Source organism: Bergeyella anatis, assembly GCF_036016955.1.
GTDB lineage: Bacteria > Bacteroidota > Bacteroidia > Flavobacteriales > Weeksellaceae > JAYWXI01.
This window is the reverse complement of sequence record NZ_JAYWXI010000013.1, coordinates 1-57,671: the sequence shown is the minus strand read 5'-3', so window position 1 is coordinate 57,671 and position 57,671 is coordinate 1. Positions and strand designations below refer to the sequence as shown.

The 57,671-nt window shown below is 43.8% G+C and carries 48 protein-coding genes, 2 pseudogenes and 1 riboswitch; of the genes and pseudogenes, 22 read left to right on the top strand and 28 right to left on the bottom strand.

Annotated features, from left to right (window positions below; all coding sequences use genetic code 11):
• Positions 1-213 precede the first annotated feature (213 nt).
• On the top strand, positions 214-780 hold the full coding sequence (locus VQ048_RS09815) for an RDD family protein (protein ID WP_327611521.1): 567 nt from the start codon (positions 214-216) through the stop codon (positions 778-780).
• Between the two features lie 541 nt (positions 781-1,321).
• A pseudogene (locus VQ048_RS09810) lies at positions 1,322-2,011 on the top strand (IS1595 family transposase).
• Positions 2,012-2,566: 555 nt separating this feature from the next.
• On the opposite strand, the gene VQ048_RS09805 reads toward VQ048_RS09810, so the two are convergent.
• The 6 genes from VQ048_RS09805 to VQ048_RS09780 all read right to left on the bottom strand — a co-directional run bounded on the left by VQ048_RS09805 (position 2,567) and on the right by VQ048_RS09780 (position 8,406).
• Positions 2,567-2,866 carry a type II toxin-antitoxin system RelE/ParE family toxin gene (locus tag VQ048_RS09805; RefSeq protein ID WP_327611520.1) on the bottom strand — a complete coding sequence of 100 codons (300 nt, stop codon included), beginning with the start codon at positions 2,864-2,866 and terminating at the stop codon, positions 2,567-2,569.
• Positions 2,859-3,107, bottom strand: coding sequence for a type II toxin-antitoxin system ParD family antitoxin (locus tag VQ048_RS09800; protein WP_327611519.1), 249 nt, complete (start codon positions 3,105-3,107; stop codon positions 2,859-2,861). The genes VQ048_RS09805 and VQ048_RS09800 overlap by 8 nt, the downstream gene beginning before the upstream one ends.
• 597 nt (positions 3,108-3,704) lie before the next feature.
• Positions 3,705-4,265 carry a Crp/Fnr family transcriptional regulator gene (locus VQ048_RS09795; RefSeq protein WP_327611518.1) on the bottom strand — a complete coding sequence of 187 codons (561 nt, stop codon included), beginning with the start codon at positions 4,263-4,265 and terminating at the stop codon, positions 3,705-3,707.
• Positions 4,266-4,708: 443 nt separating this feature from the next.
• Entirely contained in the window at positions 4,709-5,896 is a 1,188-nt protein-coding gene (locus VQ048_RS09790) for an ABC transporter permease (protein ID WP_327611517.1), read from the bottom strand.
• Between the two features lie 124 nt (positions 5,897-6,020).
• Positions 6,021-6,980, bottom strand: a complete 960-nt coding sequence (locus VQ048_RS09785; protein ID WP_327611516.1) for an HlyD family secretion protein — start codon at positions 6,978-6,980, stop codon at positions 6,021-6,023.
• 28 nt (positions 6,981-7,008) lie between these two features.
• A complete protein-coding gene (locus VQ048_RS09780) occupies positions 7,009-8,406 on the bottom strand; it encodes a TolC family protein (RefSeq protein ID WP_327611515.1) in 1,398 nt (465 codons plus the stop codon).
• Positions 8,407-8,882: 476 nt separating this feature from the next.
• On the opposite strand from VQ048_RS09780, the gene VQ048_RS09775 reads away from it, so the two are divergent.
• Positions 8,883-11,024 (top strand): TonB-dependent receptor domain-containing protein, encoded by a 2,142-nt coding sequence (locus tag VQ048_RS09775; protein WP_327611514.1) that lies wholly within the window; start codon positions 8,883-8,885, stop codon positions 11,022-11,024.
• A 53-nt stretch (positions 11,025-11,077) separates the two neighbouring features.
• On the opposite strand, the gene VQ048_RS09770 is transcribed toward VQ048_RS09775, so the two are convergent.
• From VQ048_RS09770 to VQ048_RS09760, 3 genes are all read right to left on the bottom strand, one after another.
• On the bottom strand, positions 11,078-12,745 hold the full coding sequence (locus tag VQ048_RS09770) for a glutamine--tRNA ligase/YqeY domain fusion protein (protein ID WP_327611513.1): 1,668 nt from the start codon (positions 12,743-12,745) through the stop codon (positions 11,078-11,080).
• A 130-nt stretch (positions 12,746-12,875) separates the two neighbouring features.
• A complete protein-coding gene (locus VQ048_RS09765) occupies positions 12,876-13,526 on the bottom strand; it encodes an alpha/beta hydrolase (protein WP_327611512.1) in 651 nt (216 codons plus the stop codon).
• A 42-nt stretch (positions 13,527-13,568) separates the two neighbouring features.
• Entirely contained in the window at positions 13,569-14,642 is a 1,074-nt protein-coding gene (locus VQ048_RS09760; protein ID WP_327611511.1) for a glucokinase, read from the bottom strand.
• A 355-nt stretch (positions 14,643-14,997) separates the two neighbouring features.
• Between VQ048_RS09760 and serC the strand changes: the two genes are divergently transcribed.
• From serC to VQ048_RS09745, 3 genes are read left to right on the top strand one after another with little or no spacing between them, the layout of a single operon-like run.
• Positions 14,998-16,056: a 3-phosphoserine/phosphohydroxythreonine transaminase gene (gene serC / locus VQ048_RS09755; RefSeq protein WP_327611510.1), complete on the top strand. Its 1,059-nt coding sequence runs from the start codon at positions 14,998-15,000 to the stop codon at positions 16,054-16,056.
• Positions 16,057-16,093: 37 nt separating this feature from the next.
• Positions 16,094-17,053 carry a D-2-hydroxyacid dehydrogenase gene (locus VQ048_RS09750; RefSeq protein WP_327611509.1) on the top strand — a complete coding sequence of 320 codons (960 nt, stop codon included), beginning with the start codon at positions 16,094-16,096 and terminating at the stop codon, positions 17,051-17,053.
• 8 nt (positions 17,054-17,061) lie between these two features.
• Positions 17,062-18,315: a DUF1015 domain-containing protein gene (locus tag VQ048_RS09745; protein WP_327611508.1), complete on the top strand. Its 1,254-nt coding sequence runs from the start codon at positions 17,062-17,064 to the stop codon at positions 18,313-18,315.
• A 114-nt stretch (positions 18,316-18,429) separates the two neighbouring features.
• On the opposite strand, the gene VQ048_RS09740 is transcribed toward VQ048_RS09745, so the two are convergent.
• Positions 18,430-19,503: a glycosyltransferase gene (locus VQ048_RS09740; protein WP_327611507.1), complete on the bottom strand. Its 1,074-nt coding sequence runs from the start codon at positions 19,501-19,503 to the stop codon at positions 18,430-18,432.
• A 59-nt stretch (positions 19,504-19,562) separates the two neighbouring features.
• The gene (gene recQ, locus VQ048_RS09735; RefSeq protein ID WP_327611506.1) at positions 19,563-21,767 is read right to left on the bottom strand and encodes a DNA helicase RecQ; all 2,205 of its coding nucleotides are present in this window, start codon (positions 21,765-21,767) and stop codon (positions 19,563-19,565) included.
• 101 nt (positions 21,768-21,868) lie between these two features.
• On the opposite strand from recQ, the gene VQ048_RS09730 reads away from it, so the two are divergent.
• The 5 genes from VQ048_RS09730 to VQ048_RS09710 are packed head-to-tail and all read left to right on the top strand — an operon-like array spanning position 21,869 to position 27,242.
• Entirely contained in the window at positions 21,869-22,828 is a 960-nt protein-coding gene (locus VQ048_RS09730) for a KpsF/GutQ family sugar-phosphate isomerase (protein ID WP_327611505.1), read from the top strand.
• A gap of 22 nt (positions 22,829-22,850) precedes the next feature.
• Positions 22,851-23,549, top strand: a complete 699-nt coding sequence (locus VQ048_RS09725) for an SAM-dependent methyltransferase (protein ID WP_327611504.1) — start codon at positions 22,851-22,853, stop codon at positions 23,547-23,549.
• A 29-nt stretch (positions 23,550-23,578) separates the two neighbouring features.
• Positions 23,579-24,655, top strand: a complete 1,077-nt coding sequence (locus tag VQ048_RS09720; protein WP_327611503.1) for a DUF2891 domain-containing protein — start codon at positions 23,579-23,581, stop codon at positions 24,653-24,655.
• Between the two features lie 50 nt (positions 24,656-24,705).
• Positions 24,706-26,076, top strand: coding sequence for a D-alanyl-D-alanine carboxypeptidase/D-alanyl-D-alanine endopeptidase (gene dacB / locus VQ048_RS09715; RefSeq protein WP_327611502.1), 1,371 nt, complete (start codon positions 24,706-24,708; stop codon positions 26,074-26,076).
• The gene (locus VQ048_RS09710) at positions 26,076-27,242 is read left to right on the top strand and encodes a sensor histidine kinase (RefSeq protein ID WP_327611501.1); all 1,167 of its coding nucleotides are present in this window, start codon (positions 26,076-26,078) and stop codon (positions 27,240-27,242) included. Before dacB ends, VQ048_RS09710 begins: the two co-directional genes overlap by 1 nt.
• Before the next feature lie 11 nt (positions 27,243-27,253).
• Here the strand turns inward: VQ048_RS09710 and VQ048_RS09705 are convergent, their stop codons facing one another.
• Positions 27,254-28,891, bottom strand: a complete 1,638-nt coding sequence (locus VQ048_RS09705; RefSeq protein ID WP_327611500.1) for a M1 family metallopeptidase — start codon at positions 28,889-28,891, stop codon at positions 27,254-27,256.
• Between the two features lie 135 nt (positions 28,892-29,026).
• On the opposite strand from VQ048_RS09705, the gene VQ048_RS09700 reads away from it, so the two are divergent.
• The 4 genes from VQ048_RS09700 (at position 29,027) to prmC (ending at position 32,182) form a co-directional block, all read left to right on the top strand.
• A complete protein-coding gene (locus tag VQ048_RS09700) occupies positions 29,027-29,638 on the top strand; it encodes an L-threonylcarbamoyladenylate synthase (protein ID WP_327611499.1) in 612 nt (203 codons plus the stop codon).
• 33 nt (positions 29,639-29,671) lie between these two features.
• Positions 29,672-30,430 (top strand): peroxide stress protein YaaA, encoded by a 759-nt coding sequence (gene yaaA, locus VQ048_RS09695; protein WP_327611498.1) that lies wholly within the window; start codon positions 29,672-29,674, stop codon positions 30,428-30,430.
• Between the two features lie 30 nt (positions 30,431-30,460).
• A complete protein-coding gene (locus VQ048_RS09690) occupies positions 30,461-31,258 on the top strand; it encodes a hypothetical protein (protein ID WP_327611497.1) in 798 nt (265 codons plus the stop codon).
• 75 nt (positions 31,259-31,333) lie between these two features.
• Positions 31,334-32,182, top strand: coding sequence for a peptide chain release factor N(5)-glutamine methyltransferase (gene prmC / locus VQ048_RS09685; protein WP_327611496.1), 849 nt, complete (start codon positions 31,334-31,336; stop codon positions 32,180-32,182).
• Between the two features lie 40 nt (positions 32,183-32,222).
• Here the strand turns inward: prmC and VQ048_RS09680 are convergent, their stop codons facing one another.
• The 4 genes from VQ048_RS09680 to VQ048_RS09665 form a co-directional block, all read right to left on the bottom strand.
• Positions 32,223-32,879 carry a CoA transferase subunit B gene (locus VQ048_RS09680; protein ID WP_327611495.1) on the bottom strand — a complete coding sequence of 219 codons (657 nt, stop codon included), beginning with the start codon at positions 32,877-32,879 and terminating at the stop codon, positions 32,223-32,225.
• Positions 32,879-33,583: a CoA transferase subunit A gene (locus VQ048_RS09675; RefSeq protein ID WP_327611494.1), complete on the bottom strand. Its 705-nt coding sequence runs from the start codon at positions 33,581-33,583 to the stop codon at positions 32,879-32,881. The genes VQ048_RS09680 and VQ048_RS09675 overlap by 1 nt, the downstream gene beginning before the upstream one ends.
• Positions 33,584-33,726: 143 nt before the next feature.
• Positions 33,727-34,809, bottom strand: a complete 1,083-nt coding sequence (locus VQ048_RS09670; protein WP_327611493.1) for a putative type IX sorting system protein PorV2 — start codon at positions 34,807-34,809, stop codon at positions 33,727-33,729.
• A complete protein-coding gene (locus tag VQ048_RS09665) occupies positions 34,809-35,696 on the bottom strand; it encodes a DMT family transporter (protein WP_327611527.1) in 888 nt (295 codons plus the stop codon). Before VQ048_RS09665 ends, VQ048_RS09670 begins: the two co-directional genes overlap by 1 nt.
• Before the next feature lie 145 nt (positions 35,697-35,841).
• On the opposite strand from VQ048_RS09665, the gene VQ048_RS09660 reads away from it, so the two are divergent.
• Positions 35,842-37,470: an acyl-CoA carboxylase subunit beta gene (locus VQ048_RS09660; RefSeq protein WP_327611492.1), complete on the top strand. Its 1,629-nt coding sequence runs from the start codon at positions 35,842-35,844 to the stop codon at positions 37,468-37,470.
• 39 nt (positions 37,471-37,509) lie between these two features.
• Entirely contained in the window at positions 37,510-38,124 is a 615-nt protein-coding gene (locus VQ048_RS09655) for a hypothetical protein (RefSeq protein WP_327611491.1), read from the top strand.
• A 68-nt stretch (positions 38,125-38,192) separates the two neighbouring features.
• On the opposite strand, the gene VQ048_RS09650 is transcribed toward VQ048_RS09655, so the two are convergent.
• Both VQ048_RS09650 and gpmI read right to left on the bottom strand, forming a co-directional pair.
• Complete coding sequence (locus VQ048_RS09650; RefSeq protein ID WP_327611490.1) at positions 38,193-39,170, bottom strand: acyl-ACP desaturase; 978 nt, start codon at positions 39,168-39,170, stop codon at positions 38,193-38,195.
• A 161-nt stretch (positions 39,171-39,331) separates the two neighbouring features.
• Positions 39,332-40,861: a 2,3-bisphosphoglycerate-independent phosphoglycerate mutase gene (gene gpmI, locus VQ048_RS09645; protein ID WP_327611489.1), complete on the bottom strand. Its 1,530-nt coding sequence runs from the start codon at positions 40,859-40,861 to the stop codon at positions 39,332-39,334.
• A 106-nt stretch (positions 40,862-40,967) separates the two neighbouring features.
• On the opposite strand from gpmI, the gene VQ048_RS09640 reads away from it, so the two are divergent.
• Positions 40,968-41,291, top strand: a complete 324-nt coding sequence (locus VQ048_RS09640) for a translation initiation factor (protein WP_327611488.1) — start codon at positions 40,968-40,970, stop codon at positions 41,289-41,291.
• 57 nt (positions 41,292-41,348) lie between these two features.
• Complete coding sequence (locus VQ048_RS09635; protein ID WP_327611487.1) at positions 41,349-42,206, top strand: nucleoside phosphorylase; 858 nt, start codon at positions 41,349-41,351, stop codon at positions 42,204-42,206.
• A gap of 84 nt (positions 42,207-42,290) precedes the next feature.
• Here VQ048_RS09635 and VQ048_RS09630 read toward each other — a convergent pair whose 3' ends face one another.
• From VQ048_RS09630 to atpD, 3 genes are all read right to left on the bottom strand, one after another.
• Complete coding sequence (locus VQ048_RS09630; RefSeq protein WP_327611486.1) at positions 42,291-43,406, bottom strand: T9SS type A sorting domain-containing protein; 1,116 nt, start codon at positions 43,404-43,406, stop codon at positions 42,291-42,293.
• A gap of 149 nt (positions 43,407-43,555) precedes the next feature.
• Positions 43,556-43,751, bottom strand: a riboswitch (cobalamin riboswitch).
• 85 nt (positions 43,752-43,836) lie between these two features.
• The gene (locus VQ048_RS09625; protein ID WP_327611485.1) at positions 43,837-44,118 is read right to left on the bottom strand and encodes a FoF1 ATP synthase subunit delta/epsilon; all 282 of its coding nucleotides are present in this window, start codon (positions 44,116-44,118) and stop codon (positions 43,837-43,839) included.
• Between the two features lie 44 nt (positions 44,119-44,162).
• Positions 44,163-45,671, bottom strand: a complete 1,509-nt coding sequence (atpD, locus tag VQ048_RS09620) for a F0F1 ATP synthase subunit beta (protein WP_327611484.1) — start codon at positions 45,669-45,671, stop codon at positions 44,163-44,165.
• 98 nt (positions 45,672-45,769) lie between these two features.
• Here atpD and VQ048_RS09615 point away from each other — a divergent pair, with 98 nt between their 5' ends.
• Complete coding sequence (locus tag VQ048_RS09615) at positions 45,770-46,708, top strand: bifunctional riboflavin kinase/FAD synthetase (RefSeq protein WP_327611483.1); 939 nt, start codon at positions 45,770-45,772, stop codon at positions 46,706-46,708.
• Here VQ048_RS09615 and VQ048_RS09610 read toward each other — a convergent pair.
• The 6 genes from VQ048_RS09610 to VQ048_RS09585 form a co-directional block, all read right to left on the bottom strand.
• Positions 46,705-47,274 carry a C40 family peptidase gene (locus tag VQ048_RS09610; RefSeq protein ID WP_327611482.1) on the bottom strand — a complete coding sequence of 190 codons (570 nt, stop codon included), beginning with the start codon at positions 47,272-47,274 and terminating at the stop codon, positions 46,705-46,707. The genes VQ048_RS09615 and VQ048_RS09610 overlap by 4 nt on opposite strands.
• Positions 47,275-47,594: 320 nt before the next feature.
• Positions 47,595-48,917: a TolC family protein gene (locus VQ048_RS09605; protein ID WP_327611481.1), complete on the bottom strand. Its 1,323-nt coding sequence runs from the start codon at positions 48,915-48,917 to the stop codon at positions 47,595-47,597.
• Positions 48,914-51,355: an ABC transporter permease gene (locus tag VQ048_RS09600; protein WP_327611480.1), complete on the bottom strand. Its 2,442-nt coding sequence runs from the start codon at positions 51,353-51,355 to the stop codon at positions 48,914-48,916. The genes VQ048_RS09605 and VQ048_RS09600 overlap by 4 nt, the downstream gene beginning before the upstream one ends.
• Before the next feature lie 79 nt (positions 51,356-51,434).
• Positions 51,435-52,157: an ABC transporter ATP-binding protein gene (locus VQ048_RS09595; protein ID WP_327611479.1), complete on the bottom strand. Its 723-nt coding sequence runs from the start codon at positions 52,155-52,157 to the stop codon at positions 51,435-51,437.
• A 22-nt stretch (positions 52,158-52,179) separates the two neighbouring features.
• On the bottom strand, positions 52,180-52,881 hold the full coding sequence (locus VQ048_RS09590; RefSeq protein ID WP_327611478.1) for a GIN domain-containing protein: 702 nt from the start codon (positions 52,879-52,881) through the stop codon (positions 52,180-52,182).
• Between the two features lie 105 nt (positions 52,882-52,986).
• The gene (locus VQ048_RS09585) at positions 52,987-54,228 is read right to left on the bottom strand and encodes an efflux RND transporter periplasmic adaptor subunit (protein ID WP_327611477.1); all 1,242 of its coding nucleotides are present in this window, start codon (positions 54,226-54,228) and stop codon (positions 52,987-52,989) included.
• 155 nt (positions 54,229-54,383) lie between these two features.
• On the opposite strand from VQ048_RS09585, the gene VQ048_RS09580 reads away from it, so the two are divergent.
• Positions 54,384-55,721, top strand: coding sequence for a sigma-54-dependent transcriptional regulator (locus VQ048_RS09580; RefSeq protein ID WP_327611476.1), 1,338 nt, complete (start codon positions 54,384-54,386; stop codon positions 55,719-55,721).
• Positions 55,718-57,046 carry a sensor histidine kinase gene (locus tag VQ048_RS09575; protein ID WP_327611475.1) on the top strand — a complete coding sequence of 443 codons (1,329 nt, stop codon included), beginning with the start codon at positions 55,718-55,720 and terminating at the stop codon, positions 57,044-57,046. Before VQ048_RS09580 ends, VQ048_RS09575 begins: the two co-directional genes overlap by 4 nt.
• A 521-nt stretch (positions 57,047-57,567) precedes the next feature.
• On the opposite strand, the pseudogene VQ048_RS09570 reads toward VQ048_RS09575, so the two are convergent.
• Positions 57,568-57,671, bottom strand: a pseudogene (locus VQ048_RS09570) (IS30 family transposase); the annotation flags it as partial.

Genomic DNA, 57,671 nt, shown 5'->3' with positions numbered 1-57,671 from the left:
AGTATAAGGGCAAAATTGACGAAATCCTTTTTTTAACGATTATCGCTCGTGTTCCAACAATTTTTTTTAAAGTATTGAAGAAAAGGTCTTTTTGAAATTCGAGTTGAATATGAAAGTATTGGTGGCAATTTTATTTGATATTGTGTGCATATAGTAAAAAGAAGATAAAAAAAAGACAAGGTAAAATAAGTCATAAGTTAAATAGTTTGACAAATGAAGATAACGGAAGCAGATAAAAAAATCGGAGATTATATATTGGCTGACCAAGACAAAAGAGTGCTAAATTTTATAATGGACTTTATAATTAGCAGTTTGTTTTCTATTCCTTTTGTTGTTCTGATGTATATATTTTCAGATTCAATTATTTTAAGTGTTTTAACATATTACCTGATTAGGTTCTTATATTATTTCATCACAGAATATTTTTTAGGTAAAACATTTGGTAAATATGAAACAAAAACAAAGGTCATTAGTTCATCATATTTCAAAAAACCTAATCTAATTCAATTAGTAAGAAGAAACATTTTACGCTTTTTTTCAATACTCTCAGCAGTAGATGACGAAAAGTTGGCGATTCACGATAAGTTTTCGGGGACTTTAGTCGTTGAAGACATAGAAAAGAAAAAGGTGTTATTAAGCAAATATTTGTATGCTTTTATTTTTTTTATGATTGGTACTATACGAGCAATTTATATGGTAGAAAAAGGGTTTGATTTATTTGGAATGTTTATTATAATAGTTTCTTTTGGTGCATTTTTTTACAAGATTATGAGAAAATAAGAGTCGTAATTATAAATGATTATATGTTAAGCAAAGGGGAAAAGATTGATTCAGCTGATGAAAACTACCACCAACATAGGCTTTACAAAAAAGCGGGTCGGGTTTTAGTTTGCTACTTTGTTTTTTTTCTTAAATTTTTCTTATAGGCTGATCGTAAGTGGTCTTTCTTCCGATTCTTCGTAAATACTCAACCGTTGTCAAGAGGCTGCCCATTGGATCCCAATACTGTTTTGTGCATTTCAAATTTCCCATACGCTCTAACAGAACGGAAGTCCGCCATCACTAACAATTACAAAATTTCATTAGATCTAAATCAGTTTTGTAGGTTTTTCTATGGTAATTATGGTTAATATCATTATTACGCTTAAAAGAGAAATTAAAGCCTATGCTAGTGGTAGTAAATAGAAGTTTCTGTACATTCCGTTTATTTCTATTTTTCGGGCTTTTTTATTTATAGCTACTTGTATACATTTCCATTTATGTTCATAAAAAATTAAGGCTTAAGACTAGGAAGTGATGATTAAATTTGTTGACAAGTCTTATGAATAGGAGTAAAATCAGCGATTATAAAATAAAAAAAATAATGAAGTGTTTTTTTTGTAGCGATATTGATGCTACGAAAACCGCAGAAATTTTAGGACTCAACAGGAATACTATCAACCGCTATTTTAGGATTTTTAGGGAGGTAATTTTTGAAAAACAACAAGCAGATTTGAGTTTGTTTTTTGGAGAAACCTAACGAAGTGGTTCGGCGTAGCCAATTTGAATTAGACGAAGCCTATTTTGGAGCCAGAAGATTACGAGGGGTTAATATGCCGCAAAAACGAGGAAGAGGAACCTGGAAACAACCTGTTTTTGGAGTTTTTGAAAGAGAAGGCAGGGTTTATACCGAATTGATTCCAAATGCAAAAAGTGAAACATTAAGAAAAGTTATTCAAGGAAAAGTTTCATTGGAAAGTATTTTGTTTACAGATGGTTGGCGGGGTTATGGTGGACTTTAGATATGGGTTATGAGAAGCATTTTAGGATTGATAAGAGCAAAAGTTTTTCAAATCAGAACGGTGTTCATATTAACGGGATAGAAAGTTTTTGGAGTTTTACGAAGCGAAGATTAGCAAAGTTTAATGGTGTAAAATCCACCTTTAATGTTCACTTAAAAGAATGCGAGTGGAGATGGAGAAAGGAACCAAAAGAAATGGAAAAGGAGTTATGGAAGTTGATAAAAAAATAGGGATAACTTTTTTAACGACTTCGTCTAAAAGTTACCCCCATTTTTTTATTTTTACAACAGCAAACAACAACTAAAAAGGTATTAAAATTTTATGTTTGCTAGTCTAGAGCCTCAATAAATAAGTAGTCTTTGTCTGAACCATAGATTTTCACTTTTTTTATATGTGGTGATTTTTTCGTTTGCTTTTTGAAATGAACTTTCGTCAACTTCAAGCTCGAAAATTTGTCGCAGGTCTGTAGTAAATTTGGTCGTGTCTTTTATTGTCGGAAAGTCGGCAACTTGTTTAAAAATTGTGCCCGTATCTTCTTGAGTTTCTGTCACAGATAATTTTTTGTCTTTCGTTATCTGTTTGTTAGTACAACCAAAAGTCATTAAGATTAAAATTATCAATGTGAGCAGTGTCTTCATACAATTACTGGTAACAAGTGGGTTTTACGAAGAAGCAGAAAAAATACCTCTCACTATCAGCCTAAAAAACAAGTGTATAGAAAAAGCGGGAAGTTTCAAATAAAAACCGTACCTGCTTTTTCGTAAAGCCTATGTTGTAGCCAGTTTTTATTTTTTCAATCTGCCTTTCAAATCCATTCGTTCGTGTAGAATTCTAATAATCTCTATTTCATCCTCCGATACCTGATGATAAAATATAATATGTTTGCCAACTTTTAATCCTAAAATATTGTGATTCATCTCTTCATATACCCTTCCTAATTCAGGATTTTGTCCAATTTGATTACAAGCAAACTTAATTGATGTATAGTATTTGTCAGCTTGATTTTCAGACCACATTTCAAAGGTATAGTCCCAAATATCATTCAAGTCATCAATCGCTTCTTGTCTTAGAGTGATTTTAGCCATTTTTTCGTTTTTCTTTCTTTAACTTCATTAAGTTTTCATCGAAATCAAAGTTTTCAACTCTTGGGCTATTTAATCCCTTTTGAATTGCATTTTTGAGAGCAATCACTTTACTTTCCTCATTTTCTAAAAGTCTTAATCCCGCACGAATCACTTCGCTTACATTTTTGTAACGTCCAGCTGAAACTTGTGATTGTACAAATTCGTCAAAATAGTTTCCTAAAGATATTGATGTATTTTTCATATTCTTCAATTTTTTCCAAAAGTACCAAATTTAGGTAAATCAACAAAGCATTCTATACGATATTTCGTTGGATTAAATTGACTACAACGGTCATGGTATTGCCGAAGGCAAGGATTATTAGCACCCAACTTCAACTAAAATATCATACTTCAAAGGTAAACAAAATTTTCTAAAAAACAATTACCCCCGCCTGCGGCAATACCTTGTTATCGGTAGTTTTTAATATCTCCATCTTGAATTATATTTCTTGTCAAATTCATCATTTTTTATTTTAAGGTCGTTCATTCTAACACGAACAAAATAATCACCGTCTTCATCTTTAGTTTCTGTGCAGTAGAGCAGAGTTTTTTTACTCCATCTATTTTCTCTAAAATAATATATTTTTCATTTTTAAATTTTTTAATTTGGTCAGTTGTAATATCTATATTCTTTGCTTTTACCTATCAATTCGGCGTATTCTTTTTCTGTCATATTGATTGAAAAATCAACCCTCCTAAATCGCTTTTGATTGTCGGCATAAAATGAAACAACTTCATTCTTGATTTTAAAATTTTATGTTTGCTAGTCTATAGCCAAATTAATTTTTAGGCTTTCTCTCTATCGTTCTGCTCGGATTCTACTGAGCGTTTCCTGCGAAATTCCGAGGTAAGAGGCCACCATTCCCAAAGGGGCTCTTAGGATGATATTAGGATTTTCTTCCAATAGCTGCGCGTATTTTTCTTTTGCCGTCATATATTGTAAAGAAGCCATCCTTTTAGCCATCTGTGTCATCAGATGTCCTAAAATGTACCGACTGAAATTAGCCGCGGGTAAAGAGACTGCACACAGCTCTTCCAGCTTCTCATAATTGCAATAGGTAATAGTGCTATGCTCCACGGTTTCTATATTGTAGCGGGTGGGCTGCTGTGTAAAAATAGTGTCTATATTAGCAAAAATCTTCTCTTCGGGATAAAAATTGGTGGTAATATCTTTACCATTTTCATAGTAGAACACTCTTGCTAAACCACACTCCATAAAGAAAACCGTTTTATTATAGGCATCTTGCTGACTGAGCAGGATCCCCTTTGGAAAAGATTGGGTAAGAGTTTCTTGCACCAAGAATCGTTCTATTTCAGCATCGATCTTAAAATGCCTCGAAAGGACTTCCAACAATTTCATTTCGGTTTTTTTTTTGCGAAAATAAGAAATTACAATGACTACTCCCCCTACACTAAAATAAAAAACTCATGGAAGATTTCATCCATTATCACGCCGTAGATCTTACGAATTAAGCGATAAATAGTCATTCAATAATGTCGTTTTTCCGCAATGCTGAATTTAGATTTAATAATTCTTCCGCAAGTTTTTAAAAATTCCTCAGTATATTTTCTGAAATTCTCCCGCAGGTTTTTCGGAACTGCTCTGTATGTTTTCTAAAAAAGCCCCTTATGAGTTTTAGTTTATCATTTCTAAAACTTCAACTCAAATTACGCCATAGCCCCCTAAGCAATAAACAGCAACCTTTAATTTCAACAAAAAATTGACGTTCTAGTCCTCTCACTAAGTTTAAAAGTCCTCTGCCAAAAATCTATCAAATTTCCATTGTTTACTCCAAAAAAGTTTTATTCCTTGGTTTCGGTTTCACTCAAATGGTATTTCTTGAAAAGACGCTGAATTTTAAACTTCAAAACCACCCAACCTATCATAAAATAAACCACGGCTAAAACCAATAGATGCATGAGGTAAGGCTGTGTAAGAGCAACATCCCCTTTCTCTATCACCAAGATTTTCATCGCTTCCAGATAGGAAGTGAGAGGGATAATGTCCGTAATCTCACGGATGAACTCTGGCATCGCATTTCGTGGCCAAGTGTAGCCACTCATCAGAAAAGCAGGAGAAGCGATCACCATCAGTATTTGGGTGACCTTCAAAGCATCGGGAAGAATAATGCTTACCATCACCCCAAGATTGCTGCACGCTACTACAAACAACCCCGTAATAACAATGAAGTAAAGCCATTCCTCTGGCATAGGAATCATAAAATACCTCCCTAACAGATAAAATAGGATAATATTGGTGGTAGAAAACACCCATATAGGCAAATTTTTCACCAGCATCACCAGCACAGCATATTTCTCTTTTCCTGCAAAATCTCTAATGAAGTTTTCCCGTTCAAACTCTGCCGCAAAACTCACCGCCATAGCCAATAAAATCACCTGCTGAAGGACTACGGCCATCATGGCCGGCCACATAAAGTAGAGATAATTACTGGTGGTATTAAATAGGGTAATATAATTTGCCTTGAAGGGTTCATACTGAGTTTTCGCCATCTCGGCGGTTATTCCTCTCCGTTGAAGGGTTTTGATTTCCATTCCTGCGGAGAGTGTTCCCAGTGTTACTTGTATGGCCTTACTAGCAAAGTTGGCCGTCATGATATTAGAAGTGTTGATATAAACATTCACTTCAGGATATTTTTTTTGTAGAATATCGGCTTCAAATCTGGAAGGTAATATAACCACCGCTGCGGCTCCCGTCCTAATAACCTCATCTTTTATACTTGCGGGTTCTTGCGGATACTCCAGAACCGTTACAGTCTTGTTATCCCGTAACATTTCTACTACTTGATTAGCGAGAGGCGTATGGTCTTGATTAATTACAATAATGGGTAAATTTTCTGTTTTCCCCTTCTGATAAGTAAATCCGATGATGAGGGCATACCCCAAAGGAGCTAAAAGAAAGACGCTTCGCAAGGTGGCATTTTGCAAAAACAGACGAAACTCCCGCTTGATAAGATATAAGAAATGTTTCATTGATTTAGATTAGAATTAAGATAACCATAGAGCGTTTCACCTTCGAGGCTATAATCTCTACGACTAGTGATAAGGTGGCTTTCTCCCTTTGCTAAGGCTATTTTATGATAATGAACCTGAGCAATTATTTTAAAATCACATTGGCATTCACTAAAATCGCCTGTACTGCTTTGGTATCGGTAGGCGCGACTTTGATTTCGTAAACCGCTTCTTCCATCTGATAATCCGGGAAAGCAGTGGTAATATCAGCATATTTGGTCAATTGCTTTATGGTAACGACTTTACCTTTCAGCATCCGCTGATTATACACCACCTGCATATTCACGATGCTTCCTTTAGGATATTGGGCAATTTTACTTTCGGGAATAGTAAATCTGAAATAGGTAGTCTTTGGGATATACCCTGAAAATAGAGGGTATCCTGCCGTAGCCAATTCGCCTACATTTAGGGCAATGGTTTCTATTTCCATATCGTTAGTCGCAATGATATAGCGCTCAGAATAAGCGACATGAGCTTCCTGCAAAGCTCCCATTGCCTGGTTTTGTTGTCCCTCTACCATTCCTATTTTTTCTGGTCGCGTGCCTTTCAGTACATCGTGCAATTCGGCATTCACGGCATCCAACTGGGCTTTTGCCCCTTGGTATTTGGCAAAAACTTCATCATAAGCTTGGGGCGACATCAGGCTATCTCGGAACATATTTCCTGCTCGGGTCAAAGATTTTTGAGCATAGTTATACTGCTCTTGCAATCCTTTTTGCTTAGCTCTAAGCTGTGCGAGCTGGTCGACAGTCGCTCCGTTTTTTGCCATCTGCATTTGAGCCCTTGCGGCTTCTGTTGCTCCTTTAGCTTGTGCGATTTTAGCGTACACCTCCGGCACATCTAAGATTGCAAGAGTATCTCCCGTCCTTACAATGTCCCCTTCTTTTACTTTTATCTCCAATATTCTTCCCGTAACTTTTGGGGAAAATGCAAGGGTCTCTTTTTTCACTTTACCTTCCATAGGTTTTTCGGGCTGGGTGCTATTGCAACTTGTAAGGGTGGCAAATAAAGCGGTAGTGGCTATGGTTTTATATATGGTTTTCATTTCAATTAAATTATTAATTATAAAGGTTTTATAAACTTTCAATTTTTAGATTTTGTGTAGACTTCATTAGCTCTACGGCAGCTCTTCTTTGGTTGAAGATAGCGGTTTCATATTCCAGCTCAGCACCTTGGAGGTCGTTTTCAGCATCTATCAAGTCTGATGATTTTTTGGTTCCGTAGCGAAATTCTTTTTCTACATTATCTAAGGCTTTCTGAGCAATTTCTTTTGCTTTTTGTTTCAGCAGAATCTGTGCGGTAGCGATATCGTATTGCGATTGATTATTAGCTAAATTTAATTTTAACAATCGGGCAGCTTCTTCCTTTTTAGATTCCAAAATTGCTCGGTCTATCTTAGCATTTTCTACGGCGTGCTTGCCTTCATTACCATCCAATATCTCCCATCTAAACCCCACCCCGACTTGGAAAAGCGGCAAAACATTAAGATTGGAAGGGTTGAGATTGAGATTGGTATGTGTATTGGGAATTAAAGCCTTCGAGGTTTTAAGATGATTATCCTGCAAACCTATATAACTGAGCGAAGATTGGGCAACCACTTTGGGAATCCACCAACGTTCCTCTGCTTTGATGTTATATTCTGTGGCTTTAATACCGTGCGTTAAGGCTTTTATTTCCGCTCTTTGTGAGAGGTTATCTTCTGTTGTTTCGTATTGTATCGGAACCAGCTGGGGTTCTATTTTTTCTATTCGCTCGGCCTCTATCCCAGAGAGAAGATTCAACTGCGTGATGAGCAGACGCTTCCTTCCTTCATATTCTACAATCTTAGAATCCAAAGTCGCTTGTGCAAGCTCTATTTTTTTATAATCATAAGGCATTATCAATCCATATCCTAGAGCTTTTTCTGCTGTTTTTTTGTTAATTTCAAGGCGTTTTTTGGCTTCGTCCAAAACATTTTTAGATTGATGCACCAAGGCAAATTGATCATAGGCCTTAGAAATGGAAGTAATCACTTCATCTCTATTTTTCGCCATCATTGCTTCTTCCGAAAGATTTTTCTCTCGGTTGGCTTCTTGGAGGTATTTCACTTTCCCACCAGAATAGAGCAACATAGAGGCTTCTGCTTTTGCCATTGTAGAAATACCCGAGAGGGCTAATCTGTTATTTTGCTCTGGAATAGCCATCGCCGGTGTAAGGTTGAGCAAAGATGGAATACTGAATTGCGATGTAGAAAAATACGTTTGAGAATAAAGATAACCTGCCTTCCCTGAAACTTCCAATTTGGGCAAGAATACATCTTTCAGTTTTTCATCATTCAGTTTTGTTTTTTTATTTTCCAACATCTGCTGCTGTAGGTTATAGTCTAAGCGCATTGCACTCTCTATCAACTCTTGGAGCGTGGGGGCGGTCTGCGCCCAGCCTAACGTAGATAAACAGAGCGTTCCCCCCGCAATAACGTGTTGTATTTTCATTGTTGATGGATTTAATGATGCAAAAGTCTTGCTTTACACCTCACCATCCTTTGACATTTGTCAAAAAGAATCGTTCCATAACAAAAAGTTCTCTTGTTTGCATTCCTGCATTAATACATTCGCCTCAATACAACAACACAATTATCCAATTTTCAAATCCTCCTCTTACAAGATTGAGTTTTTATTTGCTGTGTGGAAACTCTAAAATATTTAACAAATGGGAAATCTCATATTATTTTCTATGGTTGCCTTAGCCTTACAGCTTTATGTAAAAGGGATGCTGATAATCCTACTACAGAACCTTCCATTTTAGAAACTTGGAATCCTAATCGCTATGTTATTTATAGTGAAAAAGCCAAAAGAAAAACCAAGCCCCAACAAAGCCAAACCAACCTGCACCATTGCAAAAAACAAAAACTATTGTAACGCCATCCGACTTCAACCGACTGATTGCCCAAACATAATCTTTTTACTAAATGAAAAAACATCTAATCCTTCTCTCTTTCCTCGGCTCTTTCTATACCATGGCTCAAGAGAAAAACCAAACGAAGGAACCTAAAGAAAAAAATATCGAAGGCGTAACACTAACAAAAGTAAAAAAAGCGGTCGAACAAAAAGCCGACCGCACAATTTTTGACTTTTCGGAACAGCCCCAGCTCAATTCGGGGACGGCACTCGACGGCATCAAAAAACTTCCGGGAATGGTCGCTTCCGACGTCGCCGGAATGCTCTACCAAGGCAAAATGCTCGACGTGTTCATGGACGGCAGACCCCTGAACATCTCCAGCAACGAACTGAATGCCTTTCTCGAAGGTATGCCTGCCAACGCCATCGAACGCATAGAAATCATCACGCAACCCGGAGCGGAGTTTCCCGCAACTTCCGGAGGAGCTATCCTGAACATCATTACTTCCAAAACGGCGAAAAATTACCTCACCGCCACCTATTCCGGCAATTACTCTTTTACCGACGAAGAAAAAGTGCGCAGCCGAACGAACAACTCCCTCCTGCTCAATGCCAAAAATAAATGGTTCGGTTGGCAGCTTAACGTAGGGCAAAATTATAGGGAATCTACACAAAGAGGCAATTCCGACGGCATCACGAGCATGTACAACGACCGCCTGGGACGCGGCGCCTTCATGAAAGCCGCCCTAACCTTCGATATAGGCCAAGATCGCTTAATCTTGAACTACGACCTAAACCACAACAACAACGATGCCCGGATTAATAGCAACGGCCTTTACCAAAGCGCCCGCTACGAAAGATTCGACGAAACCAGTTCCTTGGGTAGCCGCCAAGACTTCATCGCAACTTATCAAAAAAAATTCGACGACAAAAATAAAAAATTGGACTTCCGTTTTTCTTACAACAAAAACGACAACCGTTTCCTTCAGGACAATCAGCAATTTAACGGAGTTCCACTAAACAAGCGGACACTCGACAACTTCTCTGATGCCAGAACCGCCGCCTTCAAAGTAGATTACTCCCAACCCATCAACCTCTTAGATGAAGGTAAAGTAAGCTTCGGAGGACTTTACGAAAAATTAAATTTTGAAACGCAGACTTTCGGCTTGACCAATTTAGAATATCAAAGACAAACCGCAGCTTCGTATATCGAACTTCAAGCCAAATCGGGGAAATTTGACTTTGTTGCTGGAACGCGAGCCGAAGACTATGACATTTCGGGTGAGTCCTTCAACAACAATACCCTCTCCTACGCCCCGCTGGAAACCTTCAAACAATTCCGGTTTTTCCCCAATGCCAGCGTGCAATATAACTTTGGGCAGCAGGTTTACTTTGCCCTTAATTACAACAAAAAAATCACGTTGCCAAGTATTTCCGCCCTTAACCCCAACAACAATATGCTGGCCAACGGAAATACTTGGAGCACCGGTAACCCGAACCTCCAACCGACAATCTTTGATAATTTTGAAGCCAAACTCTCCGCTTTCGATTACGCCTTTATCGGGTATAACGTGAGTTTAGCCAAAAATCAAATCCTCCAAAAAGTATCCCGAAGAGATGACGTCATTATTAACTATCAGGATAACCTTTCGGATTTCAGAATTCATAACTTCAACGTCGGCATTCCGCTTCCGTTCATGGTCTTTACCAAACCGTTCAAGGAAGTCATGAAAATGAATTTCAATCCGGATAAAATCAACTTCATGTACCTCTACGCCGGGTACCAAAAACACGAAATTCCCGACATGAAAACCAAAGGCTTTTGGATCATCAATCTCATGTCCCAATTTATCCTTCCGAAGGCTATCAAAATGGTCGCCAATTTCGGTTATCTAACACCTAATGGCAATTATTTCTATTTCGTAACCGAAAAACCTTTCATGAACAATTTAGATATCACCCTTTCTAAAAAATTCATGAACGACCGTCTAAATATTTCGGTATTCGCGAATGATATTTTAAATGGACAAAGAATGCAAATACGATCCATCGCACAGACGCCTAACGTCATGCTCTATAATAAATGGGACAGCCGTAGTTTCGGGATTTCCGTCAACTATAAAATCCCAACCAAAAACCGCTTGGCCAAAGAGACTCCCAACCTTCTGAATAAAGACAAGAAAGAAGAGACCGGGCTGATCCAAGGCCTATAAAACAAAAGAGACGATTGTTGAATCGTCTCTTTTTCTATCCCTATTTTAGGCGCCTAAGGCTTATAACTATCTTTCAGGGTAACCGTACGGTTAAACACCAAACGATCCGCACCACTGTCCCGATCTTTGGTGAAATACCCTATGCGTTGAAACTGCAACGGTTCTCCAATCTGAACCTCACCCAATGCCGGCTCGGCATAACCATGCGCCACCTTCAACGAGTCGGGGTTCACAAAGTCTAAAAAGTCGGCCTCCTTTTCGGCATCCGGCTGCTCCACAGTAAACAAACGGTCGTAAATACGAACCTCCACCGGAACGGCATGCTTGGCTGATACCCAATGAAGCGTTCCCTTCACTTTACGAAGGCTCTCCTCCGTTCCACTGCCGGATTTTGAACGCTCATCGTAAGTCGCATAAATCGTGGTTATTTCTCCGTTTTCATCTTTATCCACCCGCTCCGCCTTAATGATATAGGCTGATTTCAGACGCACCTCATTTCCTATAGACAATCGGAAGAATTTTTTAGGCGCTTCCTCCATAAAGTCTTCCCGCTCAATCCACAATTCCCTTCCGAAAGGAACCGAACGCGTACCCGCTTCAGGATCTTCGGGGTTATTTTCCGTCTCCAGCCATTCTTCTTTTCCTTCGGGATAATTTTCGATCACGAGCTTCACCGGATTAACCACCGTCATCACCCGCTTGGCGATTTTATTCAAATCTTCCCGAACAAAAAATTCCAATAACTGGATATCAATAAGATTTTCTCTCTTGGTTACCCCTACACGATCGATAAAATTCCTGATGGAAACCGGGGTATACCCCTTGCGGCGAAGCCCCGAAACCGTCGGCATCCGCGGATCATCCCACCCTGTAACAATCCCTTCATTGACCAAACGCTGCAATTTTCTCTTTGACGTGATCATATAAGAGACGTTCATCCGGGCAAACTCCCGCTGCTTGTTTCGGATTTTATCCTCCGAATAAACCTGGTCCAAATACCAATCGTACAATGGACGATGGTTTTCAAATTCCAAAGAACACAACGAATGAGAAATCTGCTCTATATAGTCACTCTGCCCATGCGCCCAATCGTACATGGGATAAATTTTCCACTCCGTGCCGGTGCGGTGGTGCGGGCGTTTTAAAATTCGATACATTACCGGATCCCGCATATTCATATTGGGAGAAGTCATGTCGATTTTAGCCCGCAAAGACATTGCTCCTTCCTCAAACTCTCCGTCTTTCATCCTTTGGAAAAGAGCCAATGATTCCTCAATCGGACGATTACGGTAAGGGGATTCCACGCCCGGCTCGGTCGGATTCTTACGCTGCTCGGTAATCACCTCCGAAGGCTGCTCGTCCACGTAAGCTTTTCCCTCCTTAATCAACCGAACTGCCCAATCGTACAACTGCTGAAAATAGTCCGAAGCATACAATTCTTCAGCCCAGCGAAACCCTAACCATTCGACATCTTTCTTAATCGAATCCACATACTCCTGCTCTTCTTTTTCAGGATTGGTATCGTCAAACCTAAGATTAACCGGCGCATTATACCTTTCGCCCAAACCAAAATTAATGCATATCGCCTTCGTATGCCCAATGTGAAGATAACCGTTAGGCTCTGGAGGAAATCGGAAACGCAGTGCCCCGGCATCCAACCCCGACGCCAAATCATCCTCTATAATTTGCTCAATAAAATTAAGCGATCGTTTTTCTTCCATAGTCAAAATGTGAAATGCAAATTTAACGATAAAAAAAATTCCTGAAAAATCCGCAGTTCGATTTCCCCTGTCTCACCGCAAAAGAATCAAACTCGTAAGCCCCCCTCCCAACAACGCCTCCCCAAAACCTCTAATCCTGCGAAAGAATTTGAGCCAAAAGAGCCGAAACCTCCTTAGACTTGGTGGCTGGAAAAAGATGAGTTCCTCCCCGAATCACATAATCGGGACGGGAATACTTCACCGGAAAAACAATATCCCTATCGCCCAAAATCTGAATAACCTCCGCGGAAGACGCCGAAGCTTTCCACTCCGAAATTTTCTCCACACTCCATTTGAGGTAATACGGATCTCTGACTCTAAAATATTCAAAAATCTTAGGATTTTCAGGATCCATAAAATGACGGATAAAACCGTAAACTGCAAAAGACCGGTTATTGAAAACTCTCAGCGGAATAAGTTTAGGAAAGCGAGTTAGGGACGCCCATTTCAGAACCCCCGATTTTTCCTTATCCGATTTTATGCTTCCCAGTATAATCACTTTCCGAGCAGGCTTCCGCCGATGGATCTCTTGCACGATAATCCCACCAAAAGAGTACCCCAAAAGGCAAAAAGGGGCGCTGTCGTCAATACGATCAGCCATCCGATCCACATAGTCCACAAATGCTTCTTCCTTCTCAGGCATCAACCAATCCAAAAAAACCACCTCAAAACCCGCCGGAAACCGCAGACGTTCCAACACCTTAAAATCTGCCCCTAAACCGCTGACCACATAAATTTTCATCCTTAAAAAAAGGCCATCGCTAATGATGACCCTATGATTTGATTATTTCTCACTTGTTCTTTCACCCTTTTCATAAAAAGCACCGTAATAAGCGGCCCCCTCCAGAATTTCTTTCTCGTTCCGCATCACATAAATAGGAATACCTTTCAAAAGGCGTTCCATGCGATCGGAAATCATGAAATCCCGATAAAATTTTTCCCGATTGCAAAAAGGCAATAAAACCTCTATGATTTCGCCCGTGATAATCAATCCCCCCGTAGCCTTTAGTTTCAGTACCATACTATTGGCCTCCCGCGCCAAAAAGGCCCAAAACAATTCCACCGTCAAATTAACCAACCGGCTTTGACCCGCTCGGGCTTCCGAAGCCAAAACCTCTAAGAAAGGTTCATTCTGAACCCGACGAGAAAGACTCTCGCCCTCTTCATGCCGGCCTATATCCCTCAAGAAACGATAAATATTATACAGCCCTTTCTTACTCAAGACCGATTCCCAAGTGACCAAACCGTAAATCTCGTGCAAATAGCGGTAAAATTCCACCTCGTCATCATTTCGGGGCGAAAACTCCGTATGGCCTCCCTCCGTGGCAAAAGGACGCAAAAACTGGCCATCGAAAAAAAGTCCCGCTTCGCCCAAACCATTCCCAGGCGCAAGAATCGCCACATTCCCCCTAGGCACAGCCGCCTCTGCCCCATACAGCATCTCAATCTGCTGAGATTTTGCACAGGCAAGACTATAAGCAACCGCTTCCAAGTCATTAATTACCGAAACCTTCGAAATCCCCAACTCCGATTGAATTTTTTGTTTATCGACCGGCCAAGGCAAATTAGGCGTATGACAAGAACCCGAAATAACCGGTCCCGGAACCGCTACCGCCACCTTTACTTCGGTGGTAATCTGCTGTTCCGACAAAAAATGTTTGAGCATCGCCCTAAAATCGGAAAATTCGGTTGTTACATATTCGGATACTGCCGTTTCGCTGAGCTTTCCGCCCAAACAACTATAAACCGCAAGCACCGATTTCTCATACCTTAAGTCGGCCGCAACCAACAAAGAATTACGATTAATCTCGCAATCGATTCCCGGCGAATACAAAGGAAAATTAATTTCAGAAGCCATAGTCTCTTGTTTGTAACCAAAGATACTAAAAGTTTCAAATAAAACACAAATCACAAATTTTTGCTAAAAAACCACTCCCTACACTCCTTTAAAACTCTAAAAAACAGCCTTTAAACCAAGACAACTCCTGCTTTTTCCAACCCAACAAACCGAACGCCCAATAAAATCCATCCCCGAAAACTCGACTTCAGCATGGCTTGTTTTGCCCCAAAGATAAAATAAGGTAAAGTTTCCTCCCCCTGAAAAATCGAAAGCCCTGTTTTCGGTCTGCAAAAAAATACCTATTTTTGTAAAGAAGATAGAAAAACAACCTTGATAAAAGGCATTTCTTCTCCCATTCAAGAATCAAATTGATATGAAAAAGCATAACTTCAGTGCGGGACCCTGCATCCTTCCTCAGGAGGTTTTCCATAAATCCGCCGAAGCCGTTTTAGATTTTAACGGAATCGGCCTCTCTCTATTAGAAATTTCCCATCGAAGCAAGGATTTCGTAGCCGTCATGGACGAAGCCCGTGCCATCGTCAAAAGATTAATGAATCTGAACGACGATTACGAAGTTCTCTTTTTGGGCGGCGGTGCCAGTCTTCAGTTTGTCATGGTACCGTTCAATTTGATGCCGGAGTTAAGCGGTAAGGCCGCTTATTTGGACACCGGTACTTGGGCGGCAGGCGCCATCAAAGAAGCCCAAAAACTGGGGCACGTGGATGTGATTGCTTCCTCCAAAGAAGACCGCTACCGTTATATTCCGAAAGATTACACTGTAAATTCCACCTACGATTATTTCCATTGCACCAGCAACAATACCATCTACGGCACCCAAATGAAAACGTTTCCCGAAGTGGATACGCTAATGGTGTGTGATATGAGTTCGGACATTTTCTCCCGTCAGCTCGATTTTTCAAAATTCGACCTCATCTATGCCGGAGCCCAAAAAAACATGGGACCTGCAGGCGTTACTTTGGTAGTGGTAAAAAAAGAAATTCTCGGAAAAACGGGACGAAATCTTCCCTCGTATTTGGACTACCGCCTTCACATTGCCAAGGAATCCATGTTCAATACTCCTCCGGTGTTTCCGGTGTATGTTTCGCTTCTTACCCTCCAGCATTTGGAAAAAAACGGAGGCATTGCCGCCGCCGAAAAGCGCAACCAAGCCAAAGCCCAATTATTGTACGACGAGATCGACCGAAATCCGCTTTTCCAAACGTTTTGCGTAGAAGAAGACCGTTCGCTTATGAATGTTTCTTTTAACCTGACCGACGAAAGCAAAAAAGAAGCCTTCGACAAAGCTTGGAAAGAAGCCGGAATTAACGGACTGAACGGCCACCGCAGTTTAGGCGGCTACAGGGCCAGTTTGTACAACGCCCTGAGCCTTGAAAGCGTACAGGTATTAGTCGATGTCATGCGGGCCATTTAAACCCTATCCAACAAAATTTAACCATTCAAAAGAGAAAATGAAAGTTTTAGCCAACGACGGTATTTCCGAAGCCGGAAAAAAAATACTTACCGAAGCCGGAATCGAATTATTGGAACACCGTGTCGCTCAAGATCACTTGGCTCAATTCATCAACGAGCACTTGGTGGATGTACTGCTAGTCCGCAGTGCCACCAAAGTCAGACAGCCACTCATCGACGCCTGTCCCTCCCTTAAAATTATCGGAAGAGGCGGCGTAGGCATGGACAACATCGACGTAGACTATGCCCGCCAAAAAGGCATCCACGTCATCAATACCCCGTTGGCCTCTTCGCGATCGGTCGCCGAAATGGTCTTTGCCCACTTCTTTGCTTTAGCCCGTTTTCTTCACGAATCCAACCGCATGATGCCGCTGGAAGGCGAAAGCAAATTCAACGAACTGAAAAAAGCCTATGCCAAAGCCTCCGAACTGGAAGGAAAAACCTTAGGCATCATTGGTTTCGGTAACATCGGAAAAGAAGTCGCCAAAATAGGTATCGCTTTAGGAATGAGAGTAAAGCTCCTTACCCGAACGCCCAAAACCGAAAGCCTGACCCTCTCCTTTTTTGATGGTCAATCCGTCTCGTTTGAATTGGCTTCCACCAACGTCATGGCTGATTTTTTGGCCGACTTGGACTTTCTAAGCCTCAACACTCCGAAAACGGAAGGTTATATCATTGACAAAGCTCAATTCAACCAAATGAAAGACGGCGTTTACATCGTCAATACCGCTAGAGGAGGCGTCATCAACGAAGTAACCTTAATCGATGCCTTGGAAAGCGGCAAGGTCGCAGGAGCCGCTCTGGATGTCTTTGAAAACGAACCCACTCCCGAGCTCCCGCTTCTGATGAACCCGAAACTTTCACTCTCTCCCCATTTGGGAGGAAACACCCAGGAAGCCCAAGAGAAAATCGGCGCCGAACTGGCTAACCAAATTGTAGATTTAAAAAAGAATTTGTAACTTTACCTATGCCCATATTCAAACCCTTTCGGGGCGTAAGGCCCAACGACGACTTCATCCAACAGTTTCCAACGCACCCCTTGGATCTTTTCTCTCAAGAAGAACTCCATCGGAAAGCACAGGAAGAACGGACTTACATCCAAATGATAAAGCCCTACGTTGTCAGCAAATCCAAAGATGTCGATCGAAATCTTCGAAAAATAAGAAGCAATTACGAGGAACTCGTCGAAGAAAAAACTCTGATTCAGGATCCGTCTTCCTTCTACCTCTACGCCCAAATCCACCCCAACAAATCCGTATTCCGTGGACTCCTCGGGCTGGTTTCCGTAGAAGATTTTTGGAACGGCAAAATCAAACGCCACGAAAGCACCATTCCGAAAAAAAAGGAAAAACTGGCGCATTATTTGGAAAAAGTCCACCTGCAGGCTGAACCCGCCCTTTTGACCTACCCGTCCAACTCGAAGGTGGAACTGCTCATGAACCATGAAGAGAAAAACGTCCCCATCATCAACTACGAGGACAACAAGGGCATTCGCCACAAAATATGGAGAATAGACAACCGTCTAAAAATGAAACAATTAAAAGAAGTTCTGGATCAAGAAGACGCCTTCTACATTGCAGACGGACACCACCGTATCGGCTCGGCCGCCCTCCATGCAAAACACCTGAAAGAAAAAAACAAACGGCATACCGGTAACGAACCTTACAACTTCGTTTTTAGTTTCATCGTGTCGAACCAGTCCATCAAAATCCACGACTACAACCGGGTAGTCAGCGATTTAGGCGGAATGACCTCCGAAGAACTCATCGAAAAGCTAAAACAATCGTTCAACATACACGATAAAGAAGACAAACCTTATTTCCCGTCTCAGAAATTTCATATTTCAATGTATTTGGACGGAAAGTTCTATTCGCTCCACGTCAAGCACGAGTTGCGTTCCCAAGACATCTCCCTGAATCATTTGGATCACCACCTGCTTGATCGTTTGGTTTTTAAAGACGTTTTTGGCATCGAAGACACCGACAACTCCGAACGCATCGATTACGTTAAAGGCACCTCCAGCATTGAGGGAATTCAAAAATTAAAAAGGCTGGTCGACAGCGGAGAGTACAAAGTAGGTTTCGGCGTTTTTCCCGTGAGTTTCAACGAAATGATAAAAATTTCGGACAACAAAATCAGTATGCCTCCGAAGTGCACCTATATTGAGCCCAAACTCATAACCGCCCTGCTGATGTACGACATGAAACAGTCCAATATCTAAATAAAAAAGCCGACACAAAAAGTCGGTTTTTTTATTCGTAAAAGTTGAGTGCTCAGGCTCAGCTTTCTAGCTTTTGAAAAAAGGACGCCCCTTATTTTTCCCTTTAATCCCGCCTCACAAAGCCTCAAGCACCTCTACGTATTGCTGCATAATAAGTTCCTTGGAAAATCTTGATTCAATGGCTTGTCGAACCCTCAAACGATCGTAATTCTCCGACAAAAGTTTTTTTATTTTTTCAGCAAAAACCATCGGATTTTCGATGTCCGAAATCGTCCCATTAACCCCCGATTGAATGATTTCGGTAATGCCTCCGGGGCAGTCATTAGACAAAGCATAAGTCCCGCAAGCCCCCGCTTCCAAAAGTACATTGGGAAAGCCCTCGTACCGCGAAGAAAGGATGAACAAATCCGCATTTTTCAAATAAGGGTACGGATTTTTTTGTTTTCCATGAAAAAACACCTGATCCAATCCCAGCGACGCCTTCATAGCCCGAAAACTTTCGCCATCCCTTCCTTCCCCTAAAATATGAAGAAAAATCGGCTCATTCTTTAAATGAGCAAATACTTTAAGTAAATTATCAAAACCTTTCCGAACCGAAAGATTACCTACCGCTACCACATTTTTGACATCTTTCCGATACGCTTCAGGCCAAGCTCCTTCCTCCATTTTAAGGTCAATAAAGGGAAAATCCACCGGGTTATTAATCTTTACCGTTTTTTCGGGCTTGACGTTAAAATTCCCAATCAAGTCGGTGCGCATATCGTCACTCTGACAGATAATCCGATGGTAGTTATTATAAAAGCGGTAAAAAAACCGAATTTCCTTCCGAGTCACATGCTTGGAAACCACATTGGTTTCCCTGGCAATGAATTTGGTTTTCGGAAACCAACGGATAAAAAGCGAAAGGTAAGCATTAACCTCACCAAACCCACTAAAAACAATATCCGGCCGAAGCCGACGCAACTGCCTGAGAATAGGAAAAATACCATACCGAATTCTCGAAGTCTGCAAATCGATAACCTCCACATCCGCTTTCAAGAAATCGAGATAAGCGCCTTCTTTGCGCAAAAGCATCAATTTCGGAATGAAACGATCCCGAGGCAAATGATTGGCAATGGTCGTCACAATACGCTCCGCTCCTCCGGTTTCCAAATCCGGCAATACAAATACAATCGTTTTCTTTTTCATAAAAAAAGTCAAAGCAGCAAAAGCCGCTTTGACAAAGGTCTAAATTAAATCAAGTTTTTTTAGTTGGCCACATCGCTGATAAATTTAATTCGGAGAATACGAAGCTCTTCATCGCTAAGTTCATCCCCAAATTCCGCCGTAATAACTTTCATACTGTCGCTCTCGGATTCTTTCATAAAAGCCATGAAATCATCCACCAAATCCTCGTCGATACGGTCTTCGATATAATAGTCGATATTAAGCTTCGTCCCTTGATAAACAATACTTTCCATCTCCTTTAAAAGCTCGTCCATCGTAAGATTTTTAGCTTTCGCGATATCTTCCAAATCAATCTTTTTATCGGTATTCTGAATGATAAACACCTTATGGGAAGATTTATTAGCCACCTGTTTCAGCACCATGTCCTGCATGCGCTCAATCGCGTTATCTTCGACGTATCGGGCAATAAACTCCGCGAATTCTTTTCCGTATTTTCGGGCTTTACCCTCGCCTACCCCATAAATTTTTCCAATTTCCTCCACCGTCACAGGGTATTGCACCGTCATGTCCTCCAAACTGGGATCCATAAACACCGTATAAGGCGGAATCCCTTGTTTTTGAGCTACTTTTTTTCGTAAATCTTTCAGCTGAGCATAGAGATTCTGATCCAGTCCCCCGCCGGTCTGAACCTCTTCTTTTTCCGTTTTGGACTTCAGTTGGTCCAAATTATATTCCCGATCTTCGGCAATCAGAAACGCTCCGTCATAACTGCCGTCAATCACCTCTTTCCCCTTTGGAGAAACCTTTAAAACCCCATAAGTTTCGATGTCTTTAGTCAATAATCCTTGAACCGTAGCTTGTCGGATGATGGATTTCCAATAGTTATCCGTATGGTCTTTTCCACTGCCGAAAAGTTTATGGGTTTCCAATTTGTAAGACTTGGTTACCGAACTTTCCTTTCCTACCAACACATTAATCAAATCCTTGGTTCGGAATTTTTCGTCCAATTTTTTGGCCAACTCCAAAACTTTCTTCAAGCTCTGGGAGGCATCGGTCATTTGCGGCGGATTAGTCGAATTATCACACATTTTCGCCCCTTCTCCGTTAACTGCATCGAAGGCTTCGCCGAAATAATACAAAATATATTGCCTCCTGCTCATCGACGTTTCCGCATAGCCCACCACTTCATTGAGAAGCTGCAAGCCGATTTCTCTTTCGGAAACGGGCTTCTGAGCGAGAAATTTCTCAAGTTTTTCAATGTCTTTCGGGTCGTAAAAAGCAAGGCAATGCCCTTCGCCCCCATCCCGACCGGCTCTTCCCGTTTCTTGGTAATAGCTTTCCAGAGATTTCGGAAAATCGTAATGAATGACAAAACGAACATCGGGCTTGTCAATCCCCATCCCAAAAGCAATCGTGGCAACAATAACATCGCACTCCTCCATCAAAAACTTATCCTGATTGGCAATCCGAGTCTTTTGATCCAGCCCCGCATGATAAGGCAATGCATTAATCCCGTTCACCTGCAGAAGTTGAGCAAACTCTTCCACCTTTCTCCGGCTGAGACAGTACACAATACCCGACTTCCCCTTACGCTGATTGATAAACTTGACAATTTCCTTATCAATATTAATCTTCGGCCTGACTTCGTAATAGAGGTTCGGACGATTGAAACTGGATTTAAAGACCTCGGCTTTATTCATCCCAAGGGTCTTTTGAATATCGTCTTGCACTTTTGGTGTGGCCGTAGCCGTCAGCGCAATCACCGGAACCTTGGCAATTTTGTCGATAATCAGTTTTAAATTACGGTACTCCGGACGAAAATCGTGCCCCCATTCCGAGATGCAGTGCGCTTCGTCAATCGCCACGAAAGAAATCTTAACCTCCCTCAAAAAATCCAAATAGTCTTCCTTAATAAGCGACTCCGGAGCCACGTACAACAGCTTGGTCTTACCCGAACGAATGTCGTTAAAAACCTGATTGGTCTGCGATTTATTCAGCGAAGAATTAAGCACGTGAGCCACTCCTTCATCGGAAGACAGCCCATTAACCGCATCCACTTGGTTTTTCATCAGCGCAATAAGGGGCGAAACCACAATGGCCGTCCCTTCGGAAATAAGAGCCGGAAGCTGGTAACAAAGTGATTTTCCGCCTCCGGTGGGCATCAGAACGAAAACATCCCTGCCTTCCAGTAGGGTTTCAATAATCTCTTTCTGCTGTCCTTTGAACGTTGAAAACCCGAAATATTTCTTTAATTCTTTCGATAAATCGGTGTTTTTTGTCTTCATGTAATTTTGTTTGCTAAATTTGCACGTTACCCAAAGTTATGAAATTTAATTCAATAAGCGCCACAAACTTTTGGTTAAATTTTAAATAAATTTTTTACACATTGGAAAATCAGAAACTCATAAGGCTTGCCCAGTCGTCACTCGAAATCGAAATCCAGGAACTTAACCACCTGAAAAACAGAATAGGAGAAGACTTCGCAAAAGCCGTCCGCTTGATTAACGAAGCTCAGGGAAAACTCATTGTCGTAGGCATAGGAAAATCCGCCCACGTGGGAAACAAAATCGTCGCCACACTGAACTCCACGGGAACTCCCGCTCAGTTTTTGCACGCCGCCGAAGCCATCCACGGCGATTTAGGCGTAATCCAAAAACAGGACGTCGTGCTATGCATTTCCAATTCGGGCAATTCGCCAGAGATTGCCAATCTTCTGCCTTATCTTAAAGCCTACGCCTCCGCTCTTATCGGAATGACAGGCAATCCCCAAAGCAAACTGGCTGAGTTCTCCGACGTGGTGCTCGACACCCGAGTGGAAAAAGAAGCCTGCCCCAACAAACTGGCGCCCACCAGTTCCACTACCGTCCAAATGGCTCTAGGAGACGCCTTAGCCGTATGCTTAATGGAACTGAATGATTTCAAAGACCGTGATTTTGCCAAATTCCATCCGGGAGGAAGCCTCGGTAAAAACCTAACAGCCACCGTCGAACAGTTTGTTTCCTCCAAAAAACCCCAAGTCCGCCAAGAGGCCGATATTCGGGAGGTCATCATCTCCATTAGCACCTCCACACACGGCGTTACGGTAGTCACCAACGGCGAAACCATCGTAGGCATCATTACCGATGGCGATCTAAGACGAATGCTGATGAACCAAAAGGAAATACAAAACCTAACCGCCCAAGACATCATGAGCAAAAACCCCAAGAGCATCGAAAAAAAAGCCTTGGCAAAGGAAGCCATGAAACTTCTGAAAACCCACAACATCGGGCAACTTGTCGTAACCGACCAAGGGAGCTACCACGGCATTATCGACCTTCACCGACTTTTAGACGAAGGCATCAACTAACCGTTTAAAATCCACTACCAAAATGCTTTTCTTAATTCCTGCTTACTTGTCCGAACATTCTCCCGAAACGTATTTCGCACCGGTCATCAAAGAATACCTCTCAAAAACGGATTACTTTTTTGTCGAAAACGAAAAAACCGCCCGAAAAATCATTAAATACTTTTGCCCCGAAAAAAAACAATCCGAGCTGAAGCTTTTTCTCCTCGACAAATATTCCGAAACTTCCGATCTGAAAGAGGCCCAAGACCTGATGAAAAAAGGCCAGGACTTTGGCCTACTCTCCGAAGCCGGCCTCCCCTGCATTGCCGACCCCGGCAACCTCATGGTTAAATGGTGCCACGAAAACAACATAAAAGTAATTCCCATCAACGGCCCTTCGTCAATCTTAATGGCCTTAATCGCAAGTGGATTCAACGGACAACAATTCACATTCCACGGCTATCTCCCCATCGACAAAACTCAGAAAAAACAACGCATCCAGTGGCTGGAAAGTCAGGTTCAAAAAACCGGCTACACCCAAATTTTCATGGAAACCCCTTACCGCAACAACCAGCTGGTGGAAGACCTTTGCAAAACCTTACAAAGCAAAACTAAGCTATGCATCGCGGCAAACCTCAACCATCCCGAAGACGAATACATCAAAACCCTATCCGTCGCCGAATGGAAAAAAGCCGCCTTCGATTTTCATAAAATCCCCGCCGTCTTTCTTTTGGGAAAATAAAATTAATCGACCGCTAAAACCCAATCCAAATGAAAAACCAGCTTCTCGCCCTACTGCTCTGCCTCCCCCTTGCCGTATGGAGCCAATCTGAAACCGTATTAACCGATGAATTGGCGGAAAAGCTAATCCGCCTTCCGATGCACTGCATCCCCACGGAATACCCCAACAAAACAGGTCATATCATCAACGGGCCGTCCGACGCCGTTATGACCCCGAAAGAATTGCATCCCGCTTTTTTCGGCTGTTTGGATTGGCATAGTTCGGTCCACGGCCACTGGATGCTGGTCCGAATGCTGAAAACCAAACCGCATTTAGCTCAGGCCGAAGCCATCGAAAAGCAACTGGAAACCTCTTTCGAAAAAGAAAAATTAGAACAAGAAGCTGCCTATTTTAGCCAATTCCAACTGGCGGGCACTTTTGAACGAACCTACGGATGGGCTTGGCTTCTAAAGCTAGACGAAGAACTGCTGACTTGGAACGACCCGCGCGCAAAGCGGTGGCACCAAAATCTTCAGCCGCTAACCCGTATCATCGTAGAAAAATGGAAAGCCTACCTTCCTAAACAAACCTACCCCAACCGCACAGGCGTGCACCCCAACACCGCCTTTGCCCTGGCTTTTGCAATGGATTGGGCCAAACACGCCAAACAACAGGATTTTGAGAATCAACTCCGGGAAAAAGCCCTTTACTTCTACGGAAACGACCGAAATACCCCCGCTTATCTCGAACCCGACGGCTCAGACTTTTTTTCCCCAAGTCTGAATATCGCTTACCTCATGAGCCGAATTCTTCCCCAAAAAGAATTTCAACGGTGGCTCCGCCGATTTTATACCCCAAAAGGGCTGGAAAACGTAATGCAAATTCCCAAAGTCAGCGACCTGGAAGATTACCAAACCGTTCACCTCGTCGGTCTTTCCTTCTCCAGAGCCTGGTGCTTCAAGGGCATCGCCAAAGCCCTTCCCGAAAAAAATCCGCAACGAAAACATTTTGAAACATTGTCTCAAAAATTCATCACCAACGGTCTTCCCCTGCTCTTCCAAAGCAACTACGGCGGTGATCACTGGCTCGCCAGTTTTGCCGTTTATGCTCTAAAGGACGAGAATTAGGCTCTTTATCGATTTCTGCTTATCTTCGCTCCAGTTTTAATTCCAAATCCATGAAAAAAACTATTTTTTTCATTATTCTGGGGGCAATTACTTCCCATGCCCAAACTACGAAAGCTGCACTGGAAGCCGCTGTCAACCGATTATTAAACGAACCGGCTGCCACAGCCGCCAGCCTTTCCTTTTACGTTTCCGACGAAAACGGAAACCCCATCTATGCTTATCATTCGGAAAAAGGCCTTTCCACGGCTTCCACCCAAAAAATATTCACTGCCGCCGCGGCCTTGGAAACCCTCGGAAGCCACTACCAATGGACCACATCCGTCGCTTACATCGGCAACCTTTGTTCAGGCGTGCTAAAAGGCGATTTAATTTTAACCTCCGATGGCGACCCCACATTAGGAAGCTGGCGCTACCAAGGCTACGAAGCCGAAAACTTTAAACAAAAACTGACCAAAGCCCTAAAAGAAACAGGCCTAAACAAAATTGAAGGACGCCTGATTATCGACGACACCTTCTTCGATTTCCAAACCATTCCCGGCGGATGGCCTTGGAACGATTTGGGGAATTATTACGGTGCAGGCGTTTGGGGAGTGAATTGGCGCGAAAATCAATTCGATCTTTCCACAAACGGAAGCTCCCTCGAAAAAACCTCCCCCGAACTTCCAAACGTAAAATGGGTAAGCGAAGTCGCGGTCGGCGGTAATTCCGACCAAAGCATCATTTATACCGCCCCACATTCGGATTTCGCCCTCATCAACGGCACATTACCCGAAAAGAAAATGACAGTTTCCGGAGCCATGCCCAACCCTCCCCTAACCTTGGGGCAGGAAATAATGGAAGAACTCCGCTCCCAGTCCATCGAAATTACAGGCGGAGTTACCACCGCTTCACAATTGAAAATTTCGGGCGAACCCCTGAAAACTCCGGCAACCGCCAAAACCTTCTTCACGCACAATTCGCCCCCTTTGGAACAAGTCGTTTACTGGTTTCTCTCCAAAAGTGTCAACCTCTACGGCGAAACTTTAATCAAAACCATGGCGAAAAAGAAACTAGACCGAAGCGATTTCAAAACCGGTATCGGCGTCTTAAAACAATTTTGGACCACTAAAGGCCTCGATCCTTACCAAGTGAATTTTGCCGACGGCAGCGGCCTTTCCCCTCAAAACTATGTTTCGGCCAAAGCGGAAGTCCAAGCCCTGCTTTACATCCGAAAACAACCCTGGTTTGAAACGTTTTACCAAGGACTCCCAACCCTCAACGGAATGAAGATGAAAAGCGGAACCATGAAAAATACCAAATCGTTCGCAGGATACCACACCTCCAAATCAGGACAAAAGTACGTTTACGCCATCCTCTTAAACAACTACCAATCCCCAAAACTGAGCGAAGCACTCTATAACGTCCTAAATGTATTGAAATAATGCTTCGCAAAACGTTTTTTTCCCGACTGAACAACTGGGTGGTTTACTTGCTCCTTTCAGCCATTATTGGCGGAGTTATCGCCTCGACCTATTTCCTAATCGATTATTTGCGAAAGGAAGAAATCAAGCGCATCGAACTCTTTGCCACCGCAATGAAATACCAGCAGGCCCCCGTCATCCACGATGACACAACCCTGGATCTCATTCTTAAAATTTCGGAAAGCAACACCTCGGTTCCCGTAATCATCACCGATGCCGAAGGCCGCCCCTTAGGCGATGCTTTCATGAAAAATATTCCCGAATCCGTCATGAAAGATCCCGTAAAATTGAACTTGCTTTTAAAAGAAATGAAGTCGACCTATCCGCCTTTTATCATTCAGCTCCCGGAAAAAAACCAATACGTCTATTACACCAACTCGCCGCTGCTGAATTATTTACGCTACTCGCCCCTGATTTTAGGCTTCTTGGTTTTCATTTATCTATTTTTCTCCTTTTGGTTCCTGAAAACCCTAAAGAAAACCGACGAAGGCTTCCTTTGGGCCGGACTGGCCAAAGAAACCGCCCACCAAATAGGAACGCCACTATCCTCAATGATCGGTTGGATCGAAATTCTGCGATTGGAAAACGAAAACAGCGAAGGCGTCACCGAAATCGAACGGGATATTCACCGGTTGAAAATCATCTCGGAACGGTTCTCCAAAATAGGCTCCGTTCCCGAACTCAATGACTTAAATCTCACAGAAACCTTACAACAAAATTACGAATACCTCAAAACCCGTCTTTCCAAAAAAGTGACCTTCACCCTAAAACTCCCCGAACAAGACCTCTTCGTCCCCCACAACCGCATCCTATTAAGCTGGGTTTTTGAAAACCTAATCAAAAATGCCGTGGATGCCATGAAAGGCGAAGGCCGCCTAGAAGTAGTCCTTTACGAAAAAAATGAAAACATCCTAATCGATTTCCACGATACAGGAAGCGGAATGACCAAATCACAAGCCCGAAAGGCCTTTAAACCCGGATATTCAACCAAAAAAAGAGGCTGGGGACTCGGGCTCTCCCTAGCCAAAAGAGTCGTCAACGATTTCCATAAAGGAAGCCTTCGCATCGCCCAAAGCGAACCTCAAAAAGGAACCACCTTCCGAATCACACTAAAATCCCCCCTATAAGCCAATCCCTCTCAATCAACACGACGGTATTCGACGTAATAGTTGGGGTCAAATTCCACGGGCGAAGCGTCCGCCAACACAACGCTCTGCCACACCCCCCTCTGAGGTTCAATAACTTGACCACGGTTAATCTTCAAAGGAAGATTAAACCCCTCCACCACAGAAACATACCGAAACTTCAGCTCTTTCCCCTCTTGCCGGTATTCCAAAACGGGAATGGCCGTCGTACGAAGGTACTGGTCAAAAATCGTCCTTAAGTCCCTTCCCGAATGCGTCGAAAAATAATCCTCCACCTGCTTCGTCGTTACCGTCTTGTGAAAAAAAGTTTTATTCATCCCTCGAAGAATGGCTCGAAAGCGATCATCATCGCCAATAACCTGACGGATGGTATGCAGCATATTGGCCCCTTTGTAATACATATCCCCACTCCCGTGATGCCGCACCCCATAATGCCCAATAATGGGACGATCGTTTTCCACCGCTCTGCGGGTGCCTACAATATAACGATCGCCCGAATCCTTGTCCAAATAACGCTGAGTAAAAAGGGCTTCCGAATAAGCCGTAAAACTTTCATGAATCCACATATCGGCCTGATCTTTTGCCGTAATGTTATTGGCAAACCACTCGTGTCCGCTCTCATGCACGATGATAAAATCCCACTTCAGCCCAATCCCCGTTCCCGACCAATCGGTTCCTTTATAACCGTTCGCATACCCGTTGCCGTAAGCCACATTGCTTTGATGCTCCATCCCCAAGTAAGGCGTTTCCACCAGTTTAAAAGAATCTTCGTAAAAAGGATAAGCCCCAAACCAATACTCAAAAGCCTCCAACATCGGTTGGACCTGAGCAAATTGTTTTTTCGCCAGTTCCAAATGCGGCTCTAGAACCCAGTAATCCAAATCCAATCTTCCCCTCTCGCCAAAAAATACATCTTGAAAGCGGACATAACGCCCGATATTCGGTACAATGGAATAAGCATTGATGGGGTTTTTAACCTGCCAAACGAAAGTCGTTTCATTCCCCTTAACGGTTTTAGAAACCAATCGTCCGTTACCAACCCCCACCAAATCGTTCGGCGTAGTGATCGCCATGGTCATTCCCTCATCGGGCTCATCACTCCAAAGCTCTTTCACAGGCAGCCACACCGAAGCCCCAATCCCTTGCTGAGCCACACTCATAAAAGGATAGCCTTCCCCATCCTTCTCAAAAACCCAGCCCCCGTCCCAAGGTGCATTTTCCGCCTCTTTAGGAGAACCTTCATACGCAACGGTAATAGCATGTTTTTCGCCCTTTTTTAAAGGCCTTTTGGATTGAACGTAAAGAAAATCGCCCTCCCGCCGCTTTGAAGCCAAAGGAAACGTCGCCTTCACCTCCTTCACCCTCATCGGCTGCTGAAGGTCAATTTGAAAAACAGGCGTCTTAATCGACCGGGTTACAGTAAACGTTATCTTATTTTCCCCGCTTACCGATTTGGTCTCAAAATCGGGTTTCACGGTAAGATCGTAGCGCTTCACGTCCCAAAAATCCCGATACGGCGTATTGGATCCCTTCAAAGTATCTTCCTTGGTAAACCCCTGGGCCTTCACCACCAGCCCAAAAAACAAAGCCACCAAAAAAAGAAAGTGCTTTTCTTTACTATTAAGTTTCATTCTTTTTCAATTTCCTTATCCTACAAAGGTAAAAGATATTTTGCAAATCGCTCTCCCCAAAATACCGAGCCCCTAAGCTCCTTTCCATTTTTGCCTCCGTCGGCTTTTCTTATTTTTTTTGAATAACTTTGCCCTATGGCAAAACTTTTGAAAATCTACCCGGAAAACCCTCAGGAAGCCCTGATTGAGGAAATCGTGAAAGTCCTGAAAAACGGAGGACTAATCATCTACCCCTCCGATACCGTCTACGCCTTGGGATGCGACATTAACAACCTGAAAGCCATGGAAAAACTGGCTCAAATCAAGAAAACAAAACTCGAAAAAGCCCAGTTTTCCATCATTTGCAACGACTTGAGCCATCTTTCCGATTTTACACGCCCCATCGACAACGCCACCTTCCGTTTGCTTAAAAATCACGTCCCCGGACCTTTCACCTTCATTCTGGAGGCCAATAAAAACCTGCCGTTAGCCTACAAAGGGAAGAAAACCATCGGCATCCGCGTGCCCGACCATTCTGTCCCCCAACTCATTGTGGAAAAATTAGGCCGTCCGATTGCCAGTACTTCCATAAAAGACGACGATGAAATCCTCGAATACACCACCGATCCCGAACTCATCGCCGAAAAATACAACGCTTTAGTTGAAATCGTCATCGATTCCGGCTATGGGGATCACACCGCTTCCACTATTGTCGACCTTACCGGCGCCGAACCCGAAATCCTAAGACAAGGCAAAGGTCAACTCTAACCCATTTCATCCATCAAAAAATAAAAAATCTGCATGAAACTCATCACTTCCCCTGCCAAATTAATGACCATTGAACCGGAAAACGTTCAATTAAAAAGTTCCACTCCGAAATTCATCCGTCAAGCCGAATTCATCCAATCGTTTTTAAAAACAAAATCGCCTAAATATTTAGCCGAACTCATGGCCATTTCCAATAAATTAGCCGACGAAAATTGGCAGCGCAACCAAAATTGGAATGCTTCTCCCAAAGCCGCCGAATCGGCTCCGGCACTCTACGCCTTTGTCGGAGAAGTCTATCGAGGAATTGAGGCCAAAACCCTCGACAAACAAGCCGTAGACTATCTGCAAAAAAACTACCGCATCCTCTCCGGACTTTACGGCCTGCTAAAACCTTCCGACAAAATCATGCTTTACCGCTTGGAAATGGGACGCCCTTTCGAATTCGACCGCTACAAAAATCTCTATGAATTTTGGAAAGACTCCATCACCCAACAACTCAACAGCGAAATCAAACCCGACGAGCCTATCCTCAACCTCGCCAGCAACGAATATTTCAAGGTCATCGATAAAAAAAATTTAAAAGGAAAAGTCATCGACTTCGATTTCTACGAAATGAAATCCGGAAAGCCCAAAACCATCGTCGTCTATACCAAACACGCCCGAGGCCTAATGGTACGCTACTGCGCCCAAACCAATGCCAAAACGATAGACGACGTTAAAAACTTCAATCTCGAAGGCTACCTCATCGACGAAGAACGCTCCTCCGAGCAACGACTGGTCTTCACCCGTTAAAAAATCATTCCATCCCTAAAAAAACAACCTATGACTCCCAAAAACATCGTCAAACTCAGCAACACCATCGGGATTATTTCCATTATCCTTTTAGTCTATTGGGTTTTCATTTTCGTCTGCATCACGGTTTTCGGCCTAAAGGTATTTCGGGAAAACCTAACGGAAACCTTTTATTTAAGCGTCATCGGCATATTGGCGTTAATGCTTGGCTCGTTGATTCTCAATCTCATGTTCAACTTGACCAGAATCGCCGAAAAACACAACTCCGATAAAACAGAGGCCTTGAATGCCAATTCCAAAAAATTAGGCCTTATCTTCGCATTGAGCTTTCCAATGGTCTTCGGACTCCTTTTTGGCGGCGACTACCTCACCGCCAAAAAGAAAGAAAAAATGCTCGTAAACTCCGCTAAGTCCATTATTGAAAGTAATGCCAAAAAAACAGCCAAACTCGTCAATTATTCATTTGATAAACAATGGATTATCGAAGCGGACGACATCCTGAACCTCTACGCCAAAACAGATAAACACTTCCCTTACGTTTCCCTTCTGGTGGTAGACAGCCTCGATCATTCCGAAGTTTTTTTAGGTTTTAGAAACTATTACGGAAAAAGAAACGATACCATCCAACCCCTGAAAAAAGAATTCATCCAAGAAACCACCAGCCAAGAACGCGAATACCTGCGTCAGGTTTTTCACGGAGGCCACAGGGACATCCGCTTCAGCGCGAGTGACGGAAGGTACGAATTGTTTTATCCCTATTCCAAAGACGGAAAAACCATTGTTCTTTACTTTTCGGACTACCAACAATACGGAAAAATAGGAAGCTAAAACAAAATCCTTTTGCCTTTTTTGCCGCTCCATGCCCCCCTCTTTTTTTATTTTTTTAAACCCGATTGCCCCGAAATGACCCTCGCCGAATATCAAAAACACTTCATCCAATCGCTTTCCGAACAATATACCGCTACAGAAAGTCGCCTGCTCTACACCTTCTTTTTACAACATTATTTAGGCGATGACCGCGCCCAACAAAGAAGCTGCGCCCATCTGACACTCGACGAAAGCGAAAAACAAAAATTGGACACCGCTCTGGAAGGATTAAAATCGGGAATCCCGTACCAATACCTCCTGGGCGAAGCCGAATTTTACGGCATGACCTTTAAAGTGAATTCTGAAGTTCTAATTCCGCGCCCGGAAACGGAAGAGCTACTGGAACTGGCCCTAAAAACACTGAAGTCCTCTGAACTGAACCACGGAAAATTCCGAGGCATCGATATCGGAACGGGAAGCGGAATCCTTCCCATTGTACTGAAAAAAAACTTCCCCCAAGCGGAAATCTGGGCCATAGACAACTCCGAAAAGGCTTTGGAAATTGCCCAAGCCAATGCCCAAAAACACCGCACAGAAGTCCACTTGGTCTGTCGGGATTACCTTTCGTCCCCATTGGAAAATCATTTTGACGTGATCATTTCCAATCCGCCTTACATCGGACAAGACGAACAAAACGAAATCGCCCCAAGCGTTAAAAACCATGAACCCCAAGCCGCCCTGTTTTCGCCCACCGAAGACCCTTTGGTTTTCTATCGGAAAATCGCTCACGACGCCCTTAATCATCTGAATAAAAACGGCTACATCTTTTTGGAGATCAACCAAAAATTCGGCCCGGAAACCTTGGCGCTGTTTGAGCATTTTTCCGAAAATCAATTGATAAAAGACCTATCCGGAAACGACCGCTTCGTTATTGCAAAAAAATAAAAGAGTCGGAACTATCCGACTCTTAATATCAGGGGAAAAATCAGTCCAAATTCATTTCAGGAATTTCCCCCTCAATCCCAAGATCCGCCTGTGTAGAAGCCACAATATGCTCTACCGAAACCCCAGGTGCACGCTCCACCAACCTAAAGCCTTCAGGCGTTACATCCAATACCGCCAATTCGGTAACGATACGTTTAACACACCCCACCCCGGTCAATGGCAAAGTGCATTTTTTAAGCAGTTTGCTTTCGCCCGCCTTGTTAACGTGCATCATCGCCACAATAATATTTTCGGCCGAAGCCACCAAATCCATGGCGCCCCCCATTCCTTTAACCATTTTTCCAGGGATTTTCCAGTTCGCAATATCCCCATTTTCAGACACTTCCATCGCCCCCAAAATGGTAAGATCAACCTTACGGCTCCGGATCATCCCAAAACTAAACGCCGAATCAAAAAAAGAAGCCCCCGGCAATGTCGTAATCGTCTGCTTCCCCGCATTAATGATGTCCGCATCTTCCTCCCCTTCGTAAGGAAAAGGTCCCATCCCCAAAACGCCATTCTCACTCTGAAACTCCACCGAAAGATGCGCCGGCACATAGTTCGCCACCAAGGTGGGAATTCCGATTCCGAGGTTAACATAGTATCCGTCTTTTACTTCTTTCGCAATACGCTTTGCAATTTGTTCTTTCGTAAGCATTATGATTCTCTTTTTCGGGTTGTTCTTTGTTCTATTCGTTTCTGATAATCGGTTCCTTGAAAAATCCGTTGCACCATAATCCCCGGAATATGAATCTGATTCGGATCCAACTCGCCCGGTTCGACCAACTCTTCCACCTCTGCAATCGTAATCTTAGCCGCTCCTGCCATGGGATGGTTGAAATTTCTTGCCGAGCCCTTGAAAATTAAATTCCCCGAATAGTCCCCCTTCCAAGCTTTCACAATGGCATAATCGGCCCGAAAAGCCTCCTCCAAAACGTGCATTTTTCCGTCAAATGACCGTGCCTCTTTTCCTTCGGCCACCTCCGTACCGTAACCGGCCGGCGTGTAAAAAGCCGGTATTCCCGCCTGAGCCGCCCGGCACTTCTCCGCCAGCGTCCCCTGCGGAGTGAGCTCCACTTCCAACTCTCCCGAAAGCATTTGCCTTTCAAATTCGGCATTCTCGCCCACATAGGAGGAAATCATTTTTTTAATCTGTTTCTTATGCAATAAAAGCCCCAAACCGAAATCGTCCACTCCCGCATTATTGGAAATGCAAGTTAAATTCTTCACATCGCTTTCCACCAAAGCCGTAATGCAGTTTTCCGGAATCCCGCACAATCCGAACCCCCCAAGCATAAGGGTCATTCCGTCTTCAATACCCTCAATGGCCTGCTTGGCATTTTGTACTCTTTTGTCTATCATTTTATCTTTCTTTTTTCAGGATAGTAATTTACTACTTTTTCGCTTAGTACAAAAAAACACCCGCCCTTCAAAAGAAAAAAACCTCATTCGCCTACCCCAAAAGCCATATTATAACGGATAAAAAAAACAAAAAATATTCGGCATTAATTTCTAAAATGCCCCATATCAAGCTTCAAAGAAAAAAAGTTAGAGAAGAAATTAGAACCTCCCACTCCCGAATTAGAAAGGGCATAATCCAGCGTCAGCCCTTTATAACGAAATCCCAAACCGGCACTCGGTTGGAAAGCCACTCTTCGTTTAAGACTCTCAATATCGGTCACCCCTTGAAAACGGTTAACCCCAATTCGGACAAAAATCATGTTCTGATATTTCAACTCTGCACCAGCATAAGGCGTAAGGCTAGCAAAATCACTGGAAAAAAGAGCCGCCGTTTTAGCAAAATCCACATTGACGCCCACTTCGGGCAAAAGTTCCCAGTCGCGTGAAAGTTCAAAATTTTTGGCCACGCCAGCGTTCAATTTAGGTAAAGTGATTTCCATTTTTTCCTCAGGCGCCGGATTCATTTCCTCCCCCTGAACTACCGTGGAAAGCGCCTCCTGATTAACACTCCAAAAATTAACCGTCGTAGTAGCATCCCTCAACATAGCCCCATAACGCCACCCGCTATCCGAAAGGTATTGCGCCCCCAAATCAAAACCAAAACCAAAACCATTGGCAAATTTTCCCACGTTACGGTAAACCAACTTGGCATTAACCCCAAGGTTCAATCGATGATTTCCCGACGGATGAAAGGCATAGGACAGAATCCCGGCATAATCGGCTTGGGAAAATTTAGTAATGCGGTCGTAATCAATATTTCCTTCGGCGTCAATCATACGGGTCGTATCCAAAATATCATCGATCCCCAACCTTACAATCGAAAAAGCCAATGTTCCGGCATTATGATCCAAAGGCTTAGCAAAAGCAATGTAGTCGTATTTGGCAATGCTTTCAAAATATTCGGCATGCATGGCTGCCCCCTGCCAATCCCTTTCCATTTCGGCCAATCCGGCAGGATTCCACATCGGTGCATACACGTCCTCCTGATGCGCCATCACCGCCCCGCCCATAGCCATCCCCCGAGCACCTGCTCCAAGATTAAGAAACTCGTTGGAATATTTTCGGACAACCTGCCCAGGTGCAGAAAAGAAAAAAAAGATAGCCCCCGTTAATACTACTCGCTTCATTATTGATTTGCCGTAAGTTTAAGTTTTCGTTTAGCTTTAATAATACCGTTGGCGACAATCGCCAAAATCATCACCCCCGAAGCCAGATAAAACACCGGACTCATGTGCTCCGATTCCCCGAAAATAAAATAGGCAAAAATAATCCCATAAATCGGTTCCAAATTCACGGTGAGAATCAATGTAAAAGGAGTGATATATTTCATCAAACTGATGGATTCCAACATCGGATAAGCCGTAAATACCCCAGCCAACAACGTAACTAACGCTAAATCGGCAGTATTTATTTCGCCCAAACGAGAAAAAGATCCCGTTAAAAGATAAAATAACGCCAAAAAGCCCCACCCGCAAAAAATTTCGTAAAAAATAATATTTCCTGAAGATGTTTTTCCGTAGAGTTTACCATTAAACACCGAAAAAACCGTTCCTAAAAATGCCGCGATAATACCATACAGTATCCCCTCCGCATACCGAAATTCCGTCTGAAAAATCAAAGCCATGCAAAAAACAATGACTATCCCCATGACGACTTCCGAAACGTCAATTTTTCGCCGGAACACCAAAGGTTCGAAAACAGCCGCAAAAAGCGTCGACAAAGAAATACAACTCAAAGCAATAGACACATTGGACACCTTGATGGAATGAAAGAAAAACAACCAATGCGCCGCCATAAAAGCCCCGATGATGGCAAGTTGAGCAAACAGCTTCCTGGAAACCGCAATACTCTGCCGCTTAAAAAAGCGAAGGAAAAGAAAAAGAAACACCGCCGCCAAAAGCATTCGGTAAAAGACCAGTCCCTGTGCGTCAATGGAAATAAGCTTTCCCAAAACAGCCGTAAATCCCCATAAAAACACTATGAGATGCAAGCGAAATAAAGCCGGATTTTTCATAATACTTTGCAAAACTATCAATTTATTACCGATAATTAAGGGACAACTGAGAGATAAGGCCTTATTTTTGGAGAACCGAGAGCTTCAAAATCTTGTCAGTTTAGGGAAAAGCATTATCTTTAAGGGAAAATTTAGTTGCGATACCATGGATATAGAATTTAATAAACGCGAAGACCATAACCGCCTCAAGCTATCGGAAATCAACCGTCTGTACAGTGAAATCAAGAAAGGTGGAGGTGAAAAGCGGCTTCAAAAATTAAGAGAGGAAGGCAAAATGACAGCGCGGGAAAGGATCAATTACCTTTTGGACGATCCCAAAGCCGCCATTGAAATCGGCGCCTTTGCAGGATACGACCTTTATAAAGAACACGGCGGCTGCCCCAGCGGAGGCGTGGTGGTGGTTATCGGACATATCTCCGGACGCCAGTGCGTGGTGGTGGCCAATGACGCTTCAGTAAAAGCGGGGGCATGGTTTCCGATTACGGGGAAGAAAAATCTTCGCGCCCAAGAAATCGCCATGGAAAATCGCCTGCCCATCATCTATTTGGTAGACTCGGCAGGGGTTTATCTTCCCATGCAGGACGAAATATTCCCCGACAAAGAGCACTTCGGACGGATTTTTAGGAATAATGCGAAAATGAGCGCCATGGGCATCATTCAGATTTCGGCAGTGATGGGCAGTTGCGTGGCAGGCGGAGCCTACCTTCCGATTATGAGTGATGAAGCCATGATTGTGGATCAAACCGGTTCCATTTTTTTAGCCGGAAGTTACCTTGTGAAAGCCGCCATTGGCGAAAACGTTGACAACGAAACCTTAGGAGGTGCCACCACACACTGCGAAATATCGGGAGTGACCGATTACAAAGCCAAAAACGACCAAGAAGCTTTGGATCGAATCAAAAACATCATGAAATCCATAGGTGCCTCCCCCAAAGCCGGATTTGACCGAATCGAAAGCACCGAACCGAAAGAATCCCCTTCGTCCATTTTCGGTCTCATGCCGATTTCCAGAGCCGAACAATACGACACTTACGACCTTATAAAATGCCTAGTGGACGGATCCGAATACGAAGAATACAAGCCGGATTATGGAAAAACGATTATTTGCGCCACCGCAAGAATTGACGGCTGGAGTGTGGGCATTGTGGCCAACCAACGAAAAATGGTAAAAAACGGCAAAGGCGAAATGCAATTCGGGGGCGTTATCTACTCCGATTCTGCCGATAAAGCCACCCGCTTCATCGCCAATTGCAACCAAAGAAAAATTCCTCTTGTTTTTCTCCAAGACGTTACAGGCTTTATGGTAGGCTCGAAATCTGAACACGGCGGTATCATTAAAGACGGCGCCAAAATGGTGAATGCCGTGGCCAATTCGGTGGTTCCAAAATTCACCGTCATTACCGGAAATTCTTACGGTGCAGGAAATTACGCCATGTGCGGCAAAGCCTACGACCCAAGGCTTATCGTCGCTTGGCCCTGGGCCGAGCTCGCCGTTATGGGAGGCGCGCAGGCCGCAAAAGTTCTCACACAAATTCAGGAATCCACCCTTAAAAAGCAAGGAAAAGAAATTTCTCCCAAGGAAAGACAAGAACTATTGGACGATATTTCAAAACGGTACCAACAGCAAACCGAAGCGACCTATTCCGCCGCAAGACTTTGGACCGACGCCATCATCAACCCCGAAGACACCCGCCGATGGATTTCCATGGGCATTGAGGCTGCCAACCATGCACCAATCGAAGAGAAGTTCAATCTCGGAGTCATTCAGGTTTAATAATAATTCTGTAAATTTGCCTTTCGTAAACAGTAATTTATGAAAAAGTTATTATCGTTATCAGCCGTTTTGTTCGCCTTTTGGGCATTCGCCCAATGCAATATCGTGGGGAGAAGCAACATCGGCCTAGGGGCATCCGAAACCTATCAGGTGGAAAACAACAATGCCCAATGTCCCGACTGCCACCAATGGACCCTGATTGGCGGCACCGCCCAGATTGAAGGTGAATTCCGTAAAAACAACGTCAAAATAACCCCGCTATCCTCCGGAAGATCCGTGCTTTCTTTGGCCATGCTAACGGCTCAGGGCGTGGTGCAGTGCAGCAAAAGCATCGACGTAGGCTCATCGGGATTCGCGTCCTCCGCCCCAGAACCTAGAAAAGTGGATTGCGACATCGACATTAACGGTTACAAGGAAGTAAAATATGCCCAAGGCATCGTATCTTTCTTCCCTTCCAACACCCAAAACGAATACAAGTACAGTTGGACCGCCGTATACAGCGACGGAACCCAAAAATCGTCCTTGGAAAAAGTACCTCAGTTTGAATATTCCGCAGAGCGAACCATTACCTTAGTCAAGGTAAAAATAACCTCCACGACCTGCATGAAAGAACTTTCCAAAACTTACGAAACCGGATTTTGGAAATTCTTTTAACCAACCGAGGACGATAAAATTCATAAAAAATCATAGCTTTTGGCTATGATTTTTTTGTTCAGTCGATTTTAGCTCTTAACCCATTTAAAACGATACTCGTGATCGGGAGTAGCCAAACGATCGGTAACCCGTTGCAAACGCTGTGGAAGCTTCATCAAAAATTCCTGGGCCTTCTGAGCCTGCTCGTTCAACCCGTCGATGTGCTCAATCTTCCAATCGGCAAGCAACCCCTTCAAAATATCAATATAATCCTGGGCCGTATAAACCATGCAACGCTGAGCCGCATCCGAAAAATGAGCCCACAACGCCCCGGCTTTCTGCCCGCTTTCCCTCATCAAATGAGCCGGCATGACAATTTTCTTGCGCATCATATCCTCAAAAGCCAACATCATTTCCGATGGATCCATCTCAAAAATCCGATGGATAAAATACTTATAGGCCTTGGCATGGCGCGCCTCGTCCGCCGCAATAACCCCACACATCTTAGCCAATTTGGTGTTTCCACTTTGCTTCGCAAACGTCCCCACCCTACGATGAGAAATATTAGTCGCCGTTTCCTGAAAGCTGGTATAAACAAAATTGCGGTAAGGATCCGTAGACGTTCCCAAATCAAATCCATCCTGAATAAGATACTGCGTCGTTACCTCCATCTCCCGCATATTAACTCGCCCACACAAATAAAGGTATTTGTTTAGCAAATCCCCATGGCGGTTTTCTTCCGCCGTCCAATGCCTCACCCACTTGCTCCAACCCGTTCCCTGCTCCTGATCCACCCCGTCAATGCCCATAATCCAACTCTCATAGCTGGGCAAAGCCTCCTCCGTAATGCAATCCCCAATCAACGTCACAAACAAATCGTAATCCATAAAATGAGCGAAATGCTGCAGTTCCTCCAGTTCGTTTCCAAAATCCTCAGACGTTGTATCCGGAAGAAAATCAGAAGGTTGCCAAATCTTCTCCACAGGGGTTAAATAATTCTTTATAAACGCATCCACCTCCTTACCCAGCGTTTTCATAACTTCCAGTCTTACCAGTTTGTTGTACATCTCCTGTCTTTGTTTTATTCGAGGCTAATATACCCATTATTATTCAAAGCATAATAATTTAAACCCAAAAAGAGATAAAAAGATTGAATTTCCACAATCGCCGACAAATAAAAAACCGCCCCAAAAACGAGACGGTTTTTCAAATTTCAAAAAATCGGGCTTTAATCCACCAAAATTTCTCCCGTCATGATTTCGGGAACCGGAACCCCCATCACCTTAAGGATAGTCGGAGCCACGTCCCCCAGTTTTCCAGGTCTGAGCGTCCATGTCTTATCCTTATCCATAAGAATCAAAGGAACCAAATTGGTAGAATGTTGGGTATTAGGCGAACCGTCAGGGTTAATCATGTAATCGGAATTGCCGTGATCCGCCAAAATAAACACCGCATAGCCCCGCTCGTAACCCGCCGTAGCCACACGGTTAATGCATTCGTCCACGGTCTCAGCCGCCTTAACTGCCGCCGAAAAAATGCCCGTATGCCCCACCATATCGGTATTGGCAAAATTGAGACAAATGAAATCAGCCGTTTCGTTTTCAATTTCGGGTAAAATACGCGCCGTAATATCATACGCCGACATCTCGGGTTTTAAATCGTACGTCGGTACGTCTTTCGGACTCGGGCAAAGCACCCGTTTTTCATTGTTAAACTCAGCCTCTCGACCTCCGGAAAAGAAAAACGTCACATGGGGATACTTCTCGGTCTCCGCAACCCGGATTTGAGATTTGCCGTTTTTCTCCAAAACCTCTCCCATCGTTTGCTGCAAAACCTCCTCGTCAAACACCACACGAACGCCCTCAAAAGCCTTATCGTAATTAGTCATGGTAAGGTAATAAAGCGGCAGCTTATGCATCCCAAACTCAGGGTAATCCTTTTGAGATAAAACCTCCGTAATCTCCCGTCCGCGATCCGTACGGAAATTGAAACAGAACACCACGTCGCCTTCCTCAATTGTAGCCACGGGGTTTCCGCTACCATCCACCCGAATAATCGGCTTCAAAAACTCATCCGTCACCCCTGCATCGTAAGACGCCTGAACGGCCGAAACAACATCCTCAGTTTTAACGCCCTCGCCATGAACCATCGCATCATAGGCCAACTTGACCCTCTCCCAGCGTTTATCCCGATCCATCGCATAATAGCGCCCCACCACAGACGCCAACTGTCCTCCCGAAACCGCCATATGGCGAAGAAGATCCTCGATAAACCCCTTCCCCGAATGCGGATCGCAATCCCGCCCGTCCGTGAAGGCATGCACGTAAGTCCGATCGCTCACGCCGTTATCCAAAGCCGCCGTCAAAAGTCCTTTAAGATGGTTAAGGTGAGAATGCACCCCGCCATCGGAAGCCAGCCCAATGAAATGTATTTTTTTAGCTTTATTCTTGGCGTACTCAAACGCATTTGTTATTTTTTCCTCCTTACCCAAAGTTCCTCGCTCCACAGCCATGTTCAATTTCACCAAGTTTTGGTAAACCACACGCCCTGCTCCGAGATTCATGTGCCCAACTTCCGAATTCCCCATCTGTCCGACAGGAAGCCCCACAGCCATACCGCTCGCCTCCAAAGTTGTATGAGGAAATTTCTGATACAAACTATCCATAAACGGCGTATTCGCCTGATCAATTGCCGAAACCTTCGGGTCGGTCCCTAATCCCCATCCATCTAGGATGGCCAATATTGCTTTCTTAGACATTATTTAGCGGTTTTTATTATCGCAAATTTACTGATTTTTGTTTCTTATCCCCGAATTAGGAAGATGAAATAATTCATTATTGCCTTTTATTTTTTAACTTTGAATCATGGATTTACGAGACCAACTGAAAAGCCTTTTTCCCGATCATCAGGAACAGGACTTTGAAATGCCCGAAGAGCCCTTCCAGCAAAAAGCCCCACTGGTATGCAAATACGAAAAAAAAGGAAGAAACGGTAAGCCCGTTACCCTAATTGAAGGCTTCGAAGGCAGCGAAGAAGAACTCAAAAAAATCGCAAAAAAAATTAAAACCTCCTTGGCCATCGGCGGCTCCGAAAAAGACGGCATCCTCATCTTCCAAGGCGACAACCGAACTAAAATCATGGAAATTCTACACGAAATGGGATATAAAACCAAACGCGTAGGCGGATGACGCCCGTCCCTTAAAGCTCTAAAAAAACACTAAAAACATTAATAAAATACAATTCTTATGTCTAATAATACCCTTGCAGCTTCCGAACTGGTTCTCAATGAAGACGGAAGCGTCTATCATCTCAATTTATTACCCGAAGACATTGCCGAAAAAATCATCTTGGTCGGAGATCCCGACCGCGTTCCCAAAGTATCGCAATACTTCGACAAAATTGAAATCAAAAAAAATAAACGCGAGTTTTATACCCATACCGGCGTACTAAGAGGCGAGCGCATTACCGTTATGTCCACCGGTATCGGAACCGAGAACATCGATATCGTAATGAACGAACTAGACGCTCTTGTCAATATCGATTTAAAAAATAAAACCTTTAAAACCGAGCATACCGCTTTGGAGCTTTTCCGCCTCGGAACTTGCGGATCGGTAAACCCCGAAGTAGAGGTCGACCAAATGCTCGTAACCCAAAATGTCGTGGGGCTCGACGGTCTGATGCACTTTTATTCCGATTATCAATTTGAAAACGAATTTTCCAAGAACTTCATGGCAAAATTCCCGTACGAACGGATTAAACCCATGCTCTATTTCGCCGAGTGGAGCGAGTCCATTGCCGACTATTATAAGGACGCCAAATACCACGGCAACACCGCTACGTTCCCCGGATTCTATGCGCCCCAAGGAAGACAACTGCGCCTCAAGGCAGTGGATGCCCGCTTCTTGGAAACCCTGAACGATTTAGGCGTAAGCAATTTTGAAATGGAAACCTCGGCCATCTACGGCCTTGCCAAACTCTTGGGCCACAAAGCCCTCACAGTAAACAACGTCATCGCCAACCGAAGACGAGGCGAATTTGCAGCAGATCACCATGCCTCAGAGAAGAAAATGATTCAATGGGTATTGGATCGGATCATCCAATAAAATTAAGACATCCAATAGAAAAACCTTGCGATTTGCAAGGTTTTTTTAATACTCATCACTTCCCTAAAACAAGAAAGCATTGTTTTATTTTTTCATTATTTTGAAAATTTGTTCTCCACGGGACGTTTTAACTCGAACCAAAAGCAAACCGCTCCTAACGGAAGGCTCCAATCTCAAACGAGGCTCATCCGACAATTGGGACTCCTGAATCAGTCGGCCTTGGGCATCAAAAATCTGCACCATCTCAATGGAAGAAGTAAACCCTTTGAAAATCAACTCATCCGTCGCAGGATTCGGCCCGACATAGCCCAAAACCTCTCTTACCTCCCGCACCGAAAGCGAAGCGCAATCGTTCGTCACCCTCGTTCCCGAAGGAGAAACCATATTAACCTTATCCTCACAATCCAAAAGAATCTCGGTGAAATCCGGGTTATCCGATACGTTAATCACCGAGAAAACCGTGGGTTTAGCATCCCTTAAATCCAAAGTTTTAAGGTTATTTTTATTCGCCAATAAGGTCTTCAAAGCCTCATTGCCGCCGAAAGTAATTTTTTCGATTTTATTGTCGACCACCGAAACCCAAGAAAGCGCCCCTAACCCCGAAAGATCCACCTCTCTTAAAGCATTCCCTTCAATGTGCAACCGCTCCAAAGCCGTCATAGGCGACAAATCAAGAGAAGAAACCTTATTTTTCACCATAAAAAAGCGTTTTACAGCCTTCTGTTTGGACAAATCTATGGACTCAATCTGATTGTTGTTAAGGTACAAAAACACAATCGTACCTGAGGCCGGTAGTTCAACCCCGGTCAAATTGTTATTGTTCAATTCCAAATTGGAAAGTTCGTTAAGCCCGGATAAATCCAGCACCCCGGTCAACCGATTATCCCTGAGATTAAGTATTTTTAACTTCGTATTCTCCGATACATCGATCGAAGTTAGCGAATGCCTACCCAAATTCAACTCCGTTAAATTTTTAAAAGCCTCTATCCCCTTTGCCGAAGTAATCGCAGGGTAAGACCGAAGATTACGAATCGTAGTAAACATTAACGCTTCCTCCTCGGATATTTCCTTATCCTTATTCACATCATACGAAGGGTATGCCGCCAAAAGCGCCGTTTTAAAATTAACATCTTCAAAAATCACATTTTGGGCACAAAGCGACTGCACCGCCATCAAGGTCACCGGTAAAAATTTTCTCATATAAACCAATTAAAAAATAACAAGCTAAAGCCAAAAAGACCTCCCCCAAAACGAATAAATCGCCTGAGTAAAAAAAAGAAAACAGAACTGGTAAATGCCTCTAAACGATACTGTTTACCACAAGGCTCCGCCCTTTCTTCCCGAAGGTCATCACTAAAAAGGACAAGGCAGGTCTCCTGACTTTCTCACTTCTACCGCCTTCCCCGGTTTCCCGAGTGGCCCGAATGGATAAAAGCATAACAATTGAGATTTACAGTTGCGGGGACAGTTCGAGATTTTCACTCGATTCCCTATTAAGCCTAAGAAGCCGCCGACTTCCAAAGCACCTTTCCCAAGCGGCAAATTTACACTTTTTCATCCAAAACAAAATCCTTCCGAAAGATTTTCCGAAAGGATTTTTATAGGGATATTCTCTTCCTAACGCAGAAAATTACTCTGCCAGGATGATTCCTTTATCGTTGTTAAATTCCACCACGCCACTCTTGATGGGATAAGAAAAAACAGAATCTTTCTCGTTTTCTCTCTTGAAAAATTTAGCATATTCTTCCTTAATGGCGTTCGTATAAAGCTTTACTTTACCGCCTCCCAGGGAAGAAACAATTGCCGCGTGGTTTTTCATGATATGAAATTCGCCTGATTTTCCGGGAAGTAATACCGAATCCACTTCCCCTTCAAACACCACAAATTCCGGAGTTAAAATTTTTATATTCATAAGGTTTTAACTTTGGGCTTCAAGCAACGCTCAAAGCATTATAATTAAGCGTTTTCAGCAAGCATTTTTTGTCCGGCCTCAATAGCCTCCTCAATCGTTCCTTTCAAGTTGAAAGCCGCTTCCGGAAGGTGATCAAGCTCTCCGTCAATAATCATGTTAAAGCCTTTGATGGTATCCTTGATGTCCACCAAGGCTCCCGGAATCCCCGTAAACTGCTCCGCCACGTGGAACGGCTGGGAAAGGAAACGCTGAACCTTTCTTGCACGATAAACCACCAATTTATCTTCCTCAGAAAGTTCTTCCATCCCAAGAATCGCAATGATATCTTGCAATGCTTTATACCTTTGCAATATCTCTTTTACTCTTTGGGCGCAGTTGTAGTGTTCCTCCCCAATAATTTCAGGAGCCAAAATTCTGGATGTCGAATCCAACGGATCTACCGCAGGGTAAATCCCCAAAGAAGCAATCTTTCTGGAAAGTACCGTCGTAGCATCCAAGTGCGCAAACGTCGTTGCTGGCGCAGGGTCGGTAAGGTCGTCCGCCGGAACGTAAACCGCCTGAACCGAAGTAATGGATCCATTTTTAGTGGAAGTAATCCGCTCCTGCATTGCCCCCATCTCTGAAGCCAACGTCGGCTGATACCCCACCGCTGAAGGCATACGTCCCAATAGAGCCGATACCTCCGAACCCGCTTGGGTGAATCGGAAAATGTTATCCACAAAGAAAAGAACGTCTCTTCCTTGCCCCGCTCCATCGCCATCACGGAAATACTCGGCAATAGTCAGTCCCGAAAGGGCTACCCTTGCTCTCGCTCCAGGAGGCTCGTTCATCTGACCGAAAACAAAAGTACACTTGGAGTCTTTCATCAATTCCAAATCCACCTTGGAAAGATCCCATCCGCCTTCTTCCATCGAATGCATGAAACCTTCTCCGTATTTAATAATACCGGACTCCAACATCTCTCTCAAAAGGTCGTTTCCTTCTCTTGTTCTCTCTCCTACCCCGGCAAAAACCGAAAGACCACCGTGGCCCTTGGCAATATTGTTAATCAACTCCTGAATAAGTACCGTCTTACCTACACCGGCACCTCCGAACAAACCAATTTTACCCCCTTTAGCGTAAGGCTCAATAAGGTCGATAACTTTAATCCCCGTGTACAATACTTCGGCAGAAGTCGAAAGCTGATCAAATTTCGGAGCTTCTCTGTGAATTGGCAATCCGCCCTCCTTGGAAAGTTCTGGAAGACCGTCAATCGCACCTCCTACCACATTAAAAAGACGTCCGTAAACCCCTTCCCCAGTAGGCATGGTAATTTGTCTCCCGAAGCCAACCACCTCGTGGCCTCTCTGCAACCCGTCGGTTGCATCCATCGCAATACATCTTACCGAATCCTCACCGATGTGCTGTTCTACCTCGAGAACCAGTTTATCACCATTATCCTTTGTTACTTCCAGTGCATCATGAATTTTAGGAAGCTCTGCCTCCGATGTAAAAACCACGTCAATTACCGGACCAATAATTTGAGAAATTTTTCCTTTAATTTGGTTTGCCATTGCTAAATTTTTTCGTTGTGCAAATATAAGGATTATTGCCAAATGTACAATTGTCCGTAAAAAAGATTTTTATCATCTTTGCATCCAAATTTTCAGCCTTGCAAATCATCAATTATCCGGACCGTTTTCACTCCGCTCACCCCTTGGTGCTCTCCTTGGGGATGTTCGACGGCGTACACAAAGGCCACCAGTGCATCCTAAACGAAATCAACCACATAGCCGAAAATAAAAATTTAAAATCCGCCATCCTGACCTTTTGGCCACACCCTCGATTGGTGCTTCAACCCGAAACCGAACTCAAACTGCTCAGCACCATTGACGAAAAAACCCAACACCTTCTGAAGCAAAACTTGGATTACCTGTTTCTCCAACCCTTCAACGAGGCCTTCCGAAACCTCACCGGTGAAGAATTCGTCGAGCAAATTTTGGTCGGAAAACTAAATGTAAAACACCTCATCATCGGGCACGACCACGTCTTCGGCAAAAACAAAAGCGGAAACTTCGAACTCCTGAAAACCCTCGCTCCAAAATTCGGTTTTGAAGTGGAGCGCATGGATGCCGTAAACCTTCACAACGACCATATCTCTTCCACCAAAATAAGAACCGCACTAACCAACGGTCAAATCGCCAGTGCCAACGAAATGTTAGGCTATCCCTACGCCATAAGCGGCACCGTCATCCACGGCCAGAAATTAGGCCGGACCTTAGGTTTTCCCACCGCTAACCTGCAGACCGATCCCGTTAAACTACTCCCAAAAAAAGGCGCTTACATCGTGGAAGTGCAATGGCGGGAACACTCCTACAAAGGCATGTTAAGCATCGGAACCAACCCCACCGTCAATGGAAAAAAGACCACCGTCGAAGTTCACCTCCTTAACTTTGAAGGCAACCTCTACGACGAAACCTTAACGGTAAAATTCCGGGCGTTTCTGCACGAAGAAATCAAATTCGACACCTTGGAAGCCCTAATCGAAAGACTGAAAGAAGACCAAAAACAAACGGAAGATTATTTCGCCCAAAATCCCCTCCGCGCCTAAAACAACCGCTGCGTATGAAGATACGCCTTGTTCCAATAGCTTTCGTTCAATGACGATATAATTACGCCCTTAGACGTGGAAGCATGAATAAAGCGCACTTCCCCGTCACGCCCCACGTCATACACAATCCCCACGTGCGAAACCCTCGCTCCTCCCGAAGTAGCGAAAAAAACCAAATCGCCGGGACGTGTTTCTCCAATAGCCACCCGTTTTCCAACCGCAGCCTGATCCGCCGACCGTCGGGGTAAAACGTACGCATTTTGCTCAAACACCGTCCAAGTAAACCCCGAACAATCAAACCCCGACCGAGTAGAACCGCCATATTTATAAGGCACCCCCAAATACGTTTGGGCATCCTTCAACAACTTTTCGATCGAACGGTCCACTTTTCCCGAAAAACGAGAATCCAAAGCCCGAAGCCCCGTTTCCTTTCCCGACGGACGAGCCGGCGGTAACGTCTTTTTAGAGGTTACCGCCGCCGAACCACAAGCCGTTAAAACCCAAGCCAGCAACAGTAATAAAACTCGATTCAGCCCTAAGCCTCTCCAAAAAAATAATTTAACCATCCCTAAAAAAAACATTAATTAAAATTAAATCCGCCCAATTGGCTTCCACAAAGATAATAAAGATATTCCGACTGCAATCAAACCGCAAAACAGGACAGAAGTCTATATTAAACCACCAACCTCTTCAAACGCAGGATTCTCTGAAAATCCCCAAAAAGCAAAACACATTAGGCTTATAAAAGCCTCCTCCTTAACATAAAAAAGTAGTTTTAAGCCCCAAATCCCCTCCTAAAAAAGCCCACTTTCCGAGCTACAGAAAGCGGGCAAAATCAGAAAATAAAAAAAAGAGGCCAATCTAAATCTTCAACCAAACAAAACCGTTACTCCGTATAAATCTTCAGCAATTCACTCTGCAACATGAGATCGTAACGACTTTTTATCCGATTAAAATTAGCATTCAGCCAAGCATTCCTCACCATGAAAAAAGTATACGCATCCAGCAACCCTTCCTTGTACTTCTCTTCCGATTTTTGAAACGATTGCTTTTGGTTTTCAAAATTCGCCTCCGATACCGCATACTTCTCCCGAGCATGGACAAATTGAATCCCAATGGCTTTGAGATTTTTGGTCAGCTCCAAAACCACTTTGTCTTTTTCCAATGCCGCATTTTGGAGCGACAGTTTTGCCAACCCAACCCGATGCTTCGTCTGAAAGCGGTTGAAAACCGGAATTTCCAGCCCCAAAGCCACCCAATCGTTCTGATTCGTTTTGAACTGCAAAGAAAAAGGATCCGAAACCGATGCTCCCAACACCTTGCTATAAAACGTAGACCACTGGTAAACAGCCGACAAGCGAGGCAGAAAATCGGCTTTAGCCAACACCACCTTCTTTTCCGAAATTTGGTACTGCTTGAGCGCCCGGCGATAAAGCGGATTGCGCTCCAGTAAATCCGCCACAAAATCATCCCGATCCAGCAATTCGCTCTCCGGAAGTTCATCTTCCAAAACAAAATCAACAGCCTCGTCCTGCAGCCCAATCGAATAAAACAGGTTATTTTTCGCCAATTCCTTTTGGTTTCTTGCCGAAATCCACTGCTCGCGAAGCGTTCCCAAATTGGCTTTTATGTCGTAAACATCACTTTTAGGCCGAGTGCCAATGGCCACCTCCTGCTCGATTCTTGCAATCTGCTCCTCCACCCCACCAATTTGCGTACTGATAACCTCCAGCCAAGCCTTATCGCTCTGGTATTGAAAAAAAGCCTGAATCACATTGAGCACAATTTCGTTTTGAACACTCCTCAATCGGTATTCCGAACTTTCCTTATCCCATCGGGACAACCCAATATTCAGGTAATTTCGCCAATCGAAAAGCACCATCGGCACCGTAACGTTCAATTGATCGGACTGCGTATTCAACGACTTCCTGGAATTGCTGTTAGGGTCAATCGTCGAACCAAAACTATAATTCCGATTCAACCCCACATTCACCCCAGGCAAAAGTTCCCCTTTAGCCATCGCCACACGGCGATCGGCCCCATGCACTTCCAAAAGACTCTGTTCCATCGCTGGATGATGGGCTAACGCATAGTCCAAAGACTGCCTTAACGTCCACTGCTGCCCCCAAACCCCCACCGAAAAAAGAAAAACAAAAGATTGAAAAAACGTCTTCATGCTAAAGGTATGCGGATTATTATTCAGACTCATTCGTACTTCAGGTATTTGACAAGATTCACTCGCGTTGCCCTATACGCCTTAAAGCTCACCACCGCAAACGTAAGCAAAAGCATCACGCCCAAACTCACCCCGTACGGCCACCAAGGCATCTCAATACGATAGGCAAAATCCTTCAGCCACTCGTTCATGAAATAATAGCTAATGGGAATACTAACAAGCACCGCCGCCAAAGCCATGAGCAAAAACCGTCGGGTCAAATCAAACACAATGATCTTCGCCGAAGCCCCCAAAGCCTTCTTAACCGCTACATCCTTCAGCTTCTGTTCAATCAACAAGGAGGAAAGCGCAAACAACCCCAACATGGCTACCGTAAGAACAACCGCATTGAGTAGCCCAAAGAGCGTCTGCTGCTTCTGATACTTCACGAAAGTCTTCGCAAACGTTTTATCGACAAAACCATAGTTGAACGGATACCCCGGTTCCCCCTTGGTTTCCCAAAACGTTTTCAGTCGCGCAAGCGTCCCCTCGATGTCGTCCGCACCAAGCTTTACCTCCATAAAATACATATTATGTCTTTTCCACTTTGTTGTCAAATAATGAAAAAAAGCAATAGCCGGTGTCTTATCCTTAACGCCCCATAAATCATAGTCCCTCACCACCCCCACAATTTTATAATTTTTCTCATCAAAACCCGGTTTCACTTCGTTCTTCAGCGCCTCGTCATTGGTCCACCCCATTTGCCGGACAAAAGCCTCATTGACCAATACGGTATTTACCGTATCGGAAGCGTATTGAGGAGAAAGATTTCGCCCCTTAACAATCTTCATATCGAAAAAATCGAAAAAATTGTAGTCCATCGCCCCATGCTGAGCCATAATGCTTTTATCCCGCCAATCCATATTGGAAGAGCTTCCTCCCGTCGTCGGCGTAGCTTCTCCAAAGGTTACATCCTCCACTCCGTTTATTTTTTTGATTTCGTTTTTCAAACGCTCGTATTTCCGGTGTGAACTGTCCTTATTGCTATAATAAATAATAATCGTCTGATTGCCGTTGAACCCCAAGTCCTTAGCCATCATATGATTCACCTGCTGATGGATAATCAGCCCCGCAATGAGGAAAAAAGAGGAAATCAGCAATTGAAACGTAAGAATGCCGTTTCTCAGCCATACCCCATGACTGCTGCGCGAAAAATTACCTTTAAGCGTATTAATCGGTTTAAAACTCGAAAGGTAAAATGCCGGCACCAGCCCCGAAAACAAAGCCACCCCAAAAGTCATCGCCGCCGAATAAACAAACGTTTTCAAATGATCCAACCGCATCGACTTCCCCAAAAACTTATTGAACGAAGGCAGAAGCAACTCCACCAAGGCCAACGACAAGAGGTAAGCGACCGCACAGAGCAAAACCGTTTCCATCACAAACTGCCCCACCAGTTGACTTTTCCGACTGCCAATAGCCTTTTTCACTCCCACCTCTTTGGCCCGTTGGGAACCTTGAGCCATTTTAAGATTGATAAAATTAATGGCCGACAGCACCAAAATAAGTACCGCCAATCCGAAAAGAATTTTTATTGTTTTGAAATCGCCTTTTTCTTTGAATCCCCCTTCCGATTTAGCTTCCAACCTCATCTTATCCAACCGGGTAAGGTAAAACTTGTTAGGCCCGTATCGGGTAAGCATTTCCTCCAAAACGATATTCTCCTTCTGCAACACTTCCTTGGAATAGCGTTTGCCCACCAGCACCTTATCAAAAATAGCCTGCTCCACGCCGGCCACATCTGCCCCCGGCTTTAGCTTCAGCAAAGCTTGGTAAGAATAGTTCCCCCAGTTCAAAAAGCCTTCCTTGATGTTTTCGACATCCTCGGCCATGGTTTGCGAAAGAAAAAGAAAATTAGGCTTCACCACAGTATTCTCTTTCGGAATTTCATACACCGAAGTGACCATATACTTCCGATCGCCATAAGTGATCTGCTTCCCCACCGGATTGGCATCCCCGAAAAGCTGACGGCTAAGCTCCTCCGAGATCGCCATTTTGTTGTAATCGCTCAAGGCCTTATCGTAACGCCCGTACTTCAGTTTAAAAGGAAAGAAAGCAAAGAAATTTTCAGACGTAGCCTGCCCCCCTCGGGCGTAATGGCTTTTTCCGTTCTCCGCCACCATCAACTCCTCCGAATTATCGTAAGCAAACATCACATAATCTTCCACCTCCGGCAATTCCTCGATAATGCTTTTGACCATTTGGTAGGACGTATTGCCGCCGACCCAGTTATCGGTTTTATAATACTGCTGAAGGTAGTAGATGTTTTCCCTCCCGGGATTCCACCGTTCATAGTCCGCTTCATCGTTCCAATGCAAAAGAATAAGCATAAAACCCGTGAGCCCGACCGTAAGCCCAAAGAGATTGATAAAAGTCGAAAGGCGGTTTTTTTTATAATTAACAAATGCTATTTTAAGCCAATTTCTAAACATAATCTTGTATTTTTTTTGAACCTTTGATTTTTTTTAACCGAGTCTTTCCCTCGGAAATTCTTCCCCCGAGAAAGCAGCATCAAGAAAAAGAATCTGCCGATGCCTTTTCAAAGTAATCTTTTGTTCTATCAACGGTCTGCTCATTGAAAATTTCGCCGTCTTTCATATTGATAATCCGCGAAGCAAACCCCGCATCGTACGACGAGTGAGTTACCATAACAATGGTGGAACCCTCCCGATGTAATTCGGCCAAAAGATTCATCACCTCGTTCCCGTTGCTGCTGTCCAAATTACCGGTAGGCTCGTCCGCAAGAATCAACCGCGGACGGGTGACCAACGCCCGGGCCACAGCCACACGCTGTTGCTGCCCTCCCGAAAGCTGCTGAGGATAATGTTTGCCGCGATGGTCAATCTGAATTTTCGCCATGATTTCCTGCACCCGTTTCTTTCGTTCGGAAGAAGAAACCCCATTATAAATCAGAGGCAGTTCAATATTTTCAAACACCGAAAGCTCATCAATCAAATTAAAATTCTGAAAAATAAAGCCGATATGCCGCTTACGAAGCCCCGCTTTGGTTTTCTCCGTCGTGCCTACCACCTCCTGATCCAAAAACCGATAAGACCCCGAAGACGCCTGATCCAAAAGACCAAGAATATTAAGCAAAGTGGATTTCCCACAGCCCGAAGGCCCCATGATGGCAACAAATTCGCCCTCGTTAATTTTAAGACTAACCTTATTCAACGCTGTGGTTTGCACTTCGTCGGTACGGTAAACTTTCGATAGATTATCTGTTTGTAGCATCGTTTTATTATTTTAGGGTTATTTACTTAGTCTGTATTTTTCCAAGAGACGTTACCTCCTGCTTTAGATTTTTGTATTTGAGGTTTTCAAGGTGAACCTCCGCCGCACTGGTGGCTTCCGCCTGAACCGCCTCGACCTCCCCATACAGCCTGACCTTCGCCAGCGAAGAAGCCTCCACCCCGACGCGTTCCGCCCGAATTGCCAACGCCGCCGATGAAGCACTACTCGCCTTGATTCGGATGTTTTGCGCCGATACGTTTCCGGACAGCTCCCCCGAACTGCTCAGATCAATCCAAAGTTGATCCGAACGAATCCCCTCTTCAATCACCATTTTCCCGGCACTTTCTACTTTCAGTTTATCGATCTTGTCGGTATAAACCACCACCTCTGTTTCAACCTTTCTCATCGGTTGCGTTGAATTGTATTGAACCTTTAGCAAACCTCCTTCCGAAGAAACCTTAATAACCTCAGGCGCATTCGTGTTCACCACCACCCTCTGCCGATCGCCTTTTTTCACGTAGAACCTCATCCCCGAAGACACACTGATTTCCGAAAAGCCACTCACAGAAAATTCGCGGGACTCCATGCGCCGACCAGAATAATCGGTCTCCTTGGCCGCTCCCTTTTTGAAACGTGTTTCATCAACAGCCCTGCCTTGGGTGTGAATGACAATGCAAGACGAAAGCAAAGTCAGCGATAGCATACTTAGCGTAATTATTTTCATATTTAAACAATTTTGAACGATTAGATTAATAGTATGGAACATTGGAGCCTCGCCATCCCTTTTAAAATGCAGTCTCCGAAAACGAAGAGCCCCAAGCTCGTTTTTTTAGTCTTTAATAATAAGTTCTTCGTAATTTTTAAAATCCTCGTACCCCGACACAATGACCTTTTCCTTAGGATGAAGCCCCGAAACCACTTCGTAATACCTCTGATTTTCGCGATTCAACCGGATATTCCTTTTTACGGCCTTGCCCTCTCGCAACACAAACACCCATCTTCCGCCCGTAGTGTTATAGAAATTTCCCTTGGGAATCATCAAACTCTGCGTATCCTGCGAAAGCTTTATCTTCACGCCAAAACTCATCCCTATCTTCAAATCGGAGGGCTTAGCCCCCGTAAATCCCAATTCGGCAGAAAAACGACCGTCCTTAACCTCTGGAAGAATCTTGGACACAGTAATGGCATAAGACGTACCGTTACTGTCCAACGTACCTTTAAGCCCTACTTGCAGTTTATTGATATAGTACTCGTCCACCTTTGCGACCAACTTGTACCCATCCATCAGGTCAATCTTGCCAATACTCTCCCCACTAGTGAGGTTCTGCCCCATCGCAATACCGAAAGACGAAAGCCGTCCCGAAACCAGTGCCAAAATCAGGAAATTATTTTGGTTGCCTTTCAGCACCTCCAAACTTTTTTGCATCTGGGAAATGGAATGGTTAATCGCCGAAATTTGTTGGCTTCGGGCCTTTTTCTCGCTCACCAAGCCCTGCTCGGTAATCTGTTTCCGCTGCTGTTGGTAATTCAGGTTTTGAAGAGCCATATCATAGTCCGTCTTCCTGCCGATTTCCGCCTCGTAAAGCCGTTTTTGCAAATTGAAACTCTGCAAAGCCACATTATAATCGTTCTGCGCCTGAAGCCATTCTTTATTCTGATGGAATTCTTGATTTTTCAGTTCCAAAAGAGCATTCCGCATTTGGGAAATCTGCTGCATGATTCCCGTTTCCTGATTCAAATAACCGAATTCCGTATTCGGATTGTAAACCCTCGCCAAAGGCTGCCCCTGGGTTACCATCTGACCGTCTTCCGCATAAATGGCCTTAACGGCACCGCCCTCCAAAACATTCACCAGCGAAGAATTTAAGGATTGGGTTTGCGCCGTGATGAGTATCACGTCCTCAAAAGTCCCGAAAGTAACGTCAGCCAACTGAAGTTCTTCTCGATTTACATTATACGTGCTTTTTTGCCGAAAAAAATACGAAAGAAACAAAGTCGAAAAAATCATAACGCCAGCCGCAATTAAAATGATTTTGATTTTAGAATGTTTTTTTTCTATTTTCGTGTCCATTACAGATGATTTATTTTCAAATAGTTACACTAAGGCCATGCCATAAAAAAAACACTTTCGTAACCGCTTGAGTTTTAAATCATCTTAAAAATCACTCCTGAAAAAAATGTTCATTATCGAACACTCCATGTGCGAAAACGAACACCCCAAAAGCTATGAGAAAGAAAGAAGCCACCCTTTTGATTGCCGACGACGACGAAGACATCCTTTTTTCAGCCAAAGTATGGCTCAAAAAATTCTTTACGAACGTCCTTACGCTCTCCTCCCCCAAAAAAATCTTTCAAACCATGACCGAACACGAAGTGGACGTCATTCTGCTGGACATGAATTTCCGACGGGGATTTGAAGACGGTAAAGAAGGCCTCTACTGGCTCCACGAAATCCGCGAAATCAACCCCAACATCCCCGTCATCCTAATGACCGCATACGGCGAAGTCGAACTGGCCGTGCAAGCCCTGAAAAACGGAGCCACAGATTTTGTGCTGAAACCATGGAACAACGAAAAACTTTACGCCTCGGTCAATCTCGCGGTGGATCTCTCCCGCAAAAACAAAAAACTGGAACAATGGCAAAACCTTCAGCACCCTTCCACCAGCTATAAGCTGGAAACCCAATCGCCGAAAATGAGGCAAGTGATGGACACCCTAACCAAAGTCGCCCCCACCGACGCCAATATTCTACTGCTCGGGGAAAACGGAACCGGAAAATTCGTCATGGCCGAATACCTCCACCAAAAGTCCCACCGAAAAAACGAACCGTTTGTCCACATCGACCTCGGAACATTGTCTGAAAACCTCTTTGAAGCCGAACTCTTCGGCTATGCCAAAGGAGCCTTCACCGATGCCAAAACCGATAAACCCGGAAAAATAGAAAATGCCAACGGCGGAACCGTCTTCTTAGATGAAATCGGAAACCTCTCCCTCCCACTCCAACAAAAAATTTTAACCCTCATCCAAACCAAAAAATTAGTCCGAATCGGTGAAAGCAAAGAACGCTTTTTGGATTTGCGTTTTATTTTCGCCACCAATGCCAACCTCAAAAAACAAGTCGCAGAAGGAACCTTCCGGGAAGACCTCTTTTACCGCATCAATACCGTGGAAATCGAAATCCCCCCGCTTCGGGAACGAAAGGAAGACCTGATGCCCCTCACCGATTTTTTCGTACACAAATACAGCCAGAAATACGACAAAGCGATTCTGCACTTCGAAAACAAAGACGATTTAAACCACTACGCCTTCCCCGGGAACATCCGAGAACTGGAACACAGCATCGAACGCGCCGTAATCCTCTCCGAAAACGGCATCCTTCAACTCAACCTAAGCCCTCCGACCATTGAACCCTCTATTCCTACCTCGCTCAACCTCGAAGAAATGGAAGAAAGAATGATCCGCAATTCCTTAAAAAAATTCCAAGGCAACATCTCCCTCGCCGCCGAGGCCTTAGGCCTCTCGCGTGCTGCCCTCTACCGAAGAATGGAAAAATTTGGACTATGATGAAAACCTCTCCCATACCAGAACTCCTGTCTCTTTTTTCAGGAATAGTCGCCCTGATTGCCGGCTACCACTTCCTCGAATCTGAAAAGTACATTACCGCTTCGCTGTCGATTATTTTAGGGGCTCTCCTTCTATTCTACTTTTGGGCAACCCTCAACCGAAAAAGAGAAGAAACCGAAAAAATCATTACCGCAATCCGAAAAAAAGACTTTTCGCTTTTCCCTACCGAAAGCCCATCCACCCCCCTAAAAACCGAAGCCGTAAAACTCTACTACCAAACCCAAGCCGAACACACTCAGCTCACCGCCTTCAAACAGCTTTATGAAAACCTCCTCAACAAACAGGAAATCGGTTTCCTGATTCTGCAAAAGCCCCAGGCCTCTTCGCAATGGAAAGTCTTTTTCTGTAACCAAGCCCTTCTAAACATCCTGCAAATCCCAAAATACAACCGGTGGGATTACTATAAAGAAAAAGCCCCCGCGTTTTTCGACCTGATCGAACAAAGCCGTTACCGCGATTCTCAGGAATTCATCCATATTTCAATCGGTGAAAGTTCAAAGCAATCCTACTCCATCCGCGTTTCGAGATTGGAAACTCCGGAGCAAACCTTTTGCACCATCTCCTTGGAGTCCGTCCAAAAAATCATTGACCGGAAAGAAAAAATGGCCTGGAACAACCTCATGAAAGTGATTTCGCACGAACTGCTAAATACCCTAACCCCCGTAAACAGCCTGCTCGAAAACCTAAAGTACCTCGCCAGCCAAGACGACTTCGGAAAAGAAAACCAAGAAGAAATGAGAGACAGCCTGAACATCATCAATTCAAAATCCCAACAACTGCTCCACTTTATCGACAGCTACCGCCAAGTCGCCGAACTGCCCAAACCTAAAAAAACGCTCTTTAACCTCAAAAAAACCATCGAAAACGTCTTGCAGATTTTTGAAAACGAATTCAAACGCCAAAACATCCGATGCACCACCCTGCTTGAGGAAATCAAACTCCACGCCGACGAGAAAATGATCGAAAGGGTTTTGGTAAACCTGTTAACCAACGCCATGCACGCCTTGGAACAGCCCCAAACCGACAAACACATCCTCATCGAAACTAAAAAGCAAAACCACCGCATCATCCTGAAAATAGAGGATTCCGGAGAAGGCATCAACGAACAAATCCGCGATAAAATTTTCCTACCGTTTTTCACCACCCGCCCCCACGGCTCCGGCATCGGCCTAACCCTCACCAAAAGCATCGTGGAAGCCCACAACGGCTATATCCTTTACCGAAACACCGGCCACGGAAGCCTTTTCGAAGTCTGGTTTGCCTAAAACCGGGGAAACCCAACCCTATGCCCTTTCCTACCCAACAAATTAAAATTAAAACATTAACATTACACCACCTTCACAGAACCAAGTCTTAACCCATTAAAAAAGAAAAATTGATAAAAAAATCGAATTCAAAATTTTGTACATTTGTCTTGCATCTGTAATGCCGAAACCAAATCATATAAAATAAAATAGAATAGAAACAATATGAAAATAGGAAATCTAACGATTACAAAAAAGGGAACAATAATTACCTGTTTATTTTCATTTCTATATGGGATTTTATTAGGAGCCGTAATATTTTTAAACTCAATAAAATATAATGCATTAATGACCATTATAGTAATTGTCTTTTCCTCGGTTTTATGGAAGCAATTTAAAAGGCTAATTAAACCTGAAATAATAACGTTATAGAACAGACATAATACAGTATAAGAAACCTCAATTTTTAAATTCTAAAAAAACACCAATGAAATTACAAAACATTGAAAGCAAAACTATTTCATTAATTTTAATGGCTGAATTCAACTTGCAAATGCAACAGAATTCTGATTAATAATTTGTTTAAATTTTTCGTTTGGCGTGAGGTATCCAAGTCTTTTACGAGGTCGATTATTGAGTTTATTTT

Excerpts from the sequence above, each read along its gene's own strand:
- VQ048_RS09590 (WP_327611478.1), bottom strand. The coding sequence starts at position 52,881 with ATGAAAATAATTACGCTAAGTATGCTATCGCTGACTTTGCTTTCGTCT.
- VQ048_RS09625 (WP_327611485.1), bottom strand. The coding sequence starts at position 44,118 with ATGAATATAAAAATTTTAACTCCGGAATTTGTGGTGTTTGAAGGGGAA.
- VQ048_RS09670 (WP_327611493.1), bottom strand. The coding sequence starts at position 34,809 with ATGAAGCGAGTAGTATTAACGGGGGCTATCTTTTTTTTCTTTTCTGCA.
- VQ048_RS09815 (WP_327611521.1), top strand. The coding sequence starts at position 214 with ATGAAGATAACGGAAGCAGATAAAAAAATCGGAGATTATATATTGGCT.
- VQ048_RS09795 (WP_327611518.1), bottom strand. The coding sequence starts at position 4,265 with ATGAAATTGTTGGAAGTCCTTTCGAGGCATTTTAAGATCGATGCTGAA.
- VQ048_RS09600 (WP_327611480.1), bottom strand. The coding sequence starts at position 51,355 with ATGTTTAGAAATTGGCTTAAAATAGCATTTGTTAATTATAAAAAAAAC.
- prmC (WP_327611496.1), top strand. The coding sequence starts at position 31,334 with ATGACCCTCGCCGAATATCAAAAACACTTCATCCAATCGCTTTCCGAA.
- VQ048_RS09690 (WP_327611497.1), top strand. The coding sequence starts at position 30,461 with ATGACTCCCAAAAACATCGTCAAACTCAGCAACACCATCGGGATTATT.
- VQ048_RS09725 (WP_327611504.1), top strand. The coding sequence starts at position 22,851 with ATGCTTTTCTTAATTCCTGCTTACTTGTCCGAACATTCTCCCGAAACG.
- serC (WP_327611510.1), top strand. The coding sequence starts at position 14,998 with ATGAAAAAGCATAACTTCAGTGCGGGACCCTGCATCCTTCCTCAGGAG.
- VQ048_RS09655 (WP_327611491.1), top strand. The coding sequence starts at position 37,510 with ATGAAAAAGTTATTATCGTTATCAGCCGTTTTGTTCGCCTTTTGGGCA.
- VQ048_RS09640 (WP_327611488.1), top strand. The coding sequence starts at position 40,968 with ATGGATTTACGAGACCAACTGAAAAGCCTTTTTCCCGATCATCAGGAA.
- VQ048_RS09665 (WP_327611527.1), bottom strand. The coding sequence starts at position 35,696 with ATGAAAAATCCGGCTTTATTTCGCTTGCATCTCATAGTGTTTTTATGG.
- VQ048_RS09700 (WP_327611499.1), top strand. The coding sequence starts at position 29,027 with ATGGCAAAACTTTTGAAAATCTACCCGGAAAACCCTCAGGAAGCCCTG.
- VQ048_RS09775 (WP_327611514.1), top strand. The coding sequence starts at position 8,883 with ATGAAAAAACATCTAATCCTTCTCTCTTTCCTCGGCTCTTTCTATACC.
- VQ048_RS09710 (WP_327611501.1), top strand. The coding sequence starts at position 26,076 with ATGCTTCGCAAAACGTTTTTTTCCCGACTGAACAACTGGGTGGTTTAC.
- VQ048_RS09745 (WP_327611508.1), top strand. The coding sequence starts at position 17,062 with ATGCCCATATTCAAACCCTTTCGGGGCGTAAGGCCCAACGACGACTTC.
- gpmI (WP_327611489.1), bottom strand. The coding sequence starts at position 40,861 with ATGTCTAAGAAAGCAATATTGGCCATCCTAGATGGATGGGGATTAGGG.
- VQ048_RS09585 (WP_327611477.1), bottom strand. The coding sequence starts at position 54,228 with ATGGACACGAAAATAGAAAAAAAACATTCTAAAATCAAAATCATTTTA.
- VQ048_RS09605 (WP_327611481.1), bottom strand. The coding sequence starts at position 48,917 with ATGAGTCTGAATAATAATCCGCATACCTTTAGCATGAAGACGTTTTTT.
- VQ048_RS09785 (WP_327611516.1), bottom strand. The coding sequence starts at position 6,980 with ATGAAAACCATATATAAAACCATAGCCACTACCGCTTTATTTGCCACC.
- VQ048_RS09805 (WP_327611520.1), bottom strand. The coding sequence starts at position 2,866 with ATGGCTAAAATCACTCTAAGACAAGAAGCGATTGATGACTTGAATGAT.
- VQ048_RS09705 (WP_327611500.1), bottom strand. The coding sequence starts at position 28,891 with ATGAAACTTAATAGTAAAGAAAAGCACTTTCTTTTTTTGGTGGCTTTG.
- VQ048_RS09740 (WP_327611507.1), bottom strand. The coding sequence starts at position 19,503 with ATGAAAAAGAAAACGATTGTATTTGTATTGCCGGATTTGGAAACCGGA.
- VQ048_RS09680 (WP_327611495.1), bottom strand. The coding sequence starts at position 32,879 with ATGCTTACGAAAGAACAAATTGCAAAGCGTATTGCGAAAGAAGTAAAA.
- recQ (WP_327611506.1), bottom strand. The coding sequence starts at position 21,767 with ATGAAGACAAAAAACACCGATTTATCGAAAGAATTAAAGAAATATTTC.
- VQ048_RS09675 (WP_327611494.1), bottom strand. The coding sequence starts at position 33,583 with ATGATAGACAAAAGAGTACAAAATGCCAAGCAGGCCATTGAGGGTATT.
- VQ048_RS09760 (WP_327611511.1), bottom strand. The coding sequence starts at position 14,642 with ATGGCTTCTGAAATTAATTTTCCTTTGTATTCGCCGGGAATCGATTGC.
- VQ048_RS09580 (WP_327611476.1), top strand. The coding sequence starts at position 54,384 with ATGAGAAAGAAAGAAGCCACCCTTTTGATTGCCGACGACGACGAAGAC.
- VQ048_RS09595 (WP_327611479.1), bottom strand. The coding sequence starts at position 52,157 with ATGCTACAAACAGATAATCTATCGAAAGTTTACCGTACCGACGAAGTG.
- VQ048_RS09610 (WP_327611482.1), bottom strand. The coding sequence starts at position 47,274 with ATGGTTAAATTATTTTTTTGGAGAGGCTTAGGGCTGAATCGAGTTTTA.
- VQ048_RS09780 (WP_327611515.1), bottom strand. The coding sequence starts at position 8,406 with ATGAAAATACAACACGTTATTGCGGGGGGAACGCTCTGTTTATCTACG.
- atpD (WP_327611484.1), bottom strand. The coding sequence starts at position 45,671 with ATGGCAAACCAAATTAAAGGAAAAATTTCTCAAATTATTGGTCCGGTA.
- VQ048_RS09770 (WP_327611513.1), bottom strand. The coding sequence starts at position 12,745 with ATGGAAGAAAAACGATCGCTTAATTTTATTGAGCAAATTATAGAGGAT.
- VQ048_RS09660 (WP_327611492.1), top strand. The coding sequence starts at position 35,842 with ATGGATATAGAATTTAATAAACGCGAAGACCATAACCGCCTCAAGCTA.
- VQ048_RS09750 (WP_327611509.1), top strand. The coding sequence starts at position 16,094 with ATGAAAGTTTTAGCCAACGACGGTATTTCCGAAGCCGGAAAAAAAATA.
- VQ048_RS09650 (WP_327611490.1), bottom strand. The coding sequence starts at position 39,170 with ATGTACAACAAACTGGTAAGACTGGAAGTTATGAAAACGCTGGGTAAG.
- VQ048_RS09790 (WP_327611517.1), bottom strand. The coding sequence starts at position 5,896 with ATGAAACATTTCTTATATCTTATCAAGCGGGAGTTTCGTCTGTTTTTG.
- VQ048_RS09800 (WP_327611519.1), bottom strand. The coding sequence starts at position 3,107 with ATGAAAAATACATCAATATCTTTAGGAAACTATTTTGACGAATTTGTA.
- dacB (WP_327611502.1), top strand. The coding sequence starts at position 24,706 with ATGAAAAAAACTATTTTTTTCATTATTCTGGGGGCAATTACTTCCCAT.
- VQ048_RS09765 (WP_327611512.1), bottom strand. The coding sequence starts at position 13,526 with ATGAAAATTTATGTGGTCAGCGGTTTAGGGGCAGATTTTAAGGTGTTG.
- VQ048_RS09635 (WP_327611487.1), top strand. The coding sequence starts at position 41,349 with ATGTCTAATAATACCCTTGCAGCTTCCGAACTGGTTCTCAATGAAGAC.
- VQ048_RS09720 (WP_327611503.1), top strand. The coding sequence starts at position 23,579 with ATGAAAAACCAGCTTCTCGCCCTACTGCTCTGCCTCCCCCTTGCCGTA.
- yaaA (WP_327611498.1), top strand. The coding sequence starts at position 29,672 with ATGAAACTCATCACTTCCCCTGCCAAATTAATGACCATTGAACCGGAA.
- VQ048_RS09630 (WP_327611486.1), bottom strand. The coding sequence starts at position 43,406 with ATGAGAAAATTTTTACCGGTGACCTTGATGGCGGTGCAGTCGCTTTGT.
- VQ048_RS09575 (WP_327611475.1), top strand. The coding sequence starts at position 55,718 with ATGATGAAAACCTCTCCCATACCAGAACTCCTGTCTCTTTTTTCAGGA.